Source organism: Enterococcus sp. DIV1307a, assembly GCF_050537425.1.
Taxonomy (GTDB): Bacteria; Bacillota; Bacilli; order Lactobacillales; family Enterococcaceae; genus Enterococcus; species Enterococcus faecalis.
In genome coordinates this window covers 895,172-952,842 of sequence record NZ_CP172914.1, presented here as the reverse complement: position 1 = coordinate 952,842, position 57,671 = coordinate 895,172, and the positions used below count along the sequence as shown (strand labels likewise).

The following is a 57,671-nucleotide window of genomic DNA, read 5'->3' as shown; positions in this document are numbered from 1 at the left end:
ATTTTTTTGTTTTGGTACTGGCCATTCTTGATTATTCAATAAAACGATTGGTCGGCGTTGGATTTTTTCTGAAAAAGCGGCAATTGCTTTGAAGACCTTTGGCATAAAATAAAACGCATTTAATTCTTCTAAATCCAGTTCTTCTTCTGCCGTAAATGAGACACAAACCTCTTGTTCTGAAAGCATAATTTCAATTTTCTTTAAAAATTGAAATTGCCGCATTCCCGGTACAAAATAACCAGCCTTTGCAACACGAGAGGTTGTAATATCTAATTTATCACTAATGATTAGCGCTAGCGTCATTAACTCTTCCGAATCAAAGCCGTTACTATGATTTTCTATAGAAGATAAAATTTCTTCTTGATAAGGCAAACAAATCTTTTGCTTACGAAAATATGCTTCTGCAAATTGTTTCCCACGAAGTGCATGTCCTGCTTTTCCTTGTAGCGCACCCACATCATGGAGCAGTGCCGCAATTTTTGCCGCCTCTAAATACTCCTCTGAAACAGCAAGTTGTTTCAAAATCATTTCCGTCATGGCTACGACATTGGTTACATGAAACCAATTATGGTATGCCCACCCAGCTTCTTCATCTTCCATTTGACCAATTGCATCATAAATTTGTCGAATTTCAGTATCTTGATGAATGCGTTCAAACAGCTTCATTTATTTTCTCCTTAAAATTAGTTACTGTTCCAAAAATTCTTTTAACTCTGCAGGATTTTTTTCGCTGTTTAAACCAACAATTAAACGAATCCGCGCTTTCGGTCCGTTTAAACCACGGGCAAAAACGACCCCCATTTTTTTCAAGCCAACGCCACCACCAGCATAATCATAGATATCTTCAGCAATGCCATTGGAACAACGAGAAACTAAAACGACTGGAATCCCGTTGTCTAGCATTTTTTGTAATGCTGGGAGCGTTTCTGGCGGTAAATTACCCGCGCCTAGCGCTTCAATTACTAACCCATCCGTTTCTGGGGTGTTTAATAATTCAAACATCCGTTCACCCATCCCCGCATAGGCCTTCACTACGTGAACATTTCCTTTCACAGAAGAAACATCGCAAACTTCTTGCGGTAAGACCTCTTTCGCAAAAAAAGCACGTTCTTTCGCAATGGTTCCTATTGGTCCAAAAGTTGGCGTCCGAAACGTCGCTACGTTCGTTGTATGTGTTTTTGTCACATAACGCGCCGTATGAATTTCATCATTCATCACGACTAAAACACCTTTATCGTACGATTCGTCTGAACAAGCAGTCCAAATAGCACTGATGAAATTATACAAGCCATCACTACCGATTTCGTTACTTGACCGCATTGCTCCTGTTAAAACAATGGGGATTTTTTTCTCTAAGGTTATATCTAAAAAATAAGCAGTTTCTTCTAATGTATCTGTTCCATGCGTAATAACCACGCCATCAATTGGTTCAGAATAAGCTTTTTGAATCCGTTCTTTTAATTGAAACATCCGTTCTAAGGTCATGTGTGGTGAGGGAATATTAAAAATATCTTCAACAACTAAATGAACCTTGCCAGAAAATAATGCTTCTTGTTCCATCAACGGATTTTTTTCATTCGGGGCAACACTTCCTCCTGCTACTTTCGACATGGAAATGGTCCCACCTGTATGAAGGACTAAAATGGTCTTCATTTGTTTCCTCCTTTGTTTTCTTTATTTTTTAACCAAAATTGTTTCACTTGTTGAATGAGTTGTTCATTGGTGTTTGCCTTTCGATGCGCCAACCAATGCGGCGGAAAGAAACGCTGGACACTTGGTAATTCAAATCGTTCGTCTAATAACAACACAAAGCCTTTATCTTGCGCATCTCGAATGACACGTCCAGCCGCTTGCAAGACTTTATTCATGCCAGGAATTTGATACGCAAATTGAAACCCTTGCCCTCGCTCTTCTTGATAAAAAGTGCGAATCAGTTCTTGCTCTGGGTTCATTTGTGGTAGCCCGACACTAACAATTATCGTACCAATCAATCGGGTACCTTTCAAGTCAATTCCTTCTGAAAATATACCACCTAAAACACAAAAACCGATGAAAGTTTCTTGAGGATTCTCTTTAAATTCAGCTAAAAATGCTTCTCGCTCTTTTTCGTTTAAGTCCGTTCCCTGAATTTGAGTTTTTACTTGCGGGTAACGTTGGCTAAATACTTGATAGACATCATCCATATAGGCGTAGGAAGGAAAGAAAATTAAATAATTACCTGTTTTTGTTTCACTTAACTTCCCTAAAAGTTCACTAATCTGTGGATAACTTTTTTCACGGTTTTTATAGGTTGTTTGAAGATGACTACCAATCATCAACAATTGATTTTCTTCCGGAAAAGGATACGGAATCCGATAACGTAGGCTTTCTTCACCTCCACCAAGCACTTCTTGATAATAATTCAGAGGTGTTAAACTTGCCGAAAATAAGATACTCGCTTTCCCTTTATCTAATCGTTGTGACAATAAATAAGCCGGATCGACACAAAATTGTTTCACAACGCAGTCATAGTTTCGCAAAGAAATAGACGTATAAAAGCCGTTGTCGTAATACTCGCTGATTCGAAGATAACTTAAACAATCAAAATAAAAACTGAGAATCGACGCCAATTCCTCAATGTGTTGATTTTCTGGCAACCATTCTGCAATTACTTCTGTTAATCGATGTATCTGTTTAACTAATGAATCAATTGGCGCGCGTTGGGCAAAAAAATCCGTGTCTTTTTCTTCACAGATTGCTTCAATATCATCAAACGTAGTTAAGACTTTTTGACAAGCTCTTTTCAATTGAACAGATTCTTTTTGCAATCTTTTTTGAATTTGCAAAACCGCATTCCTAGAAATAGCGGCCGAATACATCTCCCGTGAACGATTAACCAAATTATGGGTTTCATCCACTAAAAAAATATTCTCTTCTGCACTTTGGGGTTCTTCAAAGAAGCGCCGTAAATAAACCGTTGGATCAAATAGATAATTGTAATCGCCAATAATTAAATCACACCAAAGACTTGCATCTAGCGACAACTCGAATGGACACAATTGGTGCTTTTGTGCATACCGTTCAATAACCTCTCTCGTTAAATGATTTTCATGTTGCAATAAATCCCACAGTCCCTCATTTAAACGATCATAATAGCCATCAGCAAACGGGCAATGTTCTGGTGTACAATTTCGTTCAGTTAAAAAACAAATTTTATCTTTTGCTGTTAACGTAATACTCTTAGTTTGCGCTTGTTTTTCGGACAGCGCTTTGACGGCATCTTCAGCCACTTGCCGCGTGATGGTCTTAGCTGTTAAATAAAAAATCCGTTCACCTTCTTCTTCACCAATTGCTTTCATTGCTGGAAAAAGAGTGGACATTGTCTTGCCTGTTCCAGTTGGTGCTTCCACGAAGAGCCGCTGTTTACTAAGAATTGTTTTATAGACGGCTACCGCCAATTCTCGTTGCCCTTTGCGATACTCCCCGTAAGGAAAACTAAGATTTTTTAATGATTTATTTCTCAAAATACGCCACTCTTCTTTAAAAATTACCCACTGTTCATAGCGCTTCATCAAATCAGTAAAAAACTCCGCTAATGCAGCTTCTGTAAAATGGCGTTCTTGTCGTGTGATTTGTTTTGTGGTGGTCTGATAATAAGTGAGTTGAAGCGTTATTTCAGAAAGTTGTTCTTGTTGGCAATACATGTGACCATAACACATCGCTTGATACCAAAACAATTCGACCTTTTCTGGCGGCAATTCTTCAAACGCTGGTTCGGATGTTTTAATTTCATCAATGACCACTTGCCCAGTTTCTTTCACAAAAATGCCGTCTGCACGACCTTCTACACAATAATTATGGCCATTTAAAGGCACCTCAATTTTTAAAGATACTTCCTTTTGATAAAGGCTCCCCGCTTCCTTTTGCAACATTCGATGAAGGCGACTACCTTCTTGTGGTGTATGTTCACTCACATGGCGAGAATCGATACTTCCCCGCCTTAAAATAAATTCGACCACTTGACGCACCGCAATTTTTCTCGTTGATTTCACGTAATCCCACCTATCTGCCTCCCTATTATAGAACATACATTCGCTAAACAAAAGCAAAAAATCCAAAACGAACACAATCATGCGTTCATTCTGGATTTCTCTTTAGATTATCAACAATTAAAAACAACTTGTTTCTTCTAACTGTTTGGTTTCTTTTCCATTTGCTTTTGCCACGACCAATTGCGCCATTTGTTTAAACGAATTATTTAAACCAATGCCGCCCTTTTTGGGCATCTTCACAATCGGTACTTGCTGATAATAGTGACTAACTGCTGGATTTTCTTCTGCCATCGCTGCAATTGCAGGAATGCCTGCAGCATTAAACTTACAAGCTAGACGAGCAGCCATTTCTCCAAAATTAGGATAATGCATGGCTGGTCCGCAAAGAACCGCATCGGCATGAAACTTTTTTGCAAAGCCAATAAATTTCTTTGCTACCTCTTCCTCGTTTTCCAAATAATATTGGTCACCACAATAAAGTGTCGCAACAATTTCCGCACCTTGCTTCTGTAAAAATGGTAGCAATGTTACCCCTGGACCTAAGGGAGCTTTTTTACCACTTGGTTTCAGCTGAGCTTGTTCATCACTGCCAAATCCTGCTAAACTGTGGTTTAAGACTAAAAGGATTTTTTTCATGCCTATTTCCTCCTTATTTATAAATCATCGAAGTCAAAGGAATCAAAATCAATTTCTTCACTCTCTTCTTCTTGTGCTTTCCATTCTTCACGTAAATATTGGTCATCCATAACTCGAATAAAAGGATAATAAATGAACATTCCTAGTACCAATAAGAGAGCTTGCAGAATTGATCCTTGCCAACCGCTGACTAAAAATCCTGAGATAATTGGCGGGGTCGTCCACGGCAATTGAATACCATTCGTCAATGGAACTAAGCCCCAATCCATAGCAAAATAGGCAATAATAATATTAATTGCGGGTACTAAGACAAATGGAATTAAAAGGATTGGATTTAAAACAATTGGTAACCCAAAAATGATTGGTTCGTTAATCCCAAAAACACCAGGAATTAGTGAAAGTTGCGAAAGCTTTTTAATTCGTTGACTTTTACAGAATAAGACCATCACAATGATTAATGAGAGTGTGGAACCGGCGCCACCAAATGTTGCAAACATATCTTGAAATTGTCCAGTGATGATGTTGGGAATTTCATGACCGTCTTTAAATGCTTGTAAATTTTCAACAGACAATGCCCGCAAAACAGGATTAAAGACTGCGCCAACCACACTACCTCCGTTAATGCCAAAGAACCAAAAGAAGTGTAAAAATAAATAAGCAATGCTCATTGCACCTAAGGTATTACCAAGACTCAATAAGGGCGTTTGTAGAAATTCAAAAATAACATCTTGTAAATTACCATAAGGAGTTAAAGCAGCCAGCCAATTGACTAAAAACATGAGAGTAACAACTAAAAAACTCGGAATCAGGGCCTCAAAAGACTTAACCACTGTTGGTGGCACTCCTTCTGGCATTTTTATTGTCCACCCTTTACGAACAATGGCCACAAATAAACGAGTCGCAATTAATGCGACAATCATTCCTAAAAACAAGCCACTGGAACCCATCCATTTTAAAGGTAAACTAGTAACTTCATAAACCTTTGAACTATTTTCCGGTGTAAATAATGTTTGATAAGGCGTTACAATAAAAAATGAAACCAATGCGATAATTCCTGCTTGCATTGCATCCACATTGAATTGTTTTCCTAAACTATAGGCAATACCGACAACGGCCAGAATAGTCATTACATCAAAACTAGCACTAGCTGGAACAGACATCATTGTCGCCCAGTCTTTACCAAGCAAATGAGACATCCAAGTATCCCATTGTGGCAAAGGAAAATTAGCAATTAATAAGAAGACCGAACCAACAATCAACAAGGGCGTTGATAAAAGGAAGCCATCACGAATCGCTACTAAATACTTATTTTCTCCTATCACTTTTGCCAAAGGGGTCAATACGCGCTCTAACCAATCCAAAAATTTTTGCACGGTCGTCACTCCTATCTATTATTTTTTATTTTGCTTAATTAACCGCAGCGCTTCTTTCAATGCTTTTTCGCCATCCATCATGCCATAAATTTCTGGCGCAATTGCAGCGACAGGAATCCCTTGAGGAGCAAATTGTTCTTTTGTTTTTTCTAATAAAAAACGGACTTGTGGTCCTAATAAAATAGCAACAGGCTTCTCTGCTTCAACCACTTCTTGTGCTCTTGCAATAGGAAAAGCAGTAATCATTAAAGGCATTTGATGTTTTTCCACCACTTCCATCATTTTATTCACCATAATACTTGTAGACATCCCTGCATCACAAAAAAGATAAATTTGTTTTTTACTCATGTTCCTTCACTCTCCTCATTTATTCAATTGGTGCTTTGATTCTTTTTTCATAGGCCGCTAACCATTCTTGTGAAATCGGCTGAATCTCTGTGGTATGATTCTTGCCTGGATTTGCAATATAGATTTCTGGTTGCTGCATATCAGTACCAACCGTAAAAGTAAATTCCACATTCGTAGCTACGCCCCAGTCTCCCTGTTTGTTCATGGCCACTAGTGAAAAAGCTCCTGCTTTCCCATAACGTTGGGTCAATTTTTCATGAAAAGCATAGACGGCTTGATCACATGCTTGTTGTGGCGAGCGCCCTTCCCCCATTAAACGAACGATTTCATAAGAAAGACAGCCTTTCATTAAATCTTCACCTAAGCCTGTAGCCGCAGCACCACCAATTTCGCTATCAACATAAAAACCAGAACCTGACAGTGGTGAATCGCCAACACGTCCTGCTTTTTTCATGAAGAGTCCCGAACTGGAAGTGCCAGCTGCCATTGATCCTGTTTGGTCTAACGTAATAGCGCCGACAGTATCATGCCCATCATAGGGGTTCAACTGATTTTCCTGAATTTCTTTTAAACGCTTTTGCCACCATTGATTAGCGCGTTCTGTCAACATATTCTTTCTTTCAAAACCGTGCAACATTGAATATTTCGTTGCACCTGCGCCAACACGAAAACTATTAAACTTCTCTTTACTTAATGCTTTAGCCACTGAAATCGGATTTTTAACATCTGTAATTCCCGCCACAGCACCAATTGCAAATGTGTCTCCATCCATATAGGCAGCATCCATTTCTAAAATCCCTTCCTCATTAGGTAAACCGCCGTAGCCCACTGACTTATAAAAAGGATAGTCTTCTACTTCTTTAATTAATTGTTCCACGGCCGTGCCTGCAGCACCTCCTTGTTGTAATTCTTCTGTAGCTTTTAGTAACCCATCATGTGCCATCCGCCATGTCGCAATTGCACCCCAAGTCATTTTCCATCCGCCCTTTCGTTAACGCTTACATTTCTCCACCATTATAAACCAGTATATACTGTTTTGTATATACTGAAAATGAAATTTTATACAGAAAAATAGAAGATACACGTATGCGACCTCTACGAAACACATTGGCTTCTTCTCATACGTGTATCTTCTATTGGTTTTATGCTTCTGTTAATGCAATCATCGCTTGCATATAGATTTCCAGATTAAGCAGTAAATCTTTTTCATCCATATATTCATCTTGGTTATGCGCAATGCCTTTTTGACCAGGAAATGATGGACCAAAAGCAACGATATTCGGCATAAAGCGAGCATACGTAGCACCTGTAGTTGTGACTGGCGTCCCATCTAAGCCAGTAATTTGTTCATAAACCTTGGTTAATTTTTGAACATTGCGCTCATCTTTTGGAAACAGCGTACTAGGGAGGCGGCGGATGACGGTCACTTCACTTTCTGGAAATAGTGCCTTCGTTAGCTGCGTGGTTACTTCGTTTTCTGTAATAGAAACAGGATAACGCACGGCCAATGATAACACCAATTGCTGTCCTCTTTTTTCCAACGCATAGGGCGTTAAAATCAATTGCCCACTATCCTGATCCTTAAAGTCCAGAGCTACTCCTTCGCCATAGTGCTTTTCGTGAAAACTAGCGGTTAACCAGTCGAAATACTGTAATAAATTTCCTTTGACTAACTGTTCCTCGCTAATTTTCTGTGCCAATAAAGTAATCGCGTTCTTGCCTAGTTCTGGCGCATTGGAAGGAGCACGTTTTCCCGTGATTGCTGTTGTTTTTCCCGCAATCACCACACTTAATTGATCAGGTACGTGGTCTTTTGCTTGATCACCTATAATCTGACCAATTTGTTCACTTGAATCATCTGGGATGGTCGTTGTGATCTCATAATTAACAATCCCTCGCTCCCCATAAACTACTGGATATTTACAATCTGGAGTAAATCCAAAAACGGGTGCGTTTTCCTTCTCTAAATATAAGGGGATATCTCCACTCCCACTTTCTTCATCCGTGCCAAACATTAAGCGAATGGTTTTCTTTGGTTGGTAACCAAGTTCTTTCAGTAATTTCATTCCATACAGGCAAGCCAAGATAGGACCTTTATTATCTAGAATTCCTCTACCATACAAACGTTGATTTTTTTTCGTTAATTGAAAGGGCGGCACTGACCAACCAGAACCTTCTGGTACTACATCTAAATGACCAATAATTCCCAGATATTCTTCCGCTGTTCCCCATTGCGCATAGCCAACTGCGTCATTGACAATCCCAGTTTGAAAACCATAACGCTCTGCAAGTTTCAGCGTTTCTTCCAAGGCTCTTTTCGGTCCTTCGCCAAAAGGTGCCTCTTTTTTAGGCGACCCTTTCACACTTCGAATCGCGATAATTTTGTTTAAGTCTTCATAAAATAAATCTTTTTGAGCGGCTATTTCTTCTTTGATCTTCATTCGTTCCAAGAACCTCCTAGCTCCACTTGGTTGTTTTCAGACGGGCTATAGCGGGTCAGTGTGTTTTTAAACGTGTACCGATCTGCTCGATATAAAGAGACATCATATAAAATAGGAGTTGCATCAAGCGCATAGGTGATAGAGTGGACTTGTAAAAGTGGTTGGCCCACAGGAACATTCAATAATTCTGAAATTTCCGCTTCAACTAAGATTGCTTCAATTTCTTGATGCGAATAAGCAATCTCGACGTTCTTCTCGATTAAGCAGAAAAGAGAGCCCTCGAAGTCTTGCTTCGTATGGCCTTGTACGTATGCCTGTGGCAAATAAATTTTTTCAACTGTCATTGGTTCGCCGTCTAACATTCGGCGGCGAATCAGTTCATAAATTGCCTCATTTTTGCCTACTTGGAGCGCCTCCCGAATTTTCTCAGCGGGATGTACTACTTCTTCAAAGGAAATGACTTCTGTCTGGCTTTTTTTCCCGTAAGCTTTGGCTGCCTCAGTAAAACCTTGTAAGCCAGCGCGACCACTTTGAATTTTCGCTTGCGACATCACATAACTACCTTTACCATGTCGTTTTACCAAAATATTTTTGCGGATCAAATCATCAATCGCTTTACGGATGGTCAAGCGACTGCAGTTATATTCTTTAGCTAAATCATATTCTGAAGGTAATTTTTGTGCACTTACATACAGACCGTCTCGAATCTTCTTTTCAATTTCTGCAGAAATTTGCTTAAATTTGGGTGCATTTTCTGTCATTTCATCGCCTATCTTTCTTCAAAAAAATAAATTTTCTAGTATATACCACACTGTCTATACTAAATCAATTTTTAAGAAACCGCAATCATTTGTTGCGTTTCTTAAAAATCAAAAAAAGAAAGCGAGCCACAAGTCGGTTGGACTTGTGGCTCGCTTTTTTAGGAAAAAATGTGTTATTTCCCTTTCATCCGTTCTTTGCCTTCTTGACACATATAGAGTAGCGGACAGGCTTCACATTTAGGCGCTCTTGCTAGGCAGTGATAACGCCCAAAGAAAATCATGGTATGGTGCGTTTTCACCCAGAGTTCTTTCGGAACTTTACGCATTAAGGTTTGCTCAACTTCAGTAACATTCGCATTTAGCTTACAAATTCTAAGGCGCTTGGACACTCGTTCCACATGTGTATCTACTGCAAAAGCCGGTTCGCCGAAAGCATCTCCCATTACTACATTGGCTGTTTTTCTCCCCACGCCAGGTAAACTGACCAGTTCATCTCTGGTTTGCGGAACTTCTCCATTGAAACGTTCTAAAAGTTGTTGTGCGCACGCTTTAATATTTTTTGCTTTATTGCGATATAAGCCAATGGTTTTTATTTTAGCAATAATCTCCTCCACCGGCGCAGCTGCTAAAGCTTCTGGTGTTGGAAAAGCTGCGAATAAACCAGGAGTCGCTTTATTTACCGATACATCGGTTGCTTGCGCACTTAAAATCACAGCAATTAATAATTCAAAAGGATTCTTATGTTTTAATTCACATTCTGCATTTGGAAACATCTCATACATAATTTCAATAGCTTCCATTGTTTTCTCTTTTGATAGCATGGCCCACCTCCTTTTTATTCACTGTCTTCTGGATTTAACCAATTGTGTAATGTAACCTTTGGCAACGATTCTTGTGTCTGACCTTGTTGTTCAATCTCATTTTGAATCATAGAATCTTTTCGTTTTTTCTGATCAGCAGCAACTTGTTCTTTGGTGGTAATATTTTTACGCTCCCACGCAAGTAAAATACGATCAATATATTTCAAACTATACGCCTGATTTAAAACAGCTTCTCGCAACGCTAACCGGATTAATTCAGGGGAATAATGGTCCGTGTTCAACCACTGACCAATCATTTCTAATTCAATTGGTGAAAGTGGACGTCCGAATTCTTTTTCAAAGCCTTGGTAAAGCTGTTTAATTTCATCTTCGTGGTTTGCGACAACTTGTTTTTCTTTGCTCGTTTGTAAAAATAATTGAATCTTTTGAAAAACAGGCAGTAAATCATACGTATCCATCATTTGACCTTTTTGGTTTTGTTGTGTTTCAATTCGAATAAATCCGCGAGAAACCAATTGATTTAACAACTTATAAATCGTATCTGGCGTTTTACCCATCGTCTCTGCAATCGCCATTAAGTCTGGAAATAAATCGCCTGCATTTTGCGAACGAAAAAGTTGCAGTAAAAAGAGAAATTCATCATCTTTCAAACCAATTTTTTGGTAATGATCAAATAGTAAGTTTGAGATTGTTGTTTCACCAGCTTCTAAATATTCACGAATTGATAACATTGTTGTTGTCCACTTCCCCTTGCTTGTTTCACTTATTGCACTTGATAAACATCAAAATAAATAGCTTTCATATAATCAATTAAATAACTAGGATTCAATTCTTCTCCCGTTGCATCATAAATTAATTGATTTGGTTTACGTGAAGCGCCGTACTGATGAATATGTTGTGTTAACCATTTACGGATATCAGAATAATCCTCCGAAGCTAAAATTTCATCAACAGATAATTCTTGTTTCATTGCGTGAAATAGTTGCGCGGCGTACATATAACCCAAGGCATAAGATGGGAAATAACCAAAGCTACCTCCAGACCAATGAACATCTTGAAGGGCACCTTCTAAATCATTTTCAGGTGATACGCCTAAGTACTCTTGGTATTTTTCGTTCCATACTTTTGGCAAATCAGCGACTTCCAAAGAACCATTAAACAACATTTTTTCAATTTCATAACGAATAATGATATGCAAAGGATAGGTGAGACTATCGGAATCAATCCGTATCAAACTCGCTTTCGTTTCTTTTAAAGAAGCATAGAAATCTTCAAAAGCAATATCATCAAAAGTGCCTTCTGCGCATTCTTGGAAAAACGGGTATTGTTTTTGCCAAAAAGCTCGGTTGCTACCAATGATAATTTCATTAAAGAGCGATTGTGATTCGTGAATCCCCATAGAGGCGCCTTCGCTTAGTGGTGTAAAGTCAAATTTAGGATCAAAATTTTGTTCATACATCCCATGACCCGCTTCATGAATCACACCAAATGTTGCCATTGAGAAATTATTTTCTTCCCAGCGCGTAGTAATCCGCGCATCATTTCGATTTAGAGCTGTCATAAATGGATGAACTGTATCATCTAATCGGCCTTTTGAAAAATCATAGCCTAATTGTTCAACCACACCAATCACAAAACGGCGTTGTTGTTCTTTGGTCATTTTTCTAGATAAAAAGTCAGTTCTAGGCGGCGTACCTTTTTCTGCTAAAACGGTCCGAATCTCTTGAATCCCTTGTTTTACTTGGTCGAATACTTGGTCTAGTTTCTCAACCGTCATCCCTGGTTCAAATTGATTTAATAACACATCATACGGAGTTTTTTCTTCTTTTTGCCAATAAGGAATGAACTCTTTTTGGAACGCAACGACCTTCGTTAAGGTTTCTTCTAACAAGCCGAAATCTTGTGCAGCGCGTGCTTTTAGCCAATCTGTATGTGCTTGGTTTAATACTTTAACATATTCTTGCATACGTTCAGCTGGAACATTTTTATTCAAAGCATATTCTTCTTTTACTTTTTCAAAAACCAGTTTCCCTAATTCAGATAATTCTTCAGGGCGTGTCTCAAAATAGGCCAATGCTTCTTGAATAACTGGGCCAATACTTCGTTCAAAATATAATCCGGTTAAATACCCTTCTACTTCTCCTCGAAAAGGACTACTTTTTTCTGGCATCCCAGTTGATGAATCCCAGTCTAATAATGTCAAGGCATTTTTTAGTAATTGAATTTCTTTCACTTCTTGTAAAAATACAGCTTCCTTCATTTTTTTACACCAGCTTTCTTAGTCTTCCCGTGGTTTTCTTGGTGGACGTGTTCCCCAGTATTGGAATAAATCTGTTCGTAAGGCTCCGTTGTAAAGCTTCCGTTTTTTAGTAGCTTTGGCACCATAATATTCTTCAAAAGCAAGATCACTCGTCAGTATATACTTGCTCCAAGTAGTTAACGGACGGAAAACATGGCCCATTTCTTTATACAAACGGCGAACACTTTCCTCTTCTCCTAAACGCTCACCATAAGGCGGGTTAGCTACCATTACACCATATTCCTTCTCGGTTGTAAAATCTTTTAATGCCAATTGTTTAAAAGTAATTGAATCACCTAAACCAACTTCCTCAGCATTCGCTCGTGCGACTTCAATCATTCGCCCATCAACATCTGAACCACAGATATCTAATTCAACATCGTAGTCTGCCTTTGCCTCGGCTTCGTTACGTACTTTTTCAAAAATTGCTGGATCAACCCAATCCCATGTTTCACAAGTGAAACTACGATTAAAGCCAGGGGCAATGTTATGGCCAATTAATGCTGCTTCAATACAAATTGTTCCAGAACCACAAACTGGATCATAAAAAGGACGATCTTTGCGCCAATTGGTCAACATCACTAAAGCAGCTGCCATGTTTTCCTTAAGAGGTGCGCCCCCCTTTTCAATGCGATAGCCTCGTTTAAATAAACTTGGTCCAGTCGTGTCCAACGTCAACGTCACTTTATCTTTTAGAAGAGCCACTTCTAATTTAAACAAAGCTCCTGTTTCGGTTAAAGGCACCGTCGCTGGACGATGGTAAACTTCTCTTAAACGGTTAACAATGGCTTTTTTGGTGATGGCTTGGCAATCAGGAACACTATACAATTTTGACTTAATTGATTTACCTGCAACTGGAAATTCTGCATCTAAAGGCAAATAATCTTCCCAAGGAAGTGCTTTAACTTTTTCAAATAATTCATCAAAACTATAGGCGTTAAATTCGCCAACGACGATTTTAATCCGATCTGCTGTTCGTAGCCATAAATTGGCAGTAGCAATTGTTTCAACTGTTCCTTCAAAGACGGCCCGGCCATTTTCTACTTCACAGGGAATCCCTAAATCACGCAATTCTTTTCCAACTAATGCTTCTAAGCCACTAGCAGCCGTTGCAACAAGTTTGAATGTTTTTTCTTTCGTCATAAAAACTCCTTCTTGACTCTTTTTTATTGTCTGGAGCTAACAGTCCTGCCGACTACTGCTCCGCTTGTTTTTTATAATTGTCCGCTTTCTCTGAACTAAACGGTCCTGTTCCGGCCTCTTTAGAACAGACAGCTTACTACTTTTATCTCAGTTTCTTTATTTTAACATTTTTTTATTCTTTTCGTAAAAAAAGCCTTCACAACTACGTTGGAAGGTCTTCCTGAATTACTTGTAATTTTCTATAAGCCATGTTCTGTATCACCAATTCTTCAGGAAAAATTGGTGACGGTCATCATCTATCTGCAGAGTAAACTCTGCCTCTTCTACTCGTTCATTTCCTTTAGAAGAGCGCCCCTACCATTGTTTGGGTTGCTCGCTCGAGGGGTTTACCGCGTTCCACCGATGGAGTTTCCCACATCGCTTCGTCACTGTGGCACTTTCAAGGATACTTTGACATAGTCGAAACCTTAGTCATTTTTCCTGCCGTTACTCTAAAAGAGTACCTTAGCTTATGATTTCGCTAAGCACGAACACTACAAGCATCTCAGCTTGTGCGAGCATGGACTTTCCTCAGCTTGCAAAAGCAAACCGCGATCACCCGAAAATTACAAATCTGTTTAGACGAACAGCAAAAATTTACACACTACAACAAGTGTCCGCTATTCTAATAAATGCTTTTTGTTCCTCGTGAAAACTTGACTTAAATTGTCTTGTTAAAATTGACGTGTTTGTGCATTATCAACATCATGATTCGCTGGTTCTGCAGGCATTGACGGTGCAGAAGGCGTTACAGGTGTTGAAGGTGTTTCATCTAACTTTTTACCAAAAACTTCACGCTCTAAGTTTGATAAACGTTTTAAAATATCAAAGTTGGTCACTGCTGCACTTTTTGGTACTTCTTGAGCAACACGAGGCGTTGGTTGGGCTTTTGATAATTGGTCTAATTTTGCCATTAAGCGGCTGTTTTCTTCTTGCAAGCTTAATAATTCTTTATTATAAGCTTCGTAGTCTTTAATAACATTGTCTAAAAATTCGTCTACTTCAATTGGGTCATACCCGTTCATCATTTTCGTTTTAAATTCTTTTTGTAAAATGTCTTTAGGACTATATACTAAATTTGCCATGTTTACACCTCATTTGTTTATTTACGATAGAAAATTTCATAGTTCCACAAATACTATTGTAACGAAAAATAGCTAGAAAATCAAACAGATTCTCTAATCAATCACCGAGTTTTGTAAATCATCCATTGTAATTAAGCGAATATCATAGGGTTCTCGTTCCGAAAAATGTTGTGCATCCTTTAAAAAATACTCCGTTTTGCCAGGGTACTCTTTGTCATAAATAAGTAAGCTGCCCCCAGAATGTTCCAAAAGAAATTTTGTATGCATTTTTAATTGTGCTGGCGATTGATAGGGCTGGTGACTTACTGAGTTGATATAATCAGCCAAACTTTCCGCTTTCGTTAACAGTTCTCGATTTTGTTCATTCCAATTATTGCCAAAGTCTTTAAACGGATAAAGTAAACCTAGCTGAACTTCTGGATATTCCGTTTTTAATTCCCCAACTACTTCAGCTGTCCAAAGTTCAACACCTAAATTGCCAGAAATCAAAATCCATTCTACTCCCGTTTCAATATAACTGGCTAACTCTTTTTTTAAGACATTTTTAATAACTGTGATTTTCGGGTCTTTTCCTTGAAATATCCCCAATTCAAAGCTGCGATAACCGGTGACATAGAGGGTTTTTATCATTTCCATAAGTCATCCCTTTTCTTTCAGGTCTTTTTTTTGGTATAATACAGGCTAGGAGTGTGATAAACGTGACGTTCCATTATCCTAACGGAATACCTTATAATCATCATGAAGCACAATCACCAAAAAAACAAGTAAAAAAGAAACGCCCCGTTGAATTTGGTAATCGTGGGATGGATTTCGAAGAAGCGATCAATCAAAGCAATCAATATTATCTATTGAATAAGCAAGCAGTCGTTCATAAGAAACCAACTCCTGTTCAAATTGTTAAAGTAGATTATCCCAAACGAAGTGCGGCTGTTATTAAGGAGGCCTACTTTAGACAAGCTTCAACGACTGATTATAACGGTGTATATCAAGGCCGTTACATAGATTTTGAAGCGAAAGAAACGAAAAATACCACGTCCTTTCCCTTTAAAAATTTTCATCAACATCAAATTGATCATATGGAACAATGTATAGCACAACAAGGGATTTGTTTTGTGCTATTATGGTTTTCAAGCTTAAAACGCTGCTTCTTTTTTAGTGGTGAAAATCTAATAACGCATTGGAAAAACCAAGCAGTTACTGGAAAAAAATCTATGCCGCTTGCACTCATCGAGAAAGAAGGAATTGAATTATCTTTTGGAATCGCACCGCGAATCCCTTATCTCGACGCAGTGGAACAATATATTCAGACACACTAGATTCATAAAGTTTTGAAAGTATAACAAAGGAGTTGCTATTTATGCCAACCGCAAATTCAGGCTCGCGAGCTGCTAGACATGCATCCAACACCTCATCGAAGTCAAGTTACAAGAAAAAGACACAACCGCCGAAAAAGAAAAAACGGCTTGTTTTAAAAATCTTTCTTGGCTTACTTATCGCTGGGATGGTCGCTTTTTTAGCAGGCGTTGGTCTTTTTTGGTTCTATGCACGACAAGCCCCAAAATTAGAAGATGACAAACTGAATGCGACAGTTTCATCGAAGCTTTACGATATTAATAATGAAATTTTTGAGGATTTAGGCGCAGAAAAGCGTGAATTAATTCAACCAAATGATGTGCCTCAATTATTAAAAGATGCCATTGTTTCTGTCGAAGACCGTCGTTTCTATAAACACATTGGTGTGGATCCGATTCGGATTATCGGTTCTGCCCTTTCAAATGTCAAAAATGGTGGATTACAAGGCGGAAGTACCTTAACCCAACAATTAATTAAATTGTCCTACTTCTCTACAAAAGAATCTGACCAAACCTTGAAACGGAAAGCACAAGAAGCATGGATGGCTGTTCGTTTAGAACGTGAAAAATCAAAAGAAGAAATTTTAACTTACTACATTAACAAAGTCTACATGGCGAATGGTTTTTATGGAATGGAAACAGCGGCTGAAAATTATTATGGTAAACATTTATCTGAACTTGATTTACCACAAACGGCCCTACTGGCAGGAATGCCACAAGCGCCAAACTCATACGATCCCTATACAAAACCAGATACTGCTAAAGAACGCCGAGATGTCGTACTCTACACAATGTACGACAATAAAAAAATCTCGAAAGCAGAGTACGAAAAAGCCAAAGCTACTCCAATCGATGAAGGCTTAGTGCCATTAAAAGCCAGTGATGACAATCGAAAAGTCGTAGATAATTACGTCAAAGAAGTAATCAATGAAGTGAAAGCAAAAACTGGTAAAAATGTTTACACAGACGGACTAGATATCTACACAAACTTAGATATGAATGCCCAAAAACAACTTTACGATATTGTCAACAGTGATCAATACGTTGCGTTTCCAGATGATAAAATGCAAGTGGCTTCAACCGTTATTGATGTTGCCTCTGGACAAGTCCGAGCACAGATTGGTGGTCGTCACATTCCTGATGATGTACAATTAGGAAACAATTTAGCTGTTAACACCCAACGTGATGTTGGTTCAACCGTGAAACCAATCATGGATTATGGTCCCGCAATTGAGAATTTAAATTATTCGACAGGTCGCCTCATGGTGGATAAACCAACGAAATATCCTGGTACCGACATTGATGTCTTCAACTCTGATTTAACATATCAAGGCGTCATTACTATGCGCCGTGCGATTATGGGTTCTCGTAACACGACTGCGGTCCAGACGTTTGATGAAGTTGGTAAAGAAAACATCATGCCTTTCATTAAAGGGCTAGGAATTGACTATAAAAACTTAGAAGCCTCGAATGCCATTTCAAGTAACACAAGCGATGTAGATGGCGATAAATATGGAATTTCCTCATTGAAGTTAGCAGCAGCTTATGCGGCTTTCGCCAATAACGGGATTTACAACAAACCGTATTACGTAAACAAAGTCGTTTTCAATGATGGAACTAGCGTTGATTATCAACCTGATGGCAAACGTGCAATGAAAGACTCTACCGCCTATATGATGACGGATATGTTAAAAGATGTTTTAAACGGCGGAACAGGATTTAACGGCGCCATTCCAGGCTTAATCCAAGCGGCCAAAACAGGGACTTCTAACTATACTGATGAAGATTTAGCGCGAATGGGCACAACAGAAAAAGGAATTGCCCCGGATAGTACCTTTGTTGGTTATACAACACACTATGCCGTTTCTGTTTGGACTGGATACAATGATCGAAATACACCAATCTATCAAGAATACTATGGGATTGCCTCGGATGTTTATCGTGAAATAATGAGTTACTTGTCTCAAAATGTTTCAAACGATGACTGGGTGCAGCCAGACAGTGTTGTGCGGGTAGGTAATGAATTATACGTGAAAGATGCCTATGAGGTACCAAATGTACAAGTTTTACCAAGTACTACCTCTTCAGCACCACAGCCGGAATCTAGCAGTACGGTGGAATCCTCTTCCACAAAAGAAGCGGAAAGTTCATCAAGTTCTAGTTCAGAAAGTGCGCCTTCTTCCTCTGAAGCGCCACCATCAACCGAACAACCGGCAAGCTCTTCCTCAGCAGAGCAACCAGCAACATCGGAACAACCACCTGAACCATCAAGTTCTAGTTCACAAGAACCGCCGCAACCACCTGAAAGTAGTTCTAAACCAGATGAAAATAAAGCAGCATAAAAAGTACGGGGCTCATGATGAGCCCCGTACTTTTTTAGATTAAAAATGGACGAAGTGAACTGAATCACTTCGTCCATTTTTGCTTATTTACTTTCTTTATTTGCCAAAGCTGCACCAACAAATCCTTTGATTAAGCGTTGTGGGCGATTTGGACGAGAAATTAATTCTGGGTGGAATTGACAAGCCACAAAGAATTGTTTTTCAGGAATTTCAACAATCTCAACTAAACGATTATCTGGTGAAACTCCAGAGAAAACTAAGCCATTTTCTTCAAATAATTGACGATATTTGTTGTTAAATTCATAACGATGACGGTGACGTTCTTGGACAACATCTTCATTTCCGTATGCTGCCGCAGTTTTCGTTCCTTTTTTCAATTTACATGGATATAAACCTAAACGTAGTGTGCCACCTAAATTCTCGATGTTTTCTTGATCTGCCATTAAATCAATAATGTTATTTGTCACGTCAGGATTAGTTTCTGCAGAACCAGCATCTTCTAAGCCCACAACGTTACGACCAAATTCTACACAGGCCATTTGCATACCTAAGCAAATGCCAAGGAATGGTACGTCATTTTCGCGAGCAAAACGAATCGCTTCAATTTTTCCTTCAATTCCACGATCACCAAAACCACCAGGAACCAAAATACCATCTGCTGAACCAATTCTTTCAGCGACATTTTCAGCAGTTAATTCTTGTGAATCAACCCAATCAATTTCGATATCTGAATCAAAATCAAACCCAGCATGTTTTAATGCTTCTACAACAGAAATATAGGCATCTGGTAATTCAACATATTTACCAACCAGCGCAATTTTTGTTTTCTTTTTCAAGTTAAGAACTTTTTCTTCTAATGCACGCCACTCAGTCATGTCTGCAGCCGGTGCATCCAATTTTAAATGATCACAAACAATTTGATCCATGTTTTGTGCTTGAAGTGCTAATGGAATGGAGTACAATGTTTCAACATCACGAGATTCAATTACCGCTTCTGGATTAACATCACAGAATTGTGCTAATTTGTTTTTAGTGTTTTGAGAAACAGGTAATTCTGTACGGACCACTAAAATATTTGGTTGAATCCCTAAACTTCTTAATTCTTTGACACTATGTTGTGTTGGTTTAGTTTTCATTTCGCCAGCCGCTTTTAAGTAAGGAATCAAGGTTGTATGGATGTACATTACGTTGTCACTACCCATATCAGCTTTCATTTGACGCAATGCTTCTAGGAAAGGTAATGATTCGATGTCGCCGACAGTACCACCTACTTCTGTGATAATCACATCGGCATCCGTCATTTTCGCTGCACGCATAATTTTTTCTTTGATTTCATTGGTAATGTGTGGAATAACTTGCACTGTTGCACCTAAGTATTCCCCTTTACGTTCTTTACGTAAGACTTCTGAATAAATTTTTCCAGTGGTTACGTTTGAGTATTTATTTAAGTTAATATCAATAAAACGTTCATAGTGACCTAAGTCCAAATCTGTTTCGGCACCATCATCTGTGACAAAAACCTCTCCATGTTGGTAAGGACTCATTGTCCCCGGATCCACATTAATATATGGATCGAATTTTTGAATCGTTACTTTTAATCCACGATTTTTTAATAATCGTCCTAAAGATGCTGCGACAATCCCTTTTCCGATAGAAGAAACCACGCCACCTGTAACAAAGATGTATTTTGTCATAATAGTTAAAAACCCTTTCTTTGATAATATTTTGTAGAGAGAAGTAAAACAACTTTGAGACTCTTACGTTTCTCCAAATAAAAAAGAAACAAAAATAGAAAAGCTCCCTATCCATTACGAATAGGGAGCTTGTAAGTTCGTTCAAACTTCTGACCTTCTTAAAGGTGCCCAAGTAGTATAATACAAGCAAACGAACATCAGGTCAAGTACTTCTATTCAAGAAAATAATTTTTTCTATTTTCTCATTTTTCTTAAGCATTCAACTAAAAAGCTTGACTCCTTCTTAGGAATCAAGCTTTTTGGTTTCTTACTCTTCAGAATATTCGTCATCAAAATCGTCTTCATCTTCAACATCATCGTCATCAATGATCGTTAAATCTTCTTCGATTTGCGGAATATCTTCTTCATCATCGTCTGAATCTGCACCAATCTCTTGTAAGTCAGAGTTGTATGCTTTGATTTCTTCATCTTCATCTTCTTCATCATCGTACAAGATGTCTTCTTCATCATCATTTGTTAATTCAGCATCTTCTGGATCGTCATCGTTATAGTCAATTACATCTTCATCGTTTGGATTAGTGATGAAGGCATTTACTTTTTTACGTTTTCTACGACGTGGTGCATCTTCTTCGTCTTCTTCCAAGCCATGTGTAACTTCTTCATCGATTGAATCGATTGGATACCATGAACGTAAGCCCCAACGATTGTCTCCCAATGAGATAAAGCTACCGTCGATGTTTAAATCTGTATAAAATTGTGCTAATTGGTCACGAATTTCACTATCAGACTTGCCAAGATAATTTTGGATTTGGTTAACTAAATCAGAAAAATCCATTACATCTGCATGTTGTTCTAAAATAGCGTGTGCTACTTCAATCATGGATAATTCTTTTTTGTTTAACCCTTCAAATACATTAATTTCCAAGAGGTACACGTCCTTTCACAGTCTACTCCTTATCATACAAAAACATTGAAAAAAAATCAATTCTATTCTGCAATATTTATGCAGTAAATTCTAATTCTAAATGATATTCTCCGATTCGCTCTGTTTGAGAGTATAAATCATAATCAACTAAAATCTTACCAGACATTGGTTGATCTTTTAAACTAACACGCAAATTATGTGTAAACGTACTAATCTGCAGCAAGCCATAAGGGGTTCGATAACTTGTATCTAATTTTTCCTGATAGCCAAATCTTAAACGCATCCGTAATTCACCGGCACGAATCAACTGAACATGCCCGTCTGGTTCAATTTTAATGGTTACGGGGGTTGGCTCTGTATCCTCTAATAATTCTTCTTTGTAACGAATGTATAATGTATCACCCATTTTTACTAATTGACCTTCTAAGTCAAAGAAAAAATCTTTTTGTTCGTTGCCTTGTTGGACAATCGTTTTTAGTTGAATCGATACAGGAACGCCTGTTGATAAATCCATAATGGTCACTCCTTTTCCAAAATATAACTTTCTTATTGTTGACTTTTTCAATGTATTTGTCAACTAAAGTCAATTTTTCCTTGCTTATGTACCTTTTCTTATTGTATAAGCTCTTTTCACGGGTTGCAAGCATTTGTTTCATCTATTTAATAAGAAAACCGTTTACTATTTTAGAGAATTCCTTCAGAATTCGTTTATATAACATGCTTTTTTGCGTTTTTTGTATATAATATAAGAGAGAGTAAGAAAATAAACGTATTAAATGACGTAATTATAAATAGACAGGACGTTTTTTATGAGCACAACTTTTCCCCTTCACACCGAATCATTTATGCTCCTTGATTCAGGTTGTTTAACAAACAGTGACTATTTTTTTCCTTTTGCTTTGACCGATGTTTTAACTACTTTTTCAGGAATGCAGCACCAACCAATCATTCATTTCTGGCAATTGGATCAAGCAATGATTCTTGGCATGAAAGATACCCGTGTACCACATCTAAAAGAAGGCATCGCTTCTCTGCAAGAAAACGATTATTCTGTAGTCGTTCGCAATGCCGGCGGTTTAGGGGTGATTGCCGATTCGGGTATTTTAAATGTTTCACTTATTTTACCAAATAATTCTGAACACAAATTAAGTATCGATGCGGCTTATGAATTAATGTGGGCTTGGCTCCGTCAGAGTTTTCCGGAGAAAGAGATTGACGCCTTTGAAATTACTACATCCTATTGTCCCGGTACTTATGATTTAAGTATTGGCGGTCAAAAGTTTGCAGGGATTGCCCAACGACGCGTCAAAGACGGTATTTCTGTCATGATTTACATCAGCGTTAACGGCAATCAACTTGCTCGTGGAGAAGTGGTTCGAGACTTTTACCTTGCTGGGTTACAAGAACAATTTGGTGAAAATGGCTATCCACCCGTTGATCCAGCAGTGATGGCAAATTTAGAAACCCTGATTGAGACTCCATTAACAATAGACGCCGTAAAAACCCGTTTAATCGAAGCATTACCTCAACAATTTGAAAAATCTATTGATCCAAACTTAACCGAACCAATTATAACCTCAGAATGGTTCCAAACAAATTTAACTGTCCAGCTGGAAAAAATGGCGCAACGAAACGCCTTAATTAAAGGAGAGATCTTATGACGATTCCGTATAAAGAGCAACGATTACCAATCGAAAAAGTTTTTCGTGATCCCGTCCATAATTATATTCATGTCCAACATCAAGTGATTTTAGACCTTATTAATTCTGCTGAAGTGCAACGATTACGTCGCATTAAGCAACTAGGTACTTCTTCTTTTACGTTTCACGGTGCCGAACATAGTCGTTTTTCCCATTCTTTGGGTGTTTACGAAATTACACGTCGGATTTGTGAGATTTTCCAACGTAACTACTCTGTGGAACGATTAGGTGAAAACGGCTGGAATGATGACGAGCGCCTGATTACACTTTGCGCAGCTTTATTACATGATGTCGGTCATGGTCCTTATTCACATACATTCGAGCATATTTTTGATACAAACCATGAAGCAATCACGGTCCAAATCATCACCTCACCAGAAACGGAAGTCTATCAAATTTTAAATCGTGTTTCGGCAGATTTTCCTGAAAAAGTCGCCAGCGTTATTACTAAACAATACCCAAATCCTCAAGTGGTGCAAATGATTTCTAGTCAAATTGATGCCGATCGCATGGACTATCTGTTACGTGATGCTTACTTTACAGGGACGGAATACGGAACCTTCGATTTAACTAGAATCTTACGTGTGATTCGACCATACAAAGGAGGCATTGCCTTTGCTATGAATGGGATGCATGCGGTGGAAGACTATATCGTTAGTCGTTACCAAATGTATGTCCAAGTCTATTTCCACCCTGTTTCTCGTGGGATGGAAGTGATTCTTGATCATTTATTGCATCGGGCGAAAGAATTATTTGAAAACCCTGAATTTGACTATGATTTACAAGCCTCTCTGCTTGTACCATTCTTTAAAGGGGACTTCACCTTACAAGAATATTTAAAATTGGATGATGGCGTCCTCTCTACGTACTTTACACAATGGATGGATGTGCCTGATTCAATTCTAGGTGATTTAGCCAAACGTTTCCTTATGCGTAAGCCTCTGAAGTCAGCCACCTTTACTAACGAAAAAGAGAGCGCAGCAACGATTGCTTATTTAAGGGAATTGATTGAAAAAGTTGGTTTCAACCCTAAATATTATACTGCCATTAATTCAAGCTATGATTTACCTTACGATTTTTATCGTCCAAATAAAGACCGTCATCGTACACAAATTGAATTGATGCAAAAAGATGGCTCATTAGTGGAATTGGCAACGGTCAGTCCCCTAGTTGCAGCACTTGCTGGTCAGAGTCAAGGAGATGAACGTTTCTATTTCCCTAAAGAAATGCTTGACCAAGGAAATAAAAAACATTACGATTTATTTGATGAGACGTATCGTGAGTTTTCAAGTTACATTCATAATGGTGCGTTAGTTTTAAAAAAATAGGTTTTCTAGGAGGATTCTATGTCAATTAAGTTAGTTGCTATTGATATCGACGGAACATTGCTAAATTCACAACACAAGATTACCCCACGGGTCAAAGAAGCGCTCCAAAAAGCAAATGAGCAAGGTGTTCGTATTGTTTTATGTACAGGCCGTCCTTTGCCAGGCGTGAAAGAACAATTGGATGAATTAGCCTTATATGGTGAAAATGATTTCGTGATTACCTACAACGGTTCGCTTGTCCAAGCAACCAAAGATAATACGATTATTTCACGCTATACCTTGAGTTATGAGGATTTTTTAGAAATTGAAATGTATTCTCGTAAAGTCGGCGCTCACTTGCATACAATTGATGATTCCGCTATTTACACTGCCAATCGCAATATTGGTAAATATACGATTCACGAAGCATCTTTAGTGAACATGCCTTTAAAATATCGTACGGTGGATGAAATGACACCAGAGATGAACATTATTAAAATGATGATGATTGATGAGCCGGAAGTTTTAGATCCTGCCATTGCAAAATTACCATTACATTTTACCGAAAAATATACGACTGTTAAAAGTACGCCTTTTTACTATGAAATCATGAATAAAAATGCTAGCAAAGGCAATGCTCTAGCAAAATTGGCAGACCATTTAGGCTTAAATAAAGACGAAGTGATGGCCATTGGTGACAATGAAAATGACTTATCCATGATTGATTACGCTGGGATTGGTGTTGCGATGGGCAATGCGACAGAAAATGTTAAAACAATTGCCGATGTGCATACCACTAGTAATGACGAAGATGGTGTCGCTCAAATTATTGAAAAAATGGTTTTAATTTAAACATTCTTTTCAATAACAATAACCCTCAATCTAATCAACATAGATTGAGGGTTATTCGTTATTTTATGATGCTGCCGCTAGCCATTTTTCAACGGCCCAGCGGTGGCTTCCTCTTTTTAATAAACGGACTGCTTCTTCTGGTGCAACCCAGTGTAAAGTATTGGTCCTTTCTAAGGGTTCGCTAAGTTGCCGCCAAGTATTCGCTACATAAAAATAGCCAGGATTATAATAGGCAGTTTGGCGATGGTTCGAATAAAAATATTCATCAGCTTCCCCTAAATAACGGCCAATTTCTACACTAATTCCTAATTCTTCTAGCACTTCTCGGTGGATCGCTTCTTCTTTCGTTTCGGTGCCTTCAATTTCGCCTCCTGGTAAAAAATAAGCTCCATTTGGCGCTTGTACCAGAACCATTGTGTTATTTTCTGGCTTTGAAACAATAATGTATGCAGCATATCTTGTTTGATAGGTCAATGTCTCTTCTCTTTTTCCAAACGTTGGCGTTTTCATTGGCGCACCTCTTCTCTTTTCATCTATTTTACCTGAGAAATTCCTTTAGAACAAGTCAGAAACCAAGCGTTTTTCTCTACATTTCACGTTTATCTATGCTACTATTAACGTTGGAAATATAATTAAGTTTGAAAGGGAGTTTTTAACTATGAAAATGGCTCATACATGTGTGCGTGTAAAAGATTTAGAGGCATCATTAGATTTCTATCAAAAAGCCTTCAATTTTGAAGAAAGTCGCCGTCGTGATTTTCCAGAAAATAAATTTACTTTGGTTTATTTAACTTTACCAGGAGACGACTACGAACTAGAACTAACTTATAATTATGATCATGAAGCATACGATTTAGGAAACGGTTATGGTCATATCGCCATCAGTACAGATGATTTAGAAGGATTACACGAAAAACATCAAGCGGCTGGCTTTACTGTCACTGACTTAAAAGGCTTACCTGGAACTGCACCATCTTATTACTTTGTTGTCGACCCAGATGGTTATAAAATCGAAGTCATTCGTAAACGTTAAAAAGTTTCACTTGTTCACTTACTGAGCTTTTTGTGTTTGAGAGCTGTCCGAGACAAAACTTGTCTCGACTTCTTCTCAAACACTTTTTTCAAAAAAAGTGCTACAATAGAACGTATGAATTTATTGAGGATGTGATGTTATTATGACAAAAAAAATTATTGGAATCGCTGGCAATCAACTTTTGCAGGCAGCTGAAGTGTTTCACGGTAACCAAGTGACGTACACCCCACAAGGTTTTGTCAGCGCTGTTCAAGCCGCAGGTGGCGTTCCTCTCGTTTTGCCAATTGGCCCCAAAGAATTAGCCGCTACGTATATACAACAAATTGATAAACTACTTTTAGCAGGCGGTCAAGATGTTGCCCCTGAATTTTACGGACAAGAACCCCATATAAAATTAGAAGAAACGAATCGTGATCGTGACGAGTTTGAGTTAGCCCTAATTGAAGAAGCCTTAAAACAAAACAAACCTATTTTTGCGGTTTGCCGTGGAATGCAATTAGTCAATGTTGCTTTAGGTGGCACATTATATCAAGATTTATCGATGTATCCTCAATGGTCAGTTAAGCACGGACAACAACCCACTCAACCAATCTTTGCGACGCATCGTATTGATGTTGAACCAGACAGTCAATTATCAAACATATATGGTACAACTGGTCAAGTCAACTCGTACCATCACCAAGCACTACATACTTTAGGAAAAGATTTACGCGTTACTGCTTGGTCCTCTGATGGCCTTGCAGAAGCAGTGGAATCAACAAATGAACAGCAGCCTTTATTAGCTGTTCAATGGCATCCTGAACTAATGTACGCACGTGATGCCAAATCCCAAGCACTCTTTAACTACTTTGTTCAAAAATTATAGTAAAAACGGAGGGACGTCTTTCGCCCCTCCGTTTTTACTTGCTATCATACTTAAAAATCAAAATTATCTGGATCTGCACCAAAACGATGATCCTTATTTAACTGATTAATTGCGGTTATTTCTTCTGGTGTTAATTCAAAATCAAAGACAGCAAAATTTTCCTGAATTCTTTTTTCGTGAACAGATTTGGGAATCACGATAATATCATTTTGTAAGTGCCAACGAATAATCACTTGGGCCGCTGATTTACCATATTTTTCACCAATTTTCACTAGTACTGGTTCAGATAATAAATTACCTTGTCCTAGAGGAGACCAAGCCTCCACGGCAATCTTATTTTCGGCTAAATATTTTCGTAGCGGTTCTTGTGTTAACGTAGGATGTAATTCAATTTGATCCACCATTGGCACAACATTTGCTTCTGTTAATAAATCTTCCAAATGATGTTGATGAAAATTGGAAACGCCAATTGCTTTGGCACGACCACTTGCGTAAATTTCTTCTAATGCTTTCCATGATTCTTTATATTTACCAGCAACAGGCCAGTGAATTAAATATAAATCAACATAGTCTAACCCTAATTTTTCTAAGCTTTTATCAAACGCTTTAATCGCATTTTCATAGCCTTGATCTTCATTCCATAATTTCGTCGTCACGAAAATTTCTTCGCGGGGAATACCCGATTGACGAATGCCTTCGCCCACCCCTACTTCGTTTTTATAAACGGCTGCTGTATCAATCAAGCGATAACCCGCTTCTAAAGCCCATTTTACTGAATTTGTTGCTTCTGAGCCATCTTCTACACGCCAAACACCTAAACCTAGGCGTGGCATTTCATTGCCGTTTGCTAATTTTTTTGTTTTATCCAAAGTCATGTGTTTCTTCAGTCCCTTCATTTTCATTACTTTTAGTATACTACGCATTCTTCTTTCACGAAACAATCACGACTTGTCAGGTCATTTTCTTTATTTTTAATAAATAACGACGCCAATAAGTCAGCACTCCGATTAGTGCCACAACTACAATTGTTCGACCGCTAACGCTTCCAATCCACAGTTTAACTGCAAGTAACCAGATACAAAAGAGATAAACACAGGACCAATTAAAGGAAACTTTCAATGTACATGATTCCGCAATTTCGATTATCTGACTACTAAAAAAACGACTCCCTAATCGTAAAGCGACTGGATTATGGAAGATGAATGTTCGTCGCTTGTCAGCCGTTAAGCGAGTAGCACATCGCTCATCAATAAAAATTGTTACAGGTAATTTAGAAAGTAAATCATTTTTTGCCCATTCAATTGAAACTTTCACGCAGCACTCACAACCTTTAACAAAATTATAAAATATATTATTTATTTACAAAATTATAACATTCCTAAAAAAACATGTTAAGTCTTTAAAAAAACTTTCTATTTTCTTCCCCTTTCGCCGAGAGATTTAGTATACTAAAAGAAGAAATTTTAGAGAAAGTTGGATTTTTATGTTGATACTTGGTTTAGCCAGTACTGAAACAGTCGATTCTTCTGCTCCTGATTTAGCAGAAGCGACCGTAAAAAAAGTGAGCGCGCTACAACGCTTTTGGAACAATATTAATTGGGATGCCATTGTCGCTACCTTAATTGAAAAAAGTTTATCAATTTTATTTTTAATTTTTCTATTTTTTATCATTCAGCGAATCGGGAAATATTTAATTGATCGCACCTATGCAAATTATAGTAAAAAGCAACATTTTAGTGAAAGCCGTTTAAAAACGTTACACACTTTAATTATTAATGCATTTCAATATACGCTGTTCTTTTTCTTCATCTATTCTCTTTTGACCATTGTCGGTGTGCCTGTTGGCTCATTATTAGCCGGAGCGGGAATTGCCGGTGTTGCCATTGGTTTAGGGGCTCAAGGATTCATGAATGACTTAATTACCGGATTTTTCATTATTTTAGAACAACAAATGGATGTAGGCGATTATATTCGCTTATTGGCGTTAAATATTGAAGGAACTGTTACTTCTGTCGGATTACGAACCACTCAAATTAAAGCGGTTGATGGAACTGTTCATTTTATTCCAAACCGAAACATCACCACAATCAGTAACCTGTCTCGTGCCAATATGCAAGTGTTAATTGATGTCCGCATCAATCCTGAAGAAGGTTATGAAAAAATTTGTGAAGTGATTACAGAAGTCAATGAAACATTAAAAGAAAAGTATATCGAAAGTATTCAAACTGGGCCAGATATTTTTGGTATGGTCGATTTAGGCAATGGCAACTTTGCGGTGCGAACGACCATGTATGTACTAAACGGCAAACAATTTGCGGTCAAAGAAGAATTTCTAGCCCAATATATCAAAGCATTAACAGAGGCCGGTTTTACGATTCCCAATACGCCCATTATTGCAAAATAAAAAACAGCCACCAGATATTTATTAGTTATCTGGTGGCTGTTTTTCTAATTGTCCAATGATTTTAAAAAGCCACTAACTGCCTCCACTCCAAACAATAACGCCTCTTCGTTCGGTTCAAACTTAGCAGAATGAAGGCTGTAGGGACTTGCCACGCCTAACCAAAACATCGTGCCTGGGACTTTAGACAATAGATAGCCAAAATCTTCACCTGTCATTGCAACCGGTGCTTGTTGAAATTGAACTGTTGCTTGTTTGCTCATGTATTCAATAAAATTCGTGGTACATGCTGGCTCATTCACTACAGGTAAATACCCTTTCTGATCAAGATGAACAGTTACTTCACATTGAAAAGATTGCGCAATACCTTCACTAATTTCGCGAATTCTTCGCTGCGTTTGTTCATTCGTTTCTGCTGTCAATGTGCGAATTGTACCAGATAAAGTTGCTTCTTCGGCAATCACATTGCAGGCAGTCCCTGCATGAAAAGTTCCAAAGGTAACGACTGCCCCAACCACAGGATCAACATTTCGACTAACGATCGTTTGCGCTTGCTGAATTAAATTTGTGGCCGCTAAGACCATATCATTCGCTTGATGCGGAAAAGCCGCATGTCCACCTTTTCCTTTTAAGGTAATGTTCACTTCACAAGTGGCAGCAAACAATGTCCCTACTCTGGTACTAATAGTTCCGACTGGCAAATCAGGATTAACATGAAGCGCATAAAATTCATCAGGTAACCACTCACCAAACGCATGGTCTTCATACATCAACATCCCCCCTGCTTCATTTTCTTCAGCAGGTTGAAATAAAAATAAAAAGTTATTGTCTGGTTGCTGTTGACTTAATTCTTTCAAAACCCCTAAACCGATTGTCATGTGAAAATCGTGCCCACAGGCATGCATAAACCCTGGTCGTTTTGATTGAAAAGCAGAAACCACTTCCTCTTGAATAGGTAAACCATCAATATCAGCACGCCAGCCGATGGTTTTCTGAGGATTTTTGCCTTCTATGAAGACTAAAATCCCCGTTTGCCATGTTCGAACTTGCAGATAAGGTTGCTTCATTTTATCAATTTCATTAAGTAAAAAGGCTTGTGTTTCCTTTTCTTCTAAACCGATTTCAGGTATTTGATGTAGTTGCCGTCTAATCGCAATTAATTCTTCTTGCTCCACAAAAGCCACTCCTTCATTTTTTGGGTAATCGAAAGCCGCCATGAAGAAGTTTCTTCATCGCGACTGACTAATTTATTTTTAGAGTTTACGTAATTCTTCTAAAATCTCTGTTTTACTCTTGGTTTTATCATCAATTTGTTTAATTACTTTTGCTGGCACGCCTGCAACAACGGTATGCGCTGGAACGTCTTCCACAACTACCGCCCCAGCAGCCACAACGGCACCTTCACCAACACGAACCCCTTCTAGTACGACCGCATTCGCTCCAATGACAACCTCGTTTTCAATAACCACAGGTGCGGCACTTGGTGGTTCAATGACACCAGCTAAAACCGTTCCTGCGCCAATATGACAATGCTTCCCTACAGTTGCACGACCGCCCAAAACAGCGCCCATATCAATCATAGTCCCTGCACCAACGACGGCGCCAATATTTAGAATAGCCCCCATCATAATCACCGCTTGATCGCCAATTTCAACTTTTTCGCGAATCAAAGCACCTGGTTCAATCCGAGCATTAATGTCTTTCAGATCAAGAAAAGGAATTGCTGAGTTACGTGCATCGTTTTCTACAACATAATCCTCAATTTTTTCTTTGTTTGCTTCTAAAAAAGGTTTTACGTCAGCCCAATCGCCAAACAATGTCCCAGTTTTACAATTATTAAAGACCTTAATTGTTTCCGGAAACGTGACTTCTTTTAATTGCCCTTTCAGTGTTACTTTAACAGGCGTTTGCTTTTTGGCATCGCCAATATACTGAATAATCTCATATGCGTCCAATCACAGCACTCCTTTACTTCGTGTTATCATACAGAATAACGCATTTATGAGAAAAAAGTAAAGAGTTTCTTGCGTTTTATTTAAATTACTTTCATTTCTTCTTCTGATTTAGGCAGAACAAGATGATGTTTTTCTAATTCATGCGCCATATGATTGACCGCTTTTAAAATTTCTTTGCGTGTAATGATACCTTTAAAGCGTTGATTATCATCAACCACTGGTAAAAAAGAAGCATCTACTAATAAATGTAACACTTCTTCTAAATCCCACGATTCACCAATTACAGGAACATTGACTTCCATTACATCGGCCACAGTAAATTCATTCAATTTTTCAAAATCCACTGAAGTCAAATCAAACATTTTATCTACAACGTCTGTCAAGCCGATTAAGCCAACAAAGCGATCTCCCTTATCTAACACAGGAATCTTGGAATAGCGAACTTGCGATAAGACTAATGCCGCGTGACTTAATGGATTTAAACACATTACGTTGGCGACATTTTCGGCGGGTACTAAAAACGTTTCTTGTTTTTCTAATAATAATTCTTTTACAGCAGTCCCTATCATGATTGGGTTGCCTCCATTTCTAATTCTTTAACACGTAACTTATTGTACCTAATTCTGCGGAAAAAGTCTTGGAATTCGCAAATTCTTCATAACTTAACAAACGAAAATTAACGTTTTGTTCTATTCTCCCCCAAAAAAGAGAACGCTTTCTTAAAAAAATAAAAACTTAGTTGTCCCATAACAGACAACTAAGTTTTTATAAAAGACCAATTAATCAGTCAATTATCCTTCTTTTTCACACGTTTCATCACAGCCATCACTGACCATAATAAGCGGAAATCCCATGTTTTCTAAGATAGTGTTTATCCAATAAAAAATGATCAATTGGTTCAACATCTGGATTAATTATTTCCGTCAAACGTGCCATTGAACAGATTTCATCTAAAATCAAACTGTTTTCAACTGCTTTTTCCGGAGTCATTCCCCAAGTAAATGGGCCATGTCCATAAACTAACACTCCTGGAACTGCTAAAGGATCTAATTCTTGTTCATGAAATGTTTCAACAATGACTTTGCCAGTCTCTTCTTCATAGTTTTCTTTAATTTCACTTTCAGAGAGCGCTCTTGTGCAAGGTACAGCGCCATAAAAAGCATCCGCATGGGTGGTACCGTAAGGAGGTAAGGCTCGCCCTGCTTGAGCCCACGTAACACTATTCAGGGAGTGCGTGTGCGCAATCGCTCCAATTTCTGGCATTTTTTGATAGAGATAAAGATGCGTGGGTAAATCAGAAGACGGCTTTAATGCATTGGTTTCCAATAGTTGTCCGTTTAAATCAGTCACTACCATCTGTTCCTTGGTCATTTCTTGATACTTGACGCCGCTTGGTTTAATTACGATAATCCCTAATGACCGATTGATTTCACTAACATTGCCCCACGTTAATTTGACTAAGCCCAGTTTTGGCAAAGCCAGATTCGCTTCATAAACACGTTGTTTCATTGCTTGGATGATCGCTTTATTGTTCATAATAACCCACCTCTGCTAATTTGGGATAGAGATACTGCTGCGCGGCTTGAATTTTTTCTTGAAAATTCAAATCCGTTTCATTCCACATTTCAATTAAAAAAGGACCACTATAGTTTAACCGCTTGAGTGTTTTTAATAAGCCTGTAAAATCAACACAGCCTTCTCCAAAAGTAACTTCCCGAAACTTCCCTTCAAATGTGTCTGTTACAGCGAAGGTATCTTTTAAGTGAATAGCAGCGATTTCAGCAATTCCCTTTTCAAGCTCAACCGCCGGATTATTTTCCGGCCAAGCAGACAAATTACCTAAATCAGGATAAACATGCAAAAAAGGGGACGGAATTTGTTCCTTAATTTCTAGAAATTTTTGTATGCTATTCATAAAAGGGTCATCCATAATCTCAACAGCCAGAATGACACCGTATTGTGCAGCTTCCTCAACGCCCTTTTTCAGACCTTGAAGAAAAAATTCCCTTGTTTCAGCAGTTTTTTCTTCGTAAAAGACGTCATAGCCAGCTATTTGAATTACCCGTATGTTTAATTGATGAGCCAAACGAATCGCTTGAGATAAAATTTTCCGCCCTTTTTCACGTGTTTCTTTATTTAAAGAGCCTAAAGGGAACCGCCGATGACCACTTAAACACAAAGAATGGATAAAAAAATCTTCTTTCACCATTAATTGAGAAAGTTCTTGTAACTGGCTTGGTGTCCAAGCCAATCGTGCTAAACGTTCATCGGATTCATCAATTGACATTTCTAAAAAATCAAACCCTAACTTTTTGGCCCATGTTAATCGTTCTGCCCAAGTTAAACTTTGCGGGAGTGCTTTTTCATACAGTCCAATTCGTGCCATTTTATCACTTCCAAATCTGATCGATTTTTTTTTGAAAATCTTTGGCTGCTTGTTCAGGATTTTTTGATTCAGTAATCCCACGGCCCGCAATAAATGTTGCAACTGCCATTGTTCGAAACAATTCAAGCGTTTCGACAGTTAAACCACCTGTGACGGACACTTCAAAGTCTAAGTCAATTAGTTCTTGAACTTTATTCAAATCTTTCTCTCCCCAACTGCCGCCAGCTAAAAGAGCATCTCTACTTTGATGATAAATCACCTGATTAATCCCTAATTCTCGCCATTGTCGAGCTTGTTGCATTGTCCAATCTCCATATAGTTCTACTTGTAATTCTCGGACTTCTTTTTGAGCTGCAGCCATCGTTGGCAAGGTGGCGCAACAAATAACCGTCATGAAATCAGCGCCTGCTTGTGCGACATTACGAGCAACTGTACCGCCCGCATCAGCACATTTTGTATCAGCAACAATTGTTTTATTAGGAAACATGCGTCTTAAACAACGAATTGCTTTTTGGCCTTCTTGTAAACACAAAATAGTGCCAACTTCGATAATATCGACAATTTCTCCGACTTTCATACAATCTGCTAAAGCGTCTTCTAAGCTATTATGATCTAAAGCGATTTGTAAGTTTGGTCTTTTCATCTTTCCCATCCTTTTATTCAGATTTTTGATAACGATCTGAAGCCATATATTTTTCTTGAATTTCTTTTGCAGACATTACATTTTTAATGCCAATCACTGTGACTCCGCGTTTTTCTGCTTGCTGAAACATTTGTAAAAAATTGACTGGAGTAAAAACAACGTCGTATTGGCTAGCAGAGCTTTTTCCTTCTGAAATGGCGCAATGATGAATTTTTGTAATCGGTACACCTAATTCTTTCATTGCTTTTTCAACACTCCGCATCATCATTAGACTCGTGCCAGAACCATTGGCACAGGAAACAAGTATTCTCATTTCAAATTCCTCCTTTAATTCTCTTGAAATTTTTTAGCATATTGTTCATAATCATTGACAATCATAAAGTAACCTTCTGGATTTTTTCGATACTGAAGTTGCGGAATTATTAGTAACCCAATCACCACCACTGCTACGCCAACATAGCCTAGAACTTTCATAATGATTGTAAATAACGGCCAAGCTGTCGCCCAATCGAACATACCCAAATAACCGCCATATTGAGATAATCCAATCCATGTAGCAAATAAAGCTGAGCCACCTACTTGGATTAAACCTGAAAGGAAGGGGAATAAACAAGCAGCTTTTACTCCGCCACGATTATTTGCATAAACAGCTATGACAGCGTTATCAAAAAACAATGGGATAAAACCCGCAATAACGATTGTCGGAGACTTTAATAGAATCAGTAAGCCAATCATTAAAAACTGGCCTAATGCGCCAAAGAGAAACCCAATTGTTACTGCGTTGGGCGAGCCAAATCCGAAAGTCGCTGCTACGTCAATCCCAGGAACAGCGCCTGGTAAAATGGTATTTGAAATCCCTTGGAATGACTGCGTCAACTCGTCGACAAAGGTTCTAACGCCTAATTGTAAGATAGCTAAATAGACAGCAAAATTTAATGAAGTGGTCATGATATAAAAGAAGAAACTCTGCCCTTCTTGCATAAATTTAGCTTGAATTAAATAATCTTGTCCCAAAACAAGCAAGATAATGCCAAAGAAAAAGAGCATCAAAATGGACGTAGCAACCATATTTTCATTAAAAATGGATAGAAATCCTGGTAATTCGATATCTTCCAATTTTTTATCGACCTTCTCTGAACGATGTTTCTTTTGATCACGTTTTTTCAACCATTCTGCTAATTTTGCAAAAATAAATATGCCAAACATTTGTTGATGGGCTACCGCAAAACCAGCACCTTCTGTTAATTCCTGCGTAATCCCTACCGTTAAATTTGAAGCAACTGCCCAATAACACCCAAGAATTAAGCCCATAAAAATTAGTACTTCGATCCTACCTAAGTTAGGAAAACAAAAGAGTAAAATCCAGAAAGCGGTAGCTGCTTGTTGAATCTGAACATTCCCTGTTGTAAAAACGGCTCTCAATTTTGTATATTTTTGAAAACGAACCAACAAAATATTCATAATAAATGCGATCAATAACAAAATCATCACATCACCAAAGGTTCGTCCAAAGGTTTTCATCAATCCGGCATCGACTGCATTTTGCCCAAAATATGGATCGGTAACCATTGCCTGTAAATTAAATCGCTCTTTCAAGCCTACTAGAATAGGGCGAAAATTATTAACCAAACCACCAGAACCAACACTCAAAATAAAATAACCAACTGTCGCTTTCAGAAAACCTGCTAAACATTCATAAAAGGGCCTCCGTAACAAGAGATAACCTAATAACACGATGAAACCAATCAAATATGCTGGCTGTGTTAAAACGTTCGTAGCAAAATAAGTCCAACTATTTAACAAGAACTCCCCCATTGATTTTTCCCCCTATAATTGATATTTCTCCATAACTTCTTTAAAATCCATTGGCGTATTTGTTTCTAACAAGTCAGCAATCACGCCATCCGTCATCAATAAATCCATCAATTGCTGAATATTTTCAAGATGTTCGGCGGGATTTTGGGCTGCCAATGTAAAAAATAAGGTTGCTGTTTTTGCTTCTTGATCGCCAGCAAAAGTGACTGCTTGCTTAAATTTTGTAAAAGAAATGGCCGTTCCAAAAACACCTGCGCTTTCCTCTGATGAATGTGGCATGGCTACTTCAGGAGCAATGATGATATAAGGTCCAAACGTTTCGACACACTGGATAATCTCATCGACGTAACTCTGATCGATGATGTGTTTTTGGAGTAAAATCAAACAACTTTCCTGAATCGCCTCTTGCCAACTAACCGGTTCTTTATCAGGGTAATGAATAAGCTCTTGCTCCCAAAAATAAGTTAACATTGTACATCCAGCCTTTCTTACAAGAATGAAGGAAATGGTGTATCATTTTCTTTAACAAAAACATCATCAAAGCCACGATCAAAGTTAAATTCTAAGTTGTCTTTGTCATCTGGATAAACAAATTTGCCACCCACTTGCCAAATATATGGTTTAAATTGATAATGTAAACGATCTTTTTTAAATTTCCAAATTTCCATGATTTCTTTTGGATCCGCCATAAAATTAGACCAAATATCATAATGAACGGGAATGACTACTTTCGCATTTAAAGATTCTGCCATTCTCAACATATCAACAGAAGTTATTTTATCTGTGATACCGCGAGGATTTTCGCCATATGCTCCTAAGCAAACATCAATTGCATATTGATTACCATGTTTCGCAAACAAGTTAGAATAATGAGAGTCTCCGGCGTGATATACCGTACCACCTGAGGTTTCAAATAGATAATTGACAGCTAGTTCATTCATGTCCTGAGGCATTTTACCTTTAAATGTATTTTCAGAATCATCAGAAGTAATTAGCGCGGTTCGATCAAAAGCTTCCAAGGCCACTACATTCACATCATTCACTTTTATTTCTTGACCAGGCTCTATAACCCGTGTTTTTTCTGCCGGAACACCCCAACGCTGCCATGTTTTCACTACTTCTTTTGGACCAATAAATAGAGCCTTAGGACAATTTTGCTGAACAGCAGCAGCTGTGTGAATATCCAAATGGTCTGAATGAATATGTGTGACAACTAAAGCATCTACCTCTTTTATTTCAAAAGGATCAATCACAAAAGGTTGTGTTCTTAAATTAGGTTGCATTTTTTGGCAACCACTCATGCGCATCATTTGATGGCCATTTTTCATTAAGCCGTTCCCGTGCGTTTGTTTTCCTGTTCCACACCATAAATCACATAAAATATTCGTGTTCTCATGCGTTTTCAGCCAAATGCCTGTACAACCAAGCCACCAGAGTGCAACCGTTCCTTGAAGCACATTTGTCTGATTAATTTCTTCGTTTAAATAAGTGCCCCATTCTGGAAATGTCGCCTTCAACCAACTTTCTTTTGTAATTTCATGAATCGATTTGCTCATGCTACCACTCCTCTTCTCAAATGATTGTGTTATGCTTTATAAGAAAATCATAGCCGCAAAAAATCACAATGAAAACCCTTTTATATGATTGTTTGCACTTTTAATGATTCTTTTACGTGTTTTGTTTTCCTATGAGTTATACTATTTCATGGGGGACCGTGTCCAAAGAAATAACTAAAGGAGGTTGTATTACTTGAAAAGTTCATTAGAAACCATTGAAAAAAGGCAACAAAATATTCTCGCGCTGCTGCAAAAAAACAAACAAATGACTACCTATAAATTAGCAGATGCTTTAAATGTTTCCTTAAGCACAATTCGTCGTGATTTAAATGTCTTAGAAACTAAGAATGACATCATTCGAAAATATGGGTATTGTATTTACAACGACCAAAATCAGAAAGACTTTGATCAATCAGGACCGGAGTTATTAAAACAAGCCATTGCTCGTGTTGCTTGTAGCTATCTAAGTGATTATGATACCGTTTTCATTAATTCGAGTTCCACTGCTTTGAATATTCTCCATTATTTAAAGGCCGACCATCTGACCATCGTAACGAATAATTTAAAAATTGCCACCAAGCCTCATGTTTCTCAATACAATTATATTTTGACCGGAGGCGAATTACGTTTTCCCAAAGAAGTTCTGGTAGGAGATATTGCCATTAACACAATCACCGCAACGCATGCCGATGTTTGCGTAATTGGCTGTAGCGGGGTCAGTTTAGAACATGGCGTCACTACAAAAATTTTCAATGAAGCAAAAATTAATGAGCTTATGATAAAACAAACAACAAAAGTAAAAATTCTGGTCGCGGACCATCGAAAAATCGGCTTGACTTCTAAATTTAAAATTGCTGATATTACCGCTTTTGATTGTTTGATTACAGACAAACATTGCTCATCAACTTTAATTACAGAACTTCGTAAGACCGGCTTAAAGGTTATCCAAGTCGACTAAAAAAAGAGCGTAGGACAAAAATCTCTTTTGGATTTTTGTCCTACGCTCAAAATCTGATAAATAAAAAAGTAGCACTTATTTCTTAACATTCACTTACTTCGTAAACGTTGCCTTTAATCGTTCCAACGGTTGGTGCTCTTTGTTATAATACTGAACGAGATATTGTTCAGGTGTACTTTCAATTATGGCATATGTTTTCTCTTGAACTGGTCCACGAGGTAAACGAATACTTCCCGGATTAACAAAGAGAATGTTATTGTGTCGCTCTGCACCGAGTACATGAGTGTGACCAAATAAGGCAATTGTCGCTCCTGCTTCTTCCGCTTGTAAAGCAAGTGTCGTGAGACCCATTCTAACATTGGCCAAATGACCATGTGTCATATAAATAACTTGATCCCCCACTTTTTTAGTCACAGTTTTGGGAAATTCATCATAAAAATCACAATTTCCTTGCACTACAATGAATTTTTGCCAAAGTTCATCTGTCGGTTCTAATTCAGAATCACCACAGTGAAAGAGTGCATCGACTTGTCCTTCATAATGATTCACTAAGTCAACCAAACAGTCGCGATCGCCATGGTTATCGCTTACTACCAAGATTTTCATACGTTTCAACTCCTATTTTTTTAGCCATTCTTCCCATTGTTCTTTTAATTTTGCCACTGCTTGTCCACGATGACTGACTTTATTTTTCTCTTCTCCAGACAATTCAGCTGCCGTCTTACCAAGCTCTGGAACATAGAAAAGTGAATCGTACCCAAAGCCTCCTTCACCACGAGGAATCGTACCGACTTCTCCTGGCCATTCAGCTTCGACCACCAGACTTTCTTTCTTTGGTTCAGCAAAAACCAATGTACAATGGAAACGCGCTTGTCTTTTTTCTTTTGGCACGCCCGTTAACTCGTGCAATAGTTTCGCATTATTTGAAGCATCGTTAGTTGGTTCACCAGCAAAACGAGCAGAATAGATTCCTGGCATTCCCCCTAACGCATCAACAATTAATCCTGAATCATCTGCTAATACTGGTTTCTGTAAAATTTCTGCAATTGTTTCAGCTTTTAGACGAGCATTTTCTTCAAATGTTTGACCAGTTTCTTCTACATCTGGCAAATTCGGATAATCTAATAACGTCTTAACTGTATATCCTTTTTCACCAAAAATTGAACTAAACTCTTTCGCTTTACCAGGATTTCTAGTTGCAATGACAATCACTTTCTCTTCTGAATCTTGCGAAGGGACTTCTTCAGAGGCTAAAGCATAAAGCGCTTCTTTCTGATACGCAATTAATTCCTCAATCCCTGTTTTTCCATAAAAGAGCATAGCATTTAACTCATCTCCTGAGAAGGTAGCTTCTTCACCCGTTCCTTGAATTTCCACAAATTCACCAGACTCGGTCATCACGATGTTCATATCCACTGCAGCATTCGAGTCCTCTGCGTAATCTAAGTCCAGCACACAATAACCATCGGGTAAAATGCCCACGCTGACAGCTGCTAAATGCTCTTTAATCGGGTCTTCCGCTAGCGCACCAGTCATCAATAAATGATTGACTGCTAAGCGTAGAGCAACAAAAGCGCCTGTAATACTAGCTGTACGGGTTCCCCCATCTGCTTGAATCACATCACAATCGACAACAATGCTCCGTTCCCCTAACTTTTCTAAGTCAACAACAGCTCGCAATGACCGCCCAATCAAACGTTGAATCTCCATTGTTCGCCCTGTTAATTTTCCTTTCGCACTTTCCCGAATATTTCTTGTGTTCGTCGCTCGAGGGAGCATGCTATATTCAGCTGCTACCCAACCTGTTCCCGCGCCTCTTAAAAATGGGGGAACCTTTTCTTCGACAGTGGCTGAGCAAATTACTTTTGTATCACCAAACGAAATAACCACCGAACCTTCTGGATGTTTAAAAACATTGGTTTCAATAGTGATCTTTCGCAATTCTTTTGGTGCACGACTATCATGTCTAATCATTTTCGTTTCCTCCTAAGTGAATCTGTTGTGCTTTTAAGTTCTCTATACCAAGCCAACTGCTTGCAATCTCTTCAAACATTTTTGCAGAACCAGTTGTATAAAATTCATGGGGCTGTGTAGGCGCTTCAGGCGTATGGGCAATGTCAAAATAATCGAGAAGCATGCTAACTTCGCCAACTGTTTCGGCTCCTGAGTCAATTAATGTCACATGACTCCCCATCACATTTTGAATCACCGGACGTAACAACGGGTAATGGGTACAACCTAAAATCAACGTATCAAGTCCTTTTAATTGTAATGCTTGAAGTGTTTCTGCCACAATTTTTTTTGCTACGGAAGAACGATATTGATTACTTTCAACAATGGGGACAAATTTAGGGCAAGCTAAACTAGTCACCTCAATTGCTGGTGCCTTACTTTTAATGGCGATTTCATAGGAAGCACTTTTGATTGTCCCTAAGGTACCTATGACACCAATTTTGTTATTTTTTGTGACTTTAACGGCTGCTCGTGCGCCAGGTAAAATAACACCGACAACTGGAATTGGCAAGGCAGCTTTAATTTCTTCTAATGCGACAGCCGTCGCGGTATTACACGCGATTACTAGCATTTTTATTCGTTTTTTCAATAAAAAATCGGCCATTTCCCAAGTAAACTGAACGACTTGTTCGGCTGGTCGTGGACCATATGGGCAACGGGCTGTATCTCCTAAATAAATTAATCGTTCATTTGGTAATTGTTTTAGCGCTTCCTTTAAAACAGTTAATCCACCAACGCCAGAATCAATTAATCCAATGGCTTCTTGATTGCTCATTCTCATCCTACCTTTGCCTTTTATTCACTGCCTTTATTTTCTACTTTTTAAGGACTATTGTCAATTTTTCCTGTTTTGCTCTCATTTATTTCTTTTTTTGAAGGAAATCTTTTTCGATTAAAAAACTAGTAATTCATTTTTTTGTATGTTATAATTCCTAACATTGAGAATACAATTAGAAATACATTTGGTTAATTTAATTTAAATAACACGTTTCTCACCGAATCCTCTGTTATCTTTTCTACCAAATGATTGCAAAGGAGACTGCCTATGATTTCTTTAGAACATGTAAATAAGTATTTTGGGGAGCATCACGTTTTAAAAGATATTACTTTGAATGTAGAACAAGGAGAAAAAATTGTCATTATCGGACCCTCTGGCTCTGGCAAAAGTACATTAATTCGGTGTATGAACCAATTGGAAAAAGTCAATGATGGTTCCGTCGTAATTGATAACATTGACATCACCAAACCGAAAGCACCGATTCAAAAGGTTCGCCAGAAAGTTGCCATGGTCTTTCAAAATTTTAACTTATATGCTCACAAAACGATTATTGATAATTTAACGTTAGCACCGATTAAAGTGATGGGCGTTTCCAAAGAAGAAGCGGTTCGTACTGGCATGGAGTATTTAGAACGAGTCGGTTTGGCTGATAAAGCTTCTGCTTATCCTTCGCAGCTTTCTGGCGGGCAGCAACAACGGGTCGCTATTGCTCGTGCCTTAAATATGCATCCTGAGATTATCCTTTTTGATGAACCGACTTCGGCACTTGATCCAGAAATGATTCAAGAAGTTTTAGATGTAATGGTCGATCTTTCCAAACAAAATATTACCATGGTTTGTGTCACACATGAGATGGGCTTTGCTCGTCAAGTGGCTGACCGTGTAATCTTCATGGACCAAGGACAGATTATTGAACAAGGAACGCCTGAACATTTCTTTACAAGCACTGAAAACCCTCGTGCAAAAGAATTTCTAAGTAAAATTATTCATAACGGGTAATGAATAAAAAACAAAAAATTGGAGGAATGAAGGAATGAAAAAACAAAATAAATGGCTGGCTGGACTCTCCCTACTTGTATTAGCAGGCATCATTGTGGGCTGTGGTAGCGGCAACAATGACTCAACTTCCAAAAGTGCTTCATCAAACAAAACGGTCACAGTAGAACAATTAAAAAAAGCAGGGAAAATTAAAGTAGGTGTCAAAGAAGACATTCCTAATTTTGGCTATATGAATCCTGATACAAACAAAAATGAAGGAATGGAACCAGATATTGCACGCTTGATTGCGAAAGAAATTACCGGCAGTGAAGAGAATGTGGAATTTGTGGGCGTGACAGCGAAAACGCGCGGTCCCCTTTTAGACAATGGTGAACTAGATATGGTAATTGCTACATTTACAATTACTGATGAACGTAAAAAGACTTATAATTTTACAACTCCTTATTATACAGATGAGATTGGTTTCCTTGTGCGCAAAGAGGATAACTTCTCCAGCATGAAAGATTTAGACGGAAAAACAATTGGCGTTGCACAATCTGCTACGACAAAAGAAAACTTAGAGAAAAAAGCGCAAGAGGAAGGAATCAAATTTACTTATCAAGAATTAGGTTCCTATCCAGAATTAAAAACAGCGTTAACTTCTAAACGAATTGATGCATTTTCAGTGGATAAATCAATCCTATCTGGCTATGTGGATGGCAAGACAGAAATTTTAAAAGATGGTTTTTCGCCACAAGAATATGGAATTACCACAAAGAAAGCAAATACTGAATTAAATGATTATCTAAATGGTTTAATTGAAAAATGGGAAAAAGATGGCACACTAGAAAAAATTTATCAAGACTGGGGCTTAAAAAATTAATCATTCCTAAGACTTGAAGAATCAAAAATTTTAGGAGGGATTTTTATGTTTTTGTTAGCCAATATTTCCTGGCTGGAAGAAGGGCCATTTGCCTTATATCGTTGGGAAGCTTTATTTCAAGATTGGCGAATTTTTGGTCAGGCATTTCTCTATACTATTCTGCTTTCTTTAGGAGCGATCTTAGTTGCCTTTGCTTTAGGCATTTTCTTTGGCAGTTTATCAGCGACCAAAAGTAAACTTTTACACGCAATTAGTCGTGTCTATGTAGAATTTTTTCAAAACACACCTTTGTTGATTCAATTTATCGTAGTCTATTATGGTTTTCCTCTGCTAAGCCCGCTGCTTTCATTTTCTATTACTACGATTGCCATTCTGTGTGTAGGCCTCTATCATGGCGCCTACATTTCTGAAGTGGTTCGCTCAGGAATCGGAGCTGTCCCAAGAGGGCAATTTGAAGCGGCTTACTCCCAAGGATTAACGTATGGTCAAACGATGCGGTATGTGATTTTACCACAAGCATGGCGGATTATGTTACCGCCTTTAACCAATCAAGTAGTGAACCTAATTAAAAATACGTCAACAGTTGCCATTATTTCTGGCGCTGACGTAATGTTTGCTGCCAATAGTTGGTCGTCTGTCAACTTGAACTACATTCCCGCCTTTGCGCTTGCTGGTTTCTTATATTTCATTCTTTGCTTCCCATTAGCGAATTTGGCTAGAAAAATGGAAGAAAAAAATAAGAAAGCATATAGTAGATAGGAGGAAAACAGATGCCTTTTTCAGAAGAAATGCGTCAATTACTGACAGCAAATAATTTTCAATTTCTATTTAACGGCTTAAAATTGACGCTCTATATTTCCTTCGTCTCAATTATTTTGAGTACGATTTTTGGCACCATTCTAGCCGTTTTGCGAAATCAAACCAATGGACCACTGAAGTTACTTGCCAGTATTTATGTAGAAGTAGTGCGTAATATTCCAAACTTATTGTGGATTTATGTTATTTTTTTAATTTTCAAAATCAAATCCACACCTGCTGGAATTGTGAGTTTTACTGTGTTTACCACCGCTGCTTTAGCGGAAATTATTCGTGGTGGTTTAAATGGTGTTGATAAAGGACAAATTGAAGCGGCACGTTCTCAAGGGTTTTCAAATTGGCAAATTCTTTATCATATTGTTTTGCCTCAAGCCATTCGCAATGTTTTACCAGCGATCGTTTCTCAGTTTGTTACTGTCATCAAGGATACAAGTTTCTTGTATTCCGTGATTGCTTTGCAAGAACTCTTTGGCAAATCTTATATCTTAATGGGGCGCTACGCACAAACAGGACAAGTATTCACTATTTACGGAATCGTCGCCCTAATTTATTTCATTATTAACTTTAGTATCTCACAATTTTCACGTTGGCTTTCACGAAATTGGGCGAAAAGTTATTAATGTAGTTAAAAACAGGAGGCTGAGACAAAAGTGTTTAGCTCCAAGAAATAAGAAGGAATTTCCGAAAATTGTTCTTTAATTTTTGGAGAATTTCGGCTTATTTCCGAAGGAGCTGCTTTTGTTCAGCTGATTATCTTAAGATTTAGAAAGTGGGGCATAAGTCATTTCGACTTATGCCCCACTTTCCTGTTTTTATTTTATCTTACTTCTACTTGATGTTTTTCAATTAGCGCTTTTTCAACTTTTTCCATTGAACGGTTAATTTCTTCATCCACTAATGTCGCTTCTGCATTAACGAAAGTTAAACTATACGCCATTGATTTTTTGCCAGCGCCTAGTTTTTCACCTTGATATACATCAAATAAATGAATCTCTTTCAAATATTTACCTGCGTTATCTGAAATAGTTTTAACTAGTTCTTGATTGGTAACTGTTTCATCGACTAATAAAGCAATATCTCGAGAAACTGCTGGGAATTTAGAAACTGCTTCATAAGTAACCCCGCCTGCTTCTGTGGCTACTAATTGTTGCAAGTTTAATTCAGCAACATATGTTTCAGGAATATCGTACGCTTTCGCTGTCGTTGGGTGAACTTGTCCGACAAAACCAACCACTTCATCTTCTAAATAAATCCATGCTGTCCGGCCTGGATGCATTTCTGGAATCGCCGTTGTCGCTTGATAACTGATTTTTTCTGTTAATCCTAAAACAGCTACAATACTTTCCACTAAGCCTTTTACTGTATAAAAATCAACGGCTGTTGCTTTTGTTTGCCAATCTTTAACCATTGTATTACCAGTTAAAGCAAGTGCTAAGTGATTTTCTTCTGTAGGTAAATTTTTTGTTGGATCTTCTGTTTGGTAGAAAACGCGTCCTACTTCGTAGAAGGCGATATTATTATTTTTACGTGCCACATTGTATGCGACATCATCTAATAAACCAGAAATTAAGTTCATACGTAACACAGAACGCTCTTCACTCATTGGCCATTGCAACCGTGTTGTTTGACTTTCTTTCATCATAAATTGACGGGATTTTTCTTCTGTTGTCAACGCATAGCTGATGGCTTCACTCGTACCATGACCTTCCAGTAAGCTCTTTAATTGGCGCGTAACATGTTGTGCTTTGGTTAGACTTCCAGCAACTGTTTCTCCACTTGGCAATGTTGAAGGTAAATGATCATATCCATAAATGCGCGCCACTTCTTCAATAATATCTGCTTCAATCGCAATATCCCAACGTCTTGGTGGAATCGTAATTTCATAGGCGCCTTGATTTACTTCATAAGCAAAACCGAGTGCTTCAAAAATTTCATTCACCGTTGCTTCATCTAATGCAGTGCCTAAATATTGGTTGATTCGTTCTAAAGTCACAGCTACCTGCGCTTCTTTAACGGCCACTTCAGAACCAATTGCAGTGCCTGAGACTACTGTTCCGTCGGCTAACTCTGCAATCATCGCGGCTGCCACATCACAAGCTAGCCCAACTGTCGCTTGGTTGATGCCTTTTTCAAATCTACTTGAAGATTCACTCCGTAAATTGAATTGTTTAGACGTTTTGCGAATAGACAATGGATTGAACAATGCCGCTTCTAAAGCCACAGTTGTTGTTTCTTGACTGATTTCAGAATTAGCCCCACCCATTACACCGGCTAAGCCGACAGGCGTTTTTCCATTCGTAATGACGATATTTTCTTCTGTTAATTGACGTGTTTCACCATCTAATGTAATTAGTTCTTCTGCTGCTGTTGCTCGACGAACCAAGATTTCTTTACTATCTAATTTTTGATAATCAAATGCATGCAATGGTTGACCAAATAATAATAAAATATAATTTGTCACGTCCACCACATTGTTAATCGGACGGATTCCTTCATTCATCAATCGGTTTTGCAACCACTGAGGACTTTCTGCAATCGTCACATCTTTAATGACACGAATTTGATACGCTGGTGCATCTTGTGAATCTTCAACAGTCACTGTTACGTAATTTTCCACGTTATCTGAAGCATCTTCTTTGAGTTTGGGATCATTAAACTGAGGCGTTTGACGATAAATTGCGCCAACTTCATAGGCTACCCCTCTCATACTTAATGCATCTGCACGGTTTGGTGTAATTGATAATTCAATAATCGCATCATCCATGTCTAAATAAGGGAAAACAGGTGTCCCATTCACTGCTTCTTGAGGTAAATAATAAATCCCTTCAGCGTAGGCTTTTGGTACGACATTATCTGAATATCCTAGCTCTTCTAACGAACAAATCATTCCGTTAGAGACTTCGCCACGCATTTTACCTTTTTTAATTTTTTGATTTCCTGCAATTCTTGAACCAGGTAACGCCACGATGACTTTAATTCCGGCTTTCACATTTGGTGCTCCACAAACAATTTGTGACAACTCTTCTTCACCGATGTCTACTTGGCAAATTGATAAGTGGTCAGAGTTTGGATGAGGAACACATTCTTTTACTTCACCGACAACAATTTTCTTTAATCCTTCTTCAGGTACAGCAACGCCCTCAACTTCGATACCTGTCACAGACATTTTGTCCGCTAATTCTTGCGGAGTAACGTTTGAAAGATTAACATATTCATTTAACCATTTATAAGAAACTAACATTTTTCAACTACTCCTTTACCTTGAATTGATTTAAGAAACGTAAATCATTTTGATAAAAATTACGGATATCATTTACACCATAACGTAACATAGCAACGCGATCTGGTCCTAAGCCAAAGGCAAAGCCTGAGTACTCTGTTGGATCAATCCCTGACATTTGTAACACATCTGGATGAACCATCCCCGCACCTAAAATTTCAATCCAACCTGTATGTTTGCAGACGTTACAACCTGCGCCGCCACATTTAAAACAGCTAACATCTACTTCGACTGAAGGTTCTGTAAAAGGGAAATAGCTAGGACGTAAACGAATTTTACGATCTTCACCAAACATTTTTTTCATCATGACTTCTAACGTCCCTTTTAAATCACCCATTGTGACATTTTTATCGACAACAAGGCCTTCAATCTGATGGAATTGGTGACTATGTGTCGCATCATCTGTATCACGACGGAATACTTTCCCAGGAGAAATCATTCGTAATGCACCTTTTGAAAAATCGTGTTTTTCCATTGTTCGAGCTTGAACTGGTGAAGTATGCGTACGAATTAACATCTCATCTGAAATATAAAACGTATCTTGCATGTCGCGTGCTGGATGATCTTTTGGTAGATTCATGCGTTCGAAATTATAGTGATCCGATTCTACTTCGTATCCTTCCACTACTTGATAACCCATGCCTAAGAAAATATCTTCAATCTCTTCCATAACTTGTGTCAAAATATGACGTGTGCCTTGAGGCATTTGTTTTCCAGGTAAAGTTACATCTAAACTTTCTTCTTTTAGTGCCGCATTTAACGCTTCGTTTTCTAAAACAACTTTGCGCGCTTCAATTGCTTCTGTTAATAAATCACGAATTTCATTTGCAAAGCCCCCCACCACTGGTCGTTCTTCTGGTGAAAGGTTTTTCATGCCTCTTAATACTTCGGTGATTGGCCCTTTTTTCCCTAATGTTTCTACGCGAATTTGGTTTAATTCTTTTAAAGTAGCAACTTGTGCGATTTCTTTGAGCGTATTGTCTCTAAGAGCTTCTAATTGCGCTTGTAATGTCATTATGCGTTCCCCTCTATCTTTTATTTAAACTAAAAAAAACGATAACCCATTCCTTTCAAAGGAACGAGCTATCGTGTTACCATCCTAATTCATAACAAATTGTTGTCATGCACTCATTTCATTTAACGGCAATTACCGGTTTGCTTTCTTCTTGAAAACAAACAAACTCAGGAAGTGAATTTCGCTTGGTGACTGTGTAAATCAGCTTCCAGTCTCTGGCTGACTCTCCCTAAAACACGTCAATTCAAACTACTTGTTTCCATCACTGTTTTTTTAGTTATTTAATTACGTTTAGTTTACAAGAAGTTTTGCTTGCGGTCAACTGCATTCTTCGTCTTTTACCCATTTTTCTGCCCAATGTTGAATTTGTTCCATTGCTAATTGCAAGTCTTCGCCTTTTTCGGTTAGGAAATATTCTAAGCGATTTCCTTCACCGCAACGAACAGCTTTGGTGATAATTCCTTCAGCTTCTAGTTCCTTCAATCGCTCTACTAAGACACGATCACTTAACATTGGAATTTTTTCTTTTAATTCGCCAAAACGTTGAGGACCTCGTTCTAATAAAACATCAATAATTAAACCATTCCATTTTTTACCAAGTATTGAAAATGATTTTTCAAATTTGGGACAAAGTACAAACGATTCTGTTTTTACTTTTTCCATCTTCCTCACCTCTTCAATGAGTATAGCACATTCCTTACAAAATGTAAGTGTTTCTGCTTCTAATTTTTTCTACTTTATAAAATCTACAACATTTCCTGTCTGCATGTCAATAATTACTCCTCCATTTAATAAAATTAAATAGACGTGCGACACCTCTTTATGCGTTGCCTCTTGTAGCGCTCTACGATAAAGATTCATCTGTCCGCGATACCGTTCGACAATTTCAGAAATCGCTTGGGGAGAGGTGCTTTTTACATGATCGGTTTTATAGTCATACAAAATGCATTGATTGTCTAATTCGATATAGCCATCAATAATCCCATGAATTAATAAATCATCTTGTGTCGTTTCTGGATAATTTTGAATGAGCTCTTCTGCTTCAATCAGCATAGAAAAAGGTTGTTCCCTTCTAACGGTTTGATGGTGTTGAATCAATTGTTTTCCTAAGGCGGTGTCAAAGAAGGCCACGATTTGTTCCAGATTCATTTTTTCAGCAATTGCTGGTAAAATCAATTTATTTTCCACTAAGCGTTCTTGAACAGCTCGCACTTCCTCGTAAGAAGGTTGCTTACTTAAATCAATTAGTTGTAATAAATAATGGGTTGCTGTCCCAATTTCAGCTGCTGAGGGCGCTTGAACCGTATCTAAAAATTTAGGCTTACTTAAATCTCCTTCAATCATTCGATTGACAATCAACGGTTGCGCTTGAATAGTATTGTCTTCTCGAACCTCAATTTTACCAATTTCTTTGTTATCGGGGTCATCAAATACTCGCTTGATTTCAGAAACAGACTGATAACTGGTGGTCCGAGTAGCCACTTCAAACGGATAATTGAAACTTAACCGTGCAAGGCCACGATTGATTTTGTCAGCAGATAATTGCGATTTTTCGGCTAAATCCTCTGCTTGTCTTTCTGGCAATTGTAATTGCTGAATGGCTGCTCGTAGTTGTTCTTCGTTGAACCACTGAATATGAAAGTTAGCTGGGTGCTTTTTGACTTGGGGAACGTTACTTACTACTACTTCTTGCTGATATTCATCGGCTTTTTGATGGCGTACCAATGTCATCCCAACCCAATTCATTAAACTACTTTTACTTTGCAAGCGATTTTCAGCTGGTAGCACCAGTGTTTCTACATCGCCAACTTTCAGCCACTCTTTCCACATCGCCGCTTGGTCTTTATAGGAGCCTACCAGAAAAAGTTTCTGTTCTGCACGTGTCAACGCCACATATAACTTCCGCATTTCTTCGGATAGTAATTTTCTTAATCGTACTTGTTTAATCGCCAAAAATGGTAAAGTATCGTACATAACTCGTTCTTCAGGTTGTAAATAACGAATGCCTACCCCTAAATTTTCTTCAAAGATATAGCGTTCATTCAAATCACTGACATTAAATTCTTTGGTCATATCTAAAACGAATACCACCGGAAATTCTAACCCTTTACTAGCGTGAATCGTCATGACGCGTACGGCATTCTCTTCACTTAAAACGACTGGTTCCGCTAAATCTTTGTCTTTTTCTTGCATTTTTTCGATGAAGCGAACAAATTGAAATAATCCTCGGAAGGTTGTTTTTTCATACGCCGCGGCCCGATCGACCAACGCATATAAATTGGCTTGGCGTTGTTTGCCAACAGGCAACCCGCCAACATAATCAAGATAGGCCGTTTCCCGATAAATCGTCCACAGCAAGGTGCTAAGCTGGTTGCGTCGAGCCTGTTCCCGCCATTTTTCTAATGATTCAGCAAAACGTATAGTTTTTTCCTGAACAACTGCTTCCTCCATGGTTGGTTCCATTTTTTGATTAAACGTTAAAAATGCTTCGTAGTAACTGGTTTCCTTATTAGCCAAACGAATAAGCACTAATTCATTTTCTTTTAATCCAACAATTGGTGAACGTAACACAGCTGCCAAAGGAATGTCTTGATAGGGATTATCAATCAATTGAAGCAAGGCAATCATTGTACGAATTTCCGTTGCTTGGAAATAATTTTGAGCATCATTGACTTGAACTGGAATTTCTAATGATTTAAAAACATCTAAAATAGTTAAATTATTTTTCTTCGTAGGCGTTAATAAGACAATATCTTGATAAGTAATCGGTCGATCCGTTTTCAGCTTTTTATCATAAATCAAGAAATTTTGGTCAATTAATTCACGAATTTTCAAAGCAGTAACGTAAAGTTCCCCTTCTGTCTTATCTTCAATCAACAACTCAGGGGATTGTAATTCTGGAAATTCAACTGATTCTGTTGCTTTTTTTTCATAAATTAGCAATTCAGTTGAATAATCAGCCGCCTCCGAAAATTGATCAAAGCCATGAACCAAAGCGGCTGACTCATCGTAAGCAATTTGGCCCACTCGCTCATCCATTAATTGACTAAATACTAAATTCGTAAAGTCTAAAACGTCTTTGCGGGAACGAAAATTTTCAGCTAGGATAATTCGTTTACCCTCTTCGCCTTGCCCATACTGATTGTATTTTTCAATAAACAATGTAGGATCTGCCAAGCGGAAAGAATAAATAGACTGTTTCACATCCCCTACCATAAAAAGGTTTCCTTCTGTGCTAAGCGGACGGCGCAACCAATACAAAATAGATTCTTGTAATTGATTGATATCTTGGTATTCATCGACTAACACTTCATCAAATTTTTCGCGATAGTAAAGAGAGGCTTCTGATGCTTGCCAGCCATCTGCCTGATTTTTCGCTAAAATAGCTAACGTATAATGTTCTAAATCGTTAAAATCCACTAAATTTTTAAGCCGTTTTTCTGCGCCATAGGCCTCCATAAATTGTTTCCCCACGTGAGCCATTTCTTGAACAATGGGTGTGGCCTCTTTCAAGACTTGTTTCATGGCATCTGGAGAAAGTGTAAACAGTTGCTTTTTCAAATCATTTAACGCTTTTTTATTTTGTTCTCGTAACTGTTTGGCTTGTTCCGCGGTTGGTTTCAACTCTTCGGCACGAACCGTTGGGTAGCGGTCAAAGCTCAACAATTCAGTCAAATTATAGGCGCTTTCTAAATCATTTCTCTCTAAAAATTGTAAAAATTGTTTTGTTTGTTCCTTTTCATTTTGAGCTAAATACCAAATCTTTTGAAGTTTCTCTTCGCCCTCTGTTAAGGTCACCATTTCTTCGTAACGCTGAAGAGTTCGTTGTAACGTCTCAACGGCTAGCGGTTTTAAATACGTCTGAAATAACGTTGATTCGCCTAGCTGATCCCCTACTTCGTAGGCTTGTGTTAAGCCATTAATCCACGCTTCTGGATCAGGATTGGCTTTGGCAAATTCATAAAAAGAAAAAATTAAGTTAGTGAGTCCGTCATCACTACGATCATTGGAAAAATTCGCTGTTAATTGGTAAAATTCTTCTTGATTTTCCGCATAAAATTGTTCACGTAATGCATCCCAAACATCTTCTTTTAATAACAATGTTTCTGTTTCATCTGTTAACATCCGAAAAACTGGATCTATGTCAATTAAATAATAAAAACGACGAATAACAGTTAAACAAAAGGCATGTAACGTGCTGATATTGGCTGTTGGCAAAAGAGCAATTTGACGAGAAAAATGCCGTCTTCTTTCTGGATCTTGTTCTTCATTCATTGCCTTTTGTAAAGCCACTTGGATACGTTCTTTCATCTCACGGGCGGCGGCTTCAGTGTACGTCACAATCAAGAGACGATCGATATCGACGCCGCTTTTGACTTTTTCAATGACACGGCGGACTAAAACAGTGGTTTTTCCTGAGCCAGCCGAAGCAGAAACTAAGATATTTTCATCGCCATCAAACACCGCTTGCCATTGACTGTCGGTGAATTGCTCATTGGCTGGACGTAGTGGAATTGTTTTACTCATCTTCGGTTGCTCCTTCCTCATCTTTGTTTAACAAGCGCGCCATAATTTCCTCTTTGGATAAATTCTCAATACGATGATAATTATTTTCTTTTAACATCACATCAAAATCACAGACACTTCGAAACGGACAATAGCGACAAGCAATCCGTTCCTTGCCTTGATAAGCGGGATTAAGTTGAACTTCGCCGCCAATAATTTGATTCCCCGCTTCAATAAATTTATTTCGGTTATGGGAAAGCAACGCGCCTAGTTCTGGTTCTGTCACAAATTTATCTTCTTGGCGACGACCAGGTTTAATTTGTTCTTTGGCGGATTCTTCAATCGGAAACAGCAACGAACTTTGTTTAGCTTGCAGACTCGTATCTAAATGATCCAATAAATCTGGGTCTTTCATCAAAAGACCATCAAACTGATATTTTTTAAGCATTTGTTGTTCAATGTCGTCTTTGCCTTCATAAGATAATGTAGGATTGTGTACATGCAGATAAAGTGAGCCAGCAGGTTTAGCTTCTTGACCAACTAATTGCACAGCATCCATTAAAGCCACATCCAAGTACGTCAGCATTTGCATGGCTAAGCCGTAATACGCTTCTGTCATATTAAATTTACGGTGACTCGATTTATAATCAATCACACCTAAATAGGTTGATTCGGGTGTAACCAATTGATCAATCCGGTCGATTTTCCCCCGAACATGAATTTTCCCTTGATTTTTTAATGGTAATTCCAAACCAGAAATTCCTTTTTTAGCGGCAATTTGGCCAAATAACACTTCCGTTTGAACAGTCGTCATGCCACTTCGTTGGCTTTGGCGTTTCAGCGCCCAACTGACTTTTTTAATTGTTTGACTCAATTGATAGCGAATATAGTTCATGCGACTAGAGGTCGTTAATACAGAAAAACGTGCATCCCCTAAAATACTATTTAGTACTTCCTCCGCCAATAAATTGACTTCCTGATCGGTTAATTCAGATAAGTTCCGTTGATTCATAATCAATAATTTAAAGAACTGATCCAATGCTTCATGGAAAAATTCCCCTGTAGCTGCTGGTGAAAGCCCAAAGACATCTCTTTCTTTCAAACGTAAGCCATAGCGAGAAAAGTATTGATATTGACACCGATAAAAACTCTCCATCCGAGAAACGGATGTATAAATATCTTTACCATATAAAGGTTCTGCTAAGACCTCATCAATCTTTTCAGGAATATTTTGATGCGTTAAACTTTCGAAAACTTGCTTGGCTAGCGGCGCAATTGATTGGTTCATTAGCGCTTTTTCCATATTTAACCAGAAAGGCAACAATCCTTCTTGTGTTTCTTTCCGTTGTCTTTTCAAACGCGTTAATTCACCGATTAACGTCCGATACGTACTAATATGGGCTAAACTGGTCGTTTCATCATCGAAAATGGTTGTTTCATTTTTTTCAAAAACGGGCAAGTTTAAATCTTTTTGGATATTTTTAAAATAAGGAGACGGTTTGACTTCTTGAGCGGTATCTTTAACACTTGGATAGGTTAAATATAACCGTTCTCGCGCTGAAGAAAAGACAAGATACGCAACATAAGGTTCTTGCGCAATTTTGCGTCCGGTTGTCCCACGTAAATATTGGTTTTCCGTTAACGTATCATTGATTGTCTGACGTTCTTCATCAGACAATAGTGTTTTATTTTCAATCTTTTGTGGAAAAATTTCTTCCGTCATCCCAATAGCAAAAGTAACCTTGGCAGCGCCAGGTCGAGTTAAATCCATTGCGCGAACTTGTACTTGGTCAATCGCTGTCGGCACTTTACTATAGTGCAAACCTTCCAAGCCACTAACAAATATTTCTTGAAACGTTGTAAAATCAAACGAACTTTCTCCGTAAACAGTGACGTATTCATCTAGTAACGACATCAATGCATCCCAAGTCTGTTCATGGTTACGAGCTGTTTCTAGTTGACCTGCTTCGATAGCTTGTAAGCGCCACATTTTTAATTGTGTTGCCACACCACTTTGCAGTAAAAAGTGATAGAAGACGGTCGCTGCTTCCAAACCAGTTTTGGCACTTATCATTGCTTGAAAGTAACTAGGTAACAGCCGTTGAAGCGATTGACGAATCGCATTTGACTCTTCTTCCATCGTAGCGACATCTTCTTGCTCTTCCGCTTCAAAATCATACCGAATAAATTCCCAATCTTTTTCTTGCGACCAATAATAACCTTCATAGCCGTATGCCAGGACTACATTTTCGGTAATATCAACTTTTCTGCGCCAAGCGTTCCGTTGGTTTAACCAATCAGTCAAGCTTTCTTCAGAAGTAGCGTGTTGATTCATTGGCATAAATAATTCCGTTCTCAAAAAACGGAGCACATCGCGATAACGATAATTGTACGAATGAATAGCAAATAAAGATTCAATCCATTCGACTAAAGGATGCCGATCCATAGCCATATCTCGGTCGACATAAACAGGAATCTCGTGTTCCGCAAAAATCGGTTCTAATAAATTTTCATAACAATCTAAATCACGAGTCAACACCTGAATTTCTTTGTACCGATACCCTTCTTCCACCACTAAACGGCGAATTTCGGTTGCAACATGTGTTAATTCTTCTTTAACGTTTTCAGCACGCCACAGAAATAAGCCATCGCCACTCCAGTCAGTTGTGCTTAATGGAGGCAGGTGTTCTTGCGATTGAATCCAATAATCATTTAATCCTTGCAAGTCTGGGTTTGTAATTAATACCTCTTTCTTTTCCACATAATCTGAAAGAATCGGGATTTGCTTCTGTCTTGCTAGTTGATAAAGCTGATGATAGGTTTGTCCCGCTTCATAAAATAACGACCGCGGATCAGGTAAGTCATGCGGATATTGTTTGTCCAATACGAGGGCTACTTTCACAGAACCTGCTTGCGCCATTAGCACTTCAATCAACTTTAATTCTCTGGCAGTAAACTGCTGATAGCCTGAAATAACGAATTGGACATTCGACAAATCAACCGTTTGTAAATACTCGCTTAAATGTTGAATAATCTCCGCTGATTCATAGCCATACTGACTCATTTGTAATTGGAATCGTGTAAAAATTAACGTTAAATCTTGAAACTTAAGTTGTAAATCTTGTCCTTTAGGGTTCTCCGTTTGTTTTTCTAAAAATGGATAAAGCTCCGCAATCTCAATATTGCCTTCGCGCATTTCTTGATAAAGCTGAAATAGTTGCTGAATAAAGCCAGGCTTGTTAATTTCACCTCTAAAAATTTGTAACTCTTCTTCTGCTTCTACTAAAATTTTGCGGAAAATCATCGCAGCGCCTGCATCAGATAAAACATCTGCCGAGTAAAAAGGTGTATGTTGTAAATAGTACCAAGCCAAACGGTAAAAACTAAAAACCTGCAGACGGGTACTGGTTATTGAATCAGACGTAGTTGTCTGTAATTGACGTAACTTTTGCAAGACTTGAATTTCTTGCTCAAACTTAATATGGTTCGGGACTAAATAGAATACTTCATGCTGTGCGTCTTCCTCTAGCCATTGTTTTGTCGCCTGTATAAGTGGCGCTTCTAAATCTGCCACGGCGGTTCCTCTAATAAACTGCACACTCATGGTTTCACATCCTTTTCCTTTGCACTGCCTTTATTTTACCACAAAAGAAGGACGGAAACATGTGTTTGTTTTTACACATTTCCGTCCTTCTCTTTTACTCATTGTATCTTTTATTGTTTTGACACTTCTGGTATTGGACCAAACCGTGAGAATGGCCACATCACAAATTTCACTTCACCCAAAATATCTTTTTTATGAATAAAACCAATGACACGACCGTCTTTTGAATTCCGTCGATTATCACCTAAAACAAAGTAGCTATCTGCTGGTACTTTTTCTTTTAGTGAAAAATCGCCTGTCAAAGGTTGACCATCTGTTAAGGCTTTTTTAAATTCATCTAAATAGGGTTCGTCAACTTCTTTTCCATTGATGTACAACGTATCATCCTTGTACGCAATTGTATCTCCAGGTAAACCAATCACACGTTTAATATAATTTTTATCTGGTTCATCTGGCGCTGGAAAAGTAATAATATCGAAACGATTAATTTCTGTGTTTTTTAATGTAATTACCCGTTCACCATCTGCTAACGTTGGATCCATTGAATGACCTCTCACTACGACAGGCGTAAATACAAATTGTCTCAGTAAAAACAGACCCAAAGCTAAGCAGGCAAAAAAGACTACTGTTTTAATTAATTCTTTTGATTTCAAACTCATTCCTCCAAAAACCTTATTATCTTATGTCTCATATTCTACCACAAAGTAAATCAATCCTATAGTGCTTAACACTCAATTAATTTTTATGTACGCTTTTTTTACAAAATGGTCAGAAAAAAAACGTATTTCTTTCAAATTTGATTCTTACTTTTTTGATCCTGCTCATAAAAAAAGCATAATCAATTCTAAAAAGGGCTGAATTGATTATGCTTCTAGCGTTTTAGCGATCCATCACAACCACGTAACAAACTTCTAAAGGACCATGCAACCCGACAACCAGTTGCATTTCAATATCTCCTGAATTAGAAGGCCCTGAAATAAAGTGAATCGCTGAGCCGATTTTTTCGCCTTTTTCTATTTTATCTGTATAAAAAGCTG

General features: G+C 38.1%; 54 protein-coding genes, 1 other RNA gene and 1 other annotated feature (2 of these 56 running past the window's edge). Of the genes, 13 read left to right on the top strand and 42 right to left on the bottom strand.

The window, feature by feature from the left end:
* The 16 genes from IGL90_RS04660 to IGL90_RS04585 all read right to left on the bottom strand — a co-directional run.
* Window positions 1–666 carry the 5' portion of an HD domain-containing protein gene (locus tag IGL90_RS04660; RefSeq protein WP_002361640.1) on the bottom strand. It extends 18 nt beyond the left edge of the window, so the window shows 666 of its 684 coding nt (coding positions 1–666); the start codon lies at window positions 664–666; its stop codon lies beyond the left edge, outside the window.
* A 21-nt stretch (window positions 667–687) separates the two neighbouring features.
* Window positions 688–1,653, bottom strand: a complete 966-nt coding sequence (locus IGL90_RS04655; RefSeq protein WP_002357976.1) for an asparaginase — start codon at window positions 1,651–1,653, stop codon at window positions 688–690.
* Window positions 1,650–4,112 carry a helicase C-terminal domain-containing protein gene (locus IGL90_RS04650; protein ID WP_002386632.1) on the bottom strand — a complete coding sequence of 821 codons (2,463 nt, stop codon included), beginning with the start codon at window positions 4,110–4,112 and terminating at the stop codon, window positions 1,650–1,652. Before IGL90_RS04650 ends, IGL90_RS04655 begins: the two co-directional genes overlap by 4 nt.
* Before the next feature lie 36 nt (window positions 4,113–4,148).
* The gene (locus IGL90_RS04645; protein WP_002361637.1) at window positions 4,149–4,667 is read right to left on the bottom strand and encodes a GrdB-related putative oxidoreductase; all 519 of its coding nucleotides are present in this window, start codon (window positions 4,665–4,667) and stop codon (window positions 4,149–4,151) included.
* 17 nt (window positions 4,668–4,684) lie between these two features.
* Window positions 4,685–6,040, bottom strand: coding sequence for a PTS cellobiose transporter subunit IIC (gene celB / locus IGL90_RS04640; protein WP_002384702.1), 1,356 nt, complete (start codon window positions 6,038–6,040; stop codon window positions 4,685–4,687).
* Between the two features lie 18 nt (window positions 6,041–6,058).
* On the bottom strand, window positions 6,059–6,388 hold the full coding sequence (locus IGL90_RS04635) for a PTS sugar transporter subunit IIB (protein ID WP_002357981.1): 330 nt from the start codon (window positions 6,386–6,388) through the stop codon (window positions 6,059–6,061).
* A 19-nt stretch (window positions 6,389–6,407) separates the two neighbouring features.
* Complete coding sequence (locus IGL90_RS04630; RefSeq protein WP_002361636.1) at window positions 6,408–7,361, bottom strand: N(4)-(beta-N-acetylglucosaminyl)-L-asparaginase; 954 nt, start codon at window positions 7,359–7,361, stop codon at window positions 6,408–6,410.
* A gap of 169 nt (window positions 7,362–7,530) precedes the next feature.
* On the bottom strand, window positions 7,531–8,829 hold the full coding sequence (locus IGL90_RS04625; RefSeq protein ID WP_002386630.1) for a Sapep family Mn(2+)-dependent dipeptidase: 1,299 nt from the start codon (window positions 8,827–8,829) through the stop codon (window positions 7,531–7,533).
* Window positions 8,826–9,590: a GntR family transcriptional regulator, LSA1692 subfamily gene (locus tag IGL90_RS04620; RefSeq protein WP_002357984.1), complete on the bottom strand. Its 765-nt coding sequence runs from the start codon at window positions 9,588–9,590 to the stop codon at window positions 8,826–8,828. The genes IGL90_RS04625 and IGL90_RS04620 overlap by 4 nt, the downstream gene beginning before the upstream one ends.
* Window positions 9,591–9,763: 173 nt before the next feature.
* Window positions 9,764–10,411 (bottom strand): endonuclease III, encoded by a 648-nt coding sequence (gene nth, locus IGL90_RS04615; RefSeq protein WP_002357985.1) that lies wholly within the window; start codon window positions 10,409–10,411, stop codon window positions 9,764–9,766.
* 14 nt (window positions 10,412–10,425) lie between these two features.
* Window positions 10,426–11,142, bottom strand: coding sequence for a DnaD domain protein (locus tag IGL90_RS04610; RefSeq protein WP_002357986.1), 717 nt, complete (start codon window positions 11,140–11,142; stop codon window positions 10,426–10,428).
* A gap of 32 nt (window positions 11,143–11,174) precedes the next feature.
* Complete coding sequence (locus IGL90_RS04605; RefSeq protein ID WP_002379331.1) at window positions 11,175–12,671, bottom strand: carboxypeptidase M32; 1,497 nt, start codon at window positions 12,669–12,671, stop codon at window positions 11,175–11,177.
* 18 nt (window positions 12,672–12,689) lie between these two features.
* Window positions 12,690–13,853, bottom strand: a complete 1,164-nt coding sequence (locus IGL90_RS04600; RefSeq protein WP_002357989.1) for a THUMP domain-containing class I SAM-dependent RNA methyltransferase — start codon at window positions 13,851–13,853, stop codon at window positions 12,690–12,692.
* 237 nt (window positions 13,854–14,090) lie between these two features.
* Window positions 14,091–14,459, bottom strand: an RNA gene (gene rnpB, locus IGL90_RS04595) — RNase P RNA component class B.
* Between the two features lie 107 nt (window positions 14,460–14,566).
* Window positions 14,567–14,977 carry a cell division regulator GpsB gene (gene gpsB / locus IGL90_RS04590; protein WP_002363721.1) on the bottom strand — a complete coding sequence of 137 codons (411 nt, stop codon included), beginning with the start codon at window positions 14,975–14,977 and terminating at the stop codon, window positions 14,567–14,569.
* Between the two features lie 93 nt (window positions 14,978–15,070).
* The gene (locus IGL90_RS04585; protein ID WP_002369608.1) at window positions 15,071–15,613 is read right to left on the bottom strand and encodes a DUF1273 domain-containing protein; all 543 of its coding nucleotides are present in this window, start codon (window positions 15,611–15,613) and stop codon (window positions 15,071–15,073) included.
* Between the two features lie 62 nt (window positions 15,614–15,675).
* Here IGL90_RS04585 and recU point away from each other — a divergent pair, with 62 nt between their 5' ends.
* Both recU and IGL90_RS04575 read left to right on the top strand, forming a co-directional pair.
* Complete coding sequence (recU, locus tag IGL90_RS04580; RefSeq protein ID WP_002388848.1) at window positions 15,676–16,293, top strand: Holliday junction resolvase RecU; 618 nt, start codon at window positions 15,676–15,678, stop codon at window positions 16,291–16,293.
* Window positions 16,294–16,334: 41 nt separating this feature from the next.
* A complete protein-coding gene (locus tag IGL90_RS04575) occupies window positions 16,335–18,671 on the top strand; it encodes a PBP1A family penicillin-binding protein (protein WP_002360569.1) in 2,337 nt (778 codons plus the stop codon).
* A gap of 83 nt (window positions 18,672–18,754) precedes the next feature.
* Here the strand turns inward: IGL90_RS04575 and IGL90_RS04570 are convergent, their stop codons facing one another.
* From IGL90_RS04570 to IGL90_RS04560, 3 genes are all read right to left on the bottom strand, one after another.
* A complete protein-coding gene (locus tag IGL90_RS04570; protein ID WP_002357995.1) occupies window positions 18,755–20,365 on the bottom strand; it encodes a CTP synthase in 1,611 nt (536 codons plus the stop codon).
* A 307-nt stretch (window positions 20,366–20,672) separates the two neighbouring features.
* Window positions 20,673–21,290 carry a DNA-directed RNA polymerase subunit delta gene (gene rpoE, locus IGL90_RS04565; protein ID WP_002357996.1) on the bottom strand — a complete coding sequence of 206 codons (618 nt, stop codon included), beginning with the start codon at window positions 21,288–21,290 and terminating at the stop codon, window positions 20,673–20,675.
* A 76-nt stretch (window positions 21,291–21,366) separates the two neighbouring features.
* Window positions 21,367–21,804 (bottom strand): DUF1934 domain-containing protein, encoded by a 438-nt coding sequence (locus IGL90_RS04560; protein ID WP_002382132.1) that lies wholly within the window; start codon window positions 21,802–21,804, stop codon window positions 21,367–21,369.
* A 331-nt stretch (window positions 21,805–22,135) separates the two neighbouring features.
* Here IGL90_RS04560 and IGL90_RS04555 point away from each other — a divergent pair, with 331 nt between their 5' ends.
* The 3 genes from IGL90_RS04555 to yidA are packed head-to-tail and all read left to right on the top strand — an operon-like array spanning window position 22,136 to window position 25,149.
* Window positions 22,136–22,951 carry a lipoate--protein ligase family protein gene (locus IGL90_RS04555; RefSeq protein WP_016634759.1) on the top strand — a complete coding sequence of 272 codons (816 nt, stop codon included), beginning with the start codon at window positions 22,136–22,138 and terminating at the stop codon, window positions 22,949–22,951.
* The gene (locus IGL90_RS04550) at window positions 22,948–24,318 is read left to right on the top strand and encodes a dNTPase (protein WP_002357999.1); all 1,371 of its coding nucleotides are present in this window, start codon (window positions 22,948–22,950) and stop codon (window positions 24,316–24,318) included. The genes IGL90_RS04555 and IGL90_RS04550 overlap by 4 nt, the downstream gene beginning before the upstream one ends.
* Before the next feature lie 18 nt (window positions 24,319–24,336).
* On the top strand, window positions 24,337–25,149 hold the full coding sequence (gene yidA / locus IGL90_RS04545) for a sugar-phosphatase (protein ID WP_002377829.1): 813 nt from the start codon (window positions 24,337–24,339) through the stop codon (window positions 25,147–25,149).
* A gap of 63 nt (window positions 25,150–25,212) precedes the next feature.
* Here yidA and IGL90_RS04540 read toward each other — a convergent pair whose 3' ends face one another.
* Window positions 25,213–25,659, bottom strand: coding sequence for an NUDIX hydrolase (locus IGL90_RS04540; RefSeq protein ID WP_002363716.1), 447 nt, complete (start codon window positions 25,657–25,659; stop codon window positions 25,213–25,215).
* A gap of 148 nt (window positions 25,660–25,807) precedes the next feature.
* Between IGL90_RS04540 and gloA the strand changes: the two genes are divergently transcribed.
* Window positions 25,808–26,182 (top strand): lactoylglutathione lyase, encoded by a 375-nt coding sequence (gene gloA / locus IGL90_RS04535; protein WP_048737764.1) that lies wholly within the window; start codon window positions 25,808–25,810, stop codon window positions 26,180–26,182.
* Between the two features lie 142 nt (window positions 26,183–26,324).
* The gene (locus tag IGL90_RS04530; RefSeq protein WP_002358005.1) at window positions 26,325–27,047 is read left to right on the top strand and encodes a gamma-glutamyl-gamma-aminobutyrate hydrolase family protein; all 723 of its coding nucleotides are present in this window, start codon (window positions 26,325–26,327) and stop codon (window positions 27,045–27,047) included.
* Window positions 27,048–27,097: 50 nt separating this feature from the next.
* On the opposite strand, the gene IGL90_RS04525 is transcribed toward IGL90_RS04530, so the two are convergent.
* Complete coding sequence (locus IGL90_RS04525) at window positions 27,098–27,970, bottom strand: aldo/keto reductase (RefSeq protein ID WP_002393437.1); 873 nt, start codon at window positions 27,968–27,970, stop codon at window positions 27,098–27,100.
* A 28-nt stretch (window positions 27,971–27,998) separates the two neighbouring features.
* On the bottom strand, window positions 27,999–28,361 hold the full coding sequence (locus IGL90_RS04520; RefSeq protein WP_002358008.1) for a hypothetical protein: 363 nt from the start codon (window positions 28,359–28,361) through the stop codon (window positions 27,999–28,001).
* Between the two features lie 169 nt (window positions 28,362–28,530).
* Here IGL90_RS04520 and IGL90_RS04515 point away from each other — a divergent pair, with 169 nt between their 5' ends.
* Entirely contained in the window at window positions 28,531–29,451 is a 921-nt protein-coding gene (locus IGL90_RS04515; RefSeq protein WP_002382128.1) for a mechanosensitive ion channel family protein, read from the top strand.
* 44 nt (window positions 29,452–29,495) lie between these two features.
* On the opposite strand, the gene IGL90_RS04510 is transcribed toward IGL90_RS04515, so the two are convergent.
* The 10 genes from IGL90_RS04510 to ulaG form a co-directional block, all read right to left on the bottom strand.
* On the bottom strand, window positions 29,496–30,665 hold the full coding sequence (locus IGL90_RS04510) for an N-acetyldiaminopimelate deacetylase (protein WP_002386002.1): 1,170 nt from the start codon (window positions 30,663–30,665) through the stop codon (window positions 29,496–29,498).
* 36 nt (window positions 30,666–30,701) lie between these two features.
* Window positions 30,702–31,403, bottom strand: a complete 702-nt coding sequence (gene dapD, locus IGL90_RS04505) for a 2,3,4,5-tetrahydropyridine-2,6-dicarboxylate N-acetyltransferase (RefSeq protein ID WP_002358012.1) — start codon at window positions 31,401–31,403, stop codon at window positions 30,702–30,704.
* An 80-nt stretch (window positions 31,404–31,483) separates the two neighbouring features.
* A complete protein-coding gene (gene cbpB, locus IGL90_RS04500) occupies window positions 31,484–31,972 on the bottom strand; it encodes a cyclic-di-AMP-binding protein CbpB (RefSeq protein WP_002358013.1) in 489 nt (162 codons plus the stop codon).
* A 256-nt stretch (window positions 31,973–32,228) separates the two neighbouring features.
* Window positions 32,229–32,939: an L-ribulose-5-phosphate 4-epimerase gene (locus IGL90_RS04495; RefSeq protein WP_002363709.1), complete on the bottom strand. Its 711-nt coding sequence runs from the start codon at window positions 32,937–32,939 to the stop codon at window positions 32,229–32,231.
* The gene (locus IGL90_RS04490) at window positions 32,929–33,789 is read right to left on the bottom strand and encodes an L-ribulose-5-phosphate 3-epimerase (RefSeq protein WP_048737760.1); all 861 of its coding nucleotides are present in this window, start codon (window positions 33,787–33,789) and stop codon (window positions 32,929–32,931) included. Before IGL90_RS04490 ends, IGL90_RS04495 begins: the two co-directional genes overlap by 11 nt.
* A 4-nt stretch (window positions 33,790–33,793) precedes the next feature.
* Window positions 33,794–34,432 carry a 3-dehydro-L-gulonate-6-phosphate decarboxylase gene (locus tag IGL90_RS04485; RefSeq protein WP_048737758.1) on the bottom strand — a complete coding sequence of 213 codons (639 nt, stop codon included), beginning with the start codon at window positions 34,430–34,432 and terminating at the stop codon, window positions 33,794–33,796.
* A gap of 13 nt (window positions 34,433–34,445) precedes the next feature.
* Window positions 34,446–34,745, bottom strand: a complete 300-nt coding sequence (locus IGL90_RS04480) for a PTS sugar transporter subunit IIB (RefSeq protein ID WP_002358018.1) — start codon at window positions 34,743–34,745, stop codon at window positions 34,446–34,448.
* A 14-nt stretch (window positions 34,746–34,759) separates the two neighbouring features.
* On the bottom strand, window positions 34,760–36,247 hold the full coding sequence (locus IGL90_RS04475) for a PTS ascorbate transporter subunit IIC (RefSeq protein ID WP_002366460.1): 1,488 nt from the start codon (window positions 36,245–36,247) through the stop codon (window positions 34,760–34,762).
* Between the two features lie 12 nt (window positions 36,248–36,259).
* Window positions 36,260–36,718 (bottom strand): PTS sugar transporter subunit IIA, encoded by a 459-nt coding sequence (locus IGL90_RS04470; protein ID WP_002358021.1) that lies wholly within the window; start codon window positions 36,716–36,718, stop codon window positions 36,260–36,262.
* Between the two features lie 17 nt (window positions 36,719–36,735).
* Window positions 36,736–37,803: an L-ascorbate 6-phosphate lactonase gene (gene ulaG, locus IGL90_RS04465; RefSeq protein WP_010827300.1), complete on the bottom strand. Its 1,068-nt coding sequence runs from the start codon at window positions 37,801–37,803 to the stop codon at window positions 36,736–36,738.
* Between the two features lie 193 nt (window positions 37,804–37,996).
* On the opposite strand from ulaG, the gene IGL90_RS04460 reads away from it, so the two are divergent.
* The gene (locus tag IGL90_RS04460) at window positions 37,997–38,761 is read left to right on the top strand and encodes a DeoR/GlpR family DNA-binding transcription regulator (protein WP_002382117.1); all 765 of its coding nucleotides are present in this window, start codon (window positions 37,997–37,999) and stop codon (window positions 38,759–38,761) included.
* A gap of 93 nt (window positions 38,762–38,854) precedes the next feature.
* Here IGL90_RS04460 and IGL90_RS04455 read toward each other — a convergent pair whose 3' ends face one another.
* From IGL90_RS04455 to racE, 3 genes are read right to left on the bottom strand one after another with little or no spacing between them, the layout of a single operon-like run.
* Window positions 38,855–39,367: a metallophosphoesterase gene (locus tag IGL90_RS04455; RefSeq protein WP_002386618.1), complete on the bottom strand. Its 513-nt coding sequence runs from the start codon at window positions 39,365–39,367 to the stop codon at window positions 38,855–38,857.
* A gap of 12 nt (window positions 39,368–39,379) precedes the next feature.
* Entirely contained in the window at window positions 39,380–40,735 is a 1,356-nt protein-coding gene (gene rph / locus IGL90_RS04450) for a ribonuclease PH (RefSeq protein ID WP_016629989.1), read from the bottom strand.
* Entirely contained in the window at window positions 40,728–41,555 is an 828-nt protein-coding gene (gene racE / locus IGL90_RS04445; RefSeq protein WP_002358027.1) for a glutamate racemase, read from the bottom strand. The genes rph and racE overlap by 8 nt, the downstream gene beginning before the upstream one ends.
* A gap of 264 nt (window positions 41,556–41,819) precedes the next feature.
* Between racE and IGL90_RS04440 the strand changes: the two genes are divergently transcribed.
* The 4 genes from IGL90_RS04440 to IGL90_RS04425 are packed head-to-tail and all read left to right on the top strand — an operon-like array spanning window position 41,820 to window position 44,849.
* Window positions 41,820–42,551, top strand: coding sequence for an amino acid ABC transporter ATP-binding protein (locus tag IGL90_RS04440; protein WP_002361604.1), 732 nt, complete (start codon window positions 41,820–41,822; stop codon window positions 42,549–42,551).
* A 34-nt stretch (window positions 42,552–42,585) separates the two neighbouring features.
* The gene (locus IGL90_RS04435) at window positions 42,586–43,413 is read left to right on the top strand and encodes a transporter substrate-binding domain-containing protein (protein ID WP_002360586.1); all 828 of its coding nucleotides are present in this window, start codon (window positions 42,586–42,588) and stop codon (window positions 43,411–43,413) included.
* Between the two features lie 45 nt (window positions 43,414–43,458).
* A complete protein-coding gene (locus tag IGL90_RS04430) occupies window positions 43,459–44,172 on the top strand; it encodes an amino acid ABC transporter permease (protein ID WP_002363695.1) in 714 nt (237 codons plus the stop codon).
* Between the two features lie 11 nt (window positions 44,173–44,183).
* Window positions 44,184–44,849, top strand: a complete 666-nt coding sequence (locus IGL90_RS04425) for an amino acid ABC transporter permease (protein WP_002384721.1) — start codon at window positions 44,184–44,186, stop codon at window positions 44,847–44,849.
* 197 nt (window positions 44,850–45,046) lie between these two features.
* On the opposite strand, the gene pheT is transcribed toward IGL90_RS04425, so the two are convergent.
* The 7 genes from pheT to IGL90_RS04390 all read right to left on the bottom strand — a co-directional run.
* Entirely contained in the window at window positions 45,047–47,470 is a 2,424-nt protein-coding gene (gene pheT / locus IGL90_RS04420) for a phenylalanine--tRNA ligase subunit beta (protein ID WP_048737753.1), read from the bottom strand.
* Between the two features lie 7 nt (window positions 47,471–47,477).
* Window positions 47,478–48,524 (bottom strand): phenylalanine--tRNA ligase subunit alpha, encoded by a 1,047-nt coding sequence (gene pheS, locus IGL90_RS04415; protein ID WP_002358034.1) that lies wholly within the window; start codon window positions 48,522–48,524, stop codon window positions 47,478–47,480.
* 56 nt (window positions 48,525–48,580) lie between these two features.
* Window positions 48,581–48,799: a binding site (T-box leader), on the bottom strand.
* A 43-nt stretch (window positions 48,800–48,842) separates the two neighbouring features.
* Window positions 48,843–49,187: a winged helix-turn-helix transcriptional regulator gene (locus IGL90_RS04410; protein ID WP_002358035.1), complete on the bottom strand. Its 345-nt coding sequence runs from the start codon at window positions 49,185–49,187 to the stop codon at window positions 48,843–48,845.
* Window positions 49,188–49,256: 69 nt separating this feature from the next.
* Window positions 49,257–53,051, bottom strand: coding sequence for a helicase-exonuclease AddAB subunit AddA (gene addA / locus IGL90_RS04405; protein ID WP_048737752.1), 3,795 nt, complete (start codon window positions 53,049–53,051; stop codon window positions 49,257–49,259).
* The gene (locus IGL90_RS04400; RefSeq protein WP_048737750.1) at window positions 53,044–56,634 is read right to left on the bottom strand and encodes a PD-(D/E)XK nuclease family protein; all 3,591 of its coding nucleotides are present in this window, start codon (window positions 56,632–56,634) and stop codon (window positions 53,044–53,046) included. Before IGL90_RS04400 ends, addA begins: the two co-directional genes overlap by 8 nt.
* Before the next feature lie 110 nt (window positions 56,635–56,744).
* On the bottom strand, window positions 56,745–57,293 hold the full coding sequence (lepB, locus tag IGL90_RS04395; RefSeq protein WP_002358039.1) for a signal peptidase I: 549 nt from the start codon (window positions 57,291–57,293) through the stop codon (window positions 56,745–56,747).
* Window positions 57,294–57,513: 220 nt separating this feature from the next.
* Window positions 57,514–57,671: the final stretch of a LutC/YkgG family protein gene (locus IGL90_RS04390; RefSeq protein WP_010716939.1), read on the bottom strand. The gene runs 562 nt beyond the window's last position; 158 of the gene's 720 nt are visible here — the last part of the coding sequence; its start codon lies off the right edge, out of view; its stop codon occupies window positions 57,514–57,516.

What these genes read in the sequence shown, in the direction of transcription:
- gpsB (WP_002363721.1), bottom strand. Translation starts at nt 14,977, where the DNA reads ATGGCAAATTTAGTATATAGTCCTAAAGACATTTTACAAAAAGAATTT.
- IGL90_RS04540 (WP_002363716.1), bottom strand. Translation starts at nt 25,659, where the DNA reads ATGAAAACGCCAACGTTTGGAAAAAGAGAAGAGACATTGACCTATCAA.
- addA (WP_048737752.1), bottom strand. Translation starts at nt 53,051, where the DNA reads ATGAGTAAAACAATTCCACTACGTCCAGCCAATGAGCAATTCACCGAC.
- IGL90_RS04470 (WP_002358021.1), bottom strand. Translation starts at nt 36,718, where the DNA reads ATGTTAACTTATTTTTGGGAGCAAGAGCTTATTCATTACCCTGATAAA.
- lepB (WP_002358039.1), bottom strand. Translation starts at nt 57,293, where the DNA reads ATGAGTTTGAAATCAAAAGAATTAATTAAAACAGTAGTCTTTTTTGCC.
- pheS (WP_002358034.1), bottom strand. Translation starts at nt 48,524, where the DNA reads ATGACATTACAAGCGCAATTAGAAGCTCTTAGAGACAATACGCTCAAA.
- IGL90_RS04425 (WP_002384721.1), top strand. Translation starts at nt 44,184, where the DNA reads ATGCCTTTTTCAGAAGAAATGCGTCAATTACTGACAGCAAATAATTTT.
- gloA (WP_048737764.1), top strand. Translation starts at nt 25,808, where the DNA reads ATGAAAATGGCTCATACATGTGTGCGTGTAAAAGATTTAGAGGCATCA.
- IGL90_RS04560 (WP_002382132.1), bottom strand. Translation starts at nt 21,804, where the DNA reads ATGGATTTATCAACAGGCGTTCCTGTATCGATTCAACTAAAAACGATT.
- IGL90_RS04570 (WP_002357995.1), bottom strand. Translation starts at nt 20,365, where the DNA reads ATGACAAAATACATCTTTGTTACAGGTGGCGTGGTTTCTTCTATCGGA.
- IGL90_RS04555 (WP_016634759.1), top strand. Translation starts at nt 22,136, where the DNA reads ATGCTCCTTGATTCAGGTTGTTTAACAAACAGTGACTATTTTTTTCCT.
- IGL90_RS04455 (WP_002386618.1), bottom strand. Translation starts at nt 39,367, where the DNA reads ATGAAAATCTTGGTAGTAAGCGATAACCATGGCGATCGCGACTGTTTG.
- IGL90_RS04490 (WP_048737760.1), bottom strand. Translation starts at nt 33,789, where the DNA reads ATGGCACGAATTGGACTGTATGAAAAAGCACTCCCGCAAAGTTTAACT.
- IGL90_RS04645 (WP_002361637.1), bottom strand. Translation starts at nt 4,667, where the DNA reads ATGAAAAAAATCCTTTTAGTCTTAAACCACAGTTTAGCAGGATTTGGC.
- IGL90_RS04410 (WP_002358035.1), bottom strand. Translation starts at nt 49,187, where the DNA reads ATGGAAAAAGTAAAAACAGAATCGTTTGTACTTTGTCCCAAATTTGAA.
- IGL90_RS04435 (WP_002360586.1), top strand. Translation starts at nt 42,586, where the DNA reads ATGAAAAAACAAAATAAATGGCTGGCTGGACTCTCCCTACTTGTATTA.
- IGL90_RS04525 (WP_002393437.1), bottom strand. Translation starts at nt 27,970, where the DNA reads ATGCGTAGTATACTAAAAGTAATGAAAATGAAGGGACTGAAGAAACAC.
- IGL90_RS04530 (WP_002358005.1), top strand. Translation starts at nt 26,325, where the DNA reads ATGACAAAAAAAATTATTGGAATCGCTGGCAATCAACTTTTGCAGGCA.
- IGL90_RS04650 (WP_002386632.1), bottom strand. Translation starts at nt 4,112, where the DNA reads ATGATTGTGTTCGTTTTGGATTTTTTGCTTTTGTTTAGCGAATGTATG.
- IGL90_RS04480 (WP_002358018.1), bottom strand. Translation starts at nt 34,745, where the DNA reads ATGAGAATACTTGTTTCCTGTGCCAATGGTTCTGGCACGAGTCTAATG.
- racE (WP_002358027.1), bottom strand. Translation starts at nt 41,555, where the DNA reads ATGAGAATGAGCAATCAAGAAGCCATTGGATTAATTGATTCTGGCGTT.
- rph (WP_016629989.1), bottom strand. Translation starts at nt 40,735, where the DNA reads ATGATTAGACATGATAGTCGTGCACCAAAAGAATTGCGAAAGATCACT.
- IGL90_RS04475 (WP_002366460.1), bottom strand. Translation starts at nt 36,247, where the DNA reads ATGGGGGAGTTCTTGTTAAATAGTTGGACTTATTTTGCTACGAACGTT.
- IGL90_RS04585 (WP_002369608.1), bottom strand. Translation starts at nt 15,613, where the DNA reads ATGGAAATGATAAAAACCCTCTATGTCACCGGTTATCGCAGCTTTGAA.
- IGL90_RS04610 (WP_002357986.1), bottom strand. Translation starts at nt 11,142, where the DNA reads ATGTTATCAATTCGTGAATATTTAGAAGCTGGTGAAACAACAATCTCA.
- cbpB (WP_002358013.1), bottom strand. Translation starts at nt 31,972, where the DNA reads ATGATAGGGACTGCTGTAAAAGAATTATTATTAGAAAAACAAGAAACG.
- IGL90_RS04510 (WP_002386002.1), bottom strand. Translation starts at nt 30,665, where the DNA reads ATGGCGGCTTTCGATTACCCAAAAAATGAAGGAGTGGCTTTTGTGGAG.
- IGL90_RS04605 (WP_002379331.1), bottom strand. Translation starts at nt 12,671, where the DNA reads ATGAAGGAAGCTGTATTTTTACAAGAAGTGAAAGAAATTCAATTACTA.
- IGL90_RS04495 (WP_002363709.1), bottom strand. Translation starts at nt 32,939, where the DNA reads ATGAACAATAAAGCGATCATCCAAGCAATGAAACAACGTGTTTATGAA.
- yidA (WP_002377829.1), top strand. Translation starts at nt 24,337, where the DNA reads ATGTCAATTAAGTTAGTTGCTATTGATATCGACGGAACATTGCTAAAT.
- IGL90_RS04655 (WP_002357976.1), bottom strand. Translation starts at nt 1,653, where the DNA reads ATGAAGACCATTTTAGTCCTTCATACAGGTGGGACCATTTCCATGTCG.
- pheT (WP_048737753.1), bottom strand. Translation starts at nt 47,470, where the DNA reads ATGTTAGTTTCTTATAAATGGTTAAATGAATATGTTAATCTTTCAAAC.
- IGL90_RS04575 (WP_002360569.1), top strand. Translation starts at nt 16,335, where the DNA reads ATGCCAACCGCAAATTCAGGCTCGCGAGCTGCTAGACATGCATCCAAC.
- IGL90_RS04440 (WP_002361604.1), top strand. Translation starts at nt 41,820, where the DNA reads ATGATTTCTTTAGAACATGTAAATAAGTATTTTGGGGAGCATCACGTT.
- ulaG (WP_010827300.1), bottom strand. Translation starts at nt 37,803, where the DNA reads ATGAGCAAATCGATTCATGAAATTACAAAAGAAAGTTGGTTGAAGGCG.
- IGL90_RS04430 (WP_002363695.1), top strand. Translation starts at nt 43,459, where the DNA reads ATGTTTTTGTTAGCCAATATTTCCTGGCTGGAAGAAGGGCCATTTGCC.
- IGL90_RS04485 (WP_048737758.1), bottom strand. Translation starts at nt 34,432, where the DNA reads ATGAAAAGACCAAACTTACAAATCGCTTTAGATCATAATAGCTTAGAA.
- IGL90_RS04550 (WP_002357999.1), top strand. Translation starts at nt 22,948, where the DNA reads ATGACGATTCCGTATAAAGAGCAACGATTACCAATCGAAAAAGTTTTT.
- IGL90_RS04620 (WP_002357984.1), bottom strand. Translation starts at nt 9,590, where the DNA reads ATGACAGAAAATGCACCCAAATTTAAGCAAATTTCTGCAGAAATTGAA.
- IGL90_RS04515 (WP_002382128.1), top strand. Translation starts at nt 28,531, where the DNA reads ATGTTGATACTTGGTTTAGCCAGTACTGAAACAGTCGATTCTTCTGCT.
- nth (WP_002357985.1), bottom strand. Translation starts at nt 10,411, where the DNA reads ATGCTATCAAAAGAGAAAACAATGGAAGCTATTGAAATTATGTATGAG.
- IGL90_RS04600 (WP_002357989.1), bottom strand. Translation starts at nt 13,853, where the DNA reads ATGACGAAAGAAAAAACATTCAAACTTGTTGCAACGGCTGCTAGTGGC.
- IGL90_RS04625 (WP_002386630.1), bottom strand. Translation starts at nt 8,829, where the DNA reads ATGAAGATCAAAGAAGAAATAGCCGCTCAAAAAGATTTATTTTATGAA.
- IGL90_RS04635 (WP_002357981.1), bottom strand. Translation starts at nt 6,388, where the DNA reads ATGAGTAAAAAACAAATTTATCTTTTTTGTGATGCAGGGATGTCTACA.
- IGL90_RS04630 (WP_002361636.1), bottom strand. Translation starts at nt 7,361, where the DNA reads ATGACTTGGGGTGCAATTGCGACATGGCGGATGGCACATGATGGGTTA.
- IGL90_RS04400 (WP_048737750.1), bottom strand. Translation starts at nt 56,634, where the DNA reads ATGAGTGTGCAGTTTATTAGAGGAACCGCCGTGGCAGATTTAGAAGCG.